Annotated in this window: 51 protein-coding genes and 1 pseudogene (3 of these 52 only partly in view); 36 read left to right on the top strand and 16 right to left on the bottom strand. The window is 73.0% G+C overall.

What is annotated here, in order from left to right; genetic code table 11:
• On the top strand, window positions 1-10 hold the final stretch of the coding sequence (locus tag AC069X_RS10705) for a cytochrome P450 family protein (protein ID WP_478727204.1). Its footprint begins 1,199 nt before the window's first position; the window shows 10 of its 1,209 coding nt (coding positions 1,200-1,209); its start codon lies off the left edge, out of view; its stop codon occupies window positions 8-10.
• Here AC069X_RS10705 and AC069X_RS10710 read toward each other — a convergent pair.
• From AC069X_RS10710 to AC069X_RS10720, 3 genes are all read right to left on the bottom strand, one after another.
• Window positions 1-971 carry the 5' portion of an endonuclease/exonuclease/phosphatase family protein gene (locus AC069X_RS10710; RefSeq protein WP_478727206.1) on the bottom strand. 1 nt of this gene lie to the left of the window's left edge, so only the first 971 of its 972 coding nucleotides appear in the window; the start codon lies at window positions 969-971; the stop codon is cut by the window's left edge — 2 of its three bases fall inside, at window positions 1-2. The genes AC069X_RS10705 and AC069X_RS10710 overlap by 11 nt on opposite strands.
• Before the next feature lie 71 nt (window positions 972-1,042).
• Window positions 1,043-1,531 carry a RidA family protein gene (locus AC069X_RS10715; protein WP_478727208.1) on the bottom strand — a complete coding sequence of 163 codons (489 nt, stop codon included), beginning with the start codon at window positions 1,529-1,531 and terminating at the stop codon, window positions 1,043-1,045.
• A gap of 41 nt (window positions 1,532-1,572) precedes the next feature.
• Window positions 1,573-2,850, bottom strand: coding sequence for a M6 family metalloprotease domain-containing protein (locus AC069X_RS10720; RefSeq protein WP_478727578.1), 1,278 nt, complete (start codon window positions 2,848-2,850; stop codon window positions 1,573-1,575).
• A gap of 280 nt (window positions 2,851-3,130) precedes the next feature.
• Here AC069X_RS10720 and AC069X_RS10725 point away from each other — a divergent pair, with 280 nt between their 5' ends.
• The 3 genes from AC069X_RS10725 (at window position 3,131) to AC069X_RS10735 (ending at window position 6,414) form a co-directional block, all read left to right on the top strand.
• A complete protein-coding gene (locus tag AC069X_RS10725; protein WP_478727210.1) occupies window positions 3,131-3,877 on the top strand; it encodes a TetR/AcrR family transcriptional regulator in 747 nt (248 codons plus the stop codon).
• Window positions 3,878-3,979: 102 nt separating this feature from the next.
• Window positions 3,980-5,521, top strand: coding sequence for an MFS transporter (locus AC069X_RS10730; RefSeq protein ID WP_478727212.1), 1,542 nt, complete (start codon window positions 3,980-3,982; stop codon window positions 5,519-5,521).
• A gap of 131 nt (window positions 5,522-5,652) precedes the next feature.
• A complete protein-coding gene (locus AC069X_RS10735) occupies window positions 5,653-6,414 on the top strand; it encodes a dioxygenase family protein (RefSeq protein ID WP_478727580.1) in 762 nt (253 codons plus the stop codon).
• A 12-nt stretch (window positions 6,415-6,426) separates the two neighbouring features.
• Here the strand turns inward: AC069X_RS10735 and AC069X_RS10740 are convergent, their stop codons facing one another.
• Entirely contained in the window at window positions 6,427-7,083 is a 657-nt protein-coding gene (locus AC069X_RS10740; protein WP_478727214.1) for a Uma2 family endonuclease, read from the bottom strand.
• A gap of 594 nt (window positions 7,084-7,677) precedes the next feature.
• Here AC069X_RS10740 and AC069X_RS10745 point away from each other — a divergent pair.
• Complete coding sequence (locus AC069X_RS10745; RefSeq protein WP_478727216.1) at window positions 7,678-8,655, top strand: sigma-70 family RNA polymerase sigma factor; 978 nt, start codon at window positions 7,678-7,680, stop codon at window positions 8,653-8,655.
• A 247-nt stretch (window positions 8,656-8,902) separates the two neighbouring features.
• On the opposite strand, the gene AC069X_RS10750 is transcribed toward AC069X_RS10745, so the two are convergent.
• Window positions 8,903-9,853 carry a helix-turn-helix transcriptional regulator gene (locus AC069X_RS10750; protein ID WP_478727217.1) on the bottom strand — a complete coding sequence of 317 codons (951 nt, stop codon included), beginning with the start codon at window positions 9,851-9,853 and terminating at the stop codon, window positions 8,903-8,905.
• 62 nt (window positions 9,854-9,915) lie between these two features.
• Here AC069X_RS10750 and AC069X_RS10755 point away from each other — a divergent pair, with 62 nt between their 5' ends.
• Together AC069X_RS10755 and pfkB are read left to right on the top strand one after the other, a co-directional pair.
• Window positions 9,916-11,496, top strand: coding sequence for an MFS transporter (locus AC069X_RS10755; RefSeq protein WP_478727219.1), 1,581 nt, complete (start codon window positions 9,916-9,918; stop codon window positions 11,494-11,496).
• A gap of 151 nt (window positions 11,497-11,647) precedes the next feature.
• Window positions 11,648-12,586, top strand: a complete 939-nt coding sequence (pfkB, locus tag AC069X_RS10760; protein ID WP_478727221.1) for a 1-phosphofructokinase — start codon at window positions 11,648-11,650, stop codon at window positions 12,584-12,586.
• A gap of 63 nt (window positions 12,587-12,649) precedes the next feature.
• Here the strand turns inward: pfkB and AC069X_RS10765 are convergent, their stop codons facing one another.
• On the bottom strand, window positions 12,650-13,426 hold the full coding sequence (locus tag AC069X_RS10765) for a DUF6227 family protein (RefSeq protein ID WP_478727223.1): 777 nt from the start codon (window positions 13,424-13,426) through the stop codon (window positions 12,650-12,652).
• Window positions 13,427-13,618: 192 nt separating this feature from the next.
• Here AC069X_RS10765 and AC069X_RS10770 point away from each other — a divergent pair, with 192 nt between their 5' ends.
• Complete coding sequence (locus AC069X_RS10770) at window positions 13,619-14,257, top strand: vitamin K epoxide reductase family protein (protein ID WP_478727225.1); 639 nt, start codon at window positions 13,619-13,621, stop codon at window positions 14,255-14,257.
• Between the two features lie 119 nt (window positions 14,258-14,376).
• On the opposite strand, the gene AC069X_RS10775 is transcribed toward AC069X_RS10770, so the two are convergent.
• Complete coding sequence (locus tag AC069X_RS10775; RefSeq protein ID WP_478727227.1) at window positions 14,377-14,787, bottom strand: rodlin; 411 nt, start codon at window positions 14,785-14,787, stop codon at window positions 14,377-14,379.
• A gap of 282 nt (window positions 14,788-15,069) precedes the next feature.
• Between AC069X_RS10775 and AC069X_RS10780 the strand changes: the two genes are divergently transcribed.
• Entirely contained in the window at window positions 15,070-15,606 is a 537-nt protein-coding gene (locus AC069X_RS10780; RefSeq protein WP_478727228.1) for a hypothetical protein, read from the top strand.
• Between the two features lie 166 nt (window positions 15,607-15,772).
• Window positions 15,773-16,015 carry a chaplin gene (locus AC069X_RS10785; RefSeq protein ID WP_478727230.1) on the top strand — a complete coding sequence of 81 codons (243 nt, stop codon included), beginning with the start codon at window positions 15,773-15,775 and terminating at the stop codon, window positions 16,013-16,015.
• Between the two features lie 78 nt (window positions 16,016-16,093).
• Here the strand turns inward: AC069X_RS10785 and AC069X_RS10790 are convergent, their stop codons facing one another.
• The 5 genes from AC069X_RS10790 to AC069X_RS10810 all read right to left on the bottom strand — a co-directional run bounded on the left by AC069X_RS10790 (window position 16,094) and on the right by AC069X_RS10810 (window position 19,198).
• Complete coding sequence (locus AC069X_RS10790) at window positions 16,094-16,438, bottom strand: hypothetical protein (RefSeq protein WP_478727232.1); 345 nt, start codon at window positions 16,436-16,438, stop codon at window positions 16,094-16,096.
• 179 nt (window positions 16,439-16,617) lie between these two features.
• Window positions 16,618-17,841 carry a chaplin gene (locus tag AC069X_RS10795; protein ID WP_478727233.1) on the bottom strand — a complete coding sequence of 408 codons (1,224 nt, stop codon included), beginning with the start codon at window positions 17,839-17,841 and terminating at the stop codon, window positions 16,618-16,620.
• A 121-nt stretch (window positions 17,842-17,962) separates the two neighbouring features.
• Window positions 17,963-18,196, bottom strand: coding sequence for a chaplin (locus AC069X_RS10800; RefSeq protein WP_478727235.1), 234 nt, complete (start codon window positions 18,194-18,196; stop codon window positions 17,963-17,965).
• Between the two features lie 245 nt (window positions 18,197-18,441).
• Entirely contained in the window at window positions 18,442-18,852 is a 411-nt protein-coding gene (locus tag AC069X_RS10805) for a rodlin (RefSeq protein ID WP_478727237.1), read from the bottom strand.
• Window positions 18,853-18,970: 118 nt separating this feature from the next.
• Complete coding sequence (locus AC069X_RS10810; RefSeq protein WP_478727582.1) at window positions 18,971-19,198, bottom strand: chaplin; 228 nt, start codon at window positions 19,196-19,198, stop codon at window positions 18,971-18,973.
• 118 nt (window positions 19,199-19,316) lie between these two features.
• Between AC069X_RS10810 and AC069X_RS10815 the strand changes: the two genes are divergently transcribed.
• The 9 genes and pseudogenes from AC069X_RS10815 to AC069X_RS10855 all read left to right on the top strand — a co-directional run bounded on the left by AC069X_RS10815 (window position 19,317) and on the right by AC069X_RS10855 (window position 30,774).
• Entirely contained in the window at window positions 19,317-20,492 is a 1,176-nt protein-coding gene (locus tag AC069X_RS10815; RefSeq protein WP_478727239.1) for a DUF3344 domain-containing protein, read from the top strand.
• 19 nt (window positions 20,493-20,511) lie between these two features.
• The gene (locus tag AC069X_RS10820) at window positions 20,512-21,720 is read left to right on the top strand and encodes a glycosyltransferase family 4 protein (protein ID WP_478727240.1); all 1,209 of its coding nucleotides are present in this window, start codon (window positions 20,512-20,514) and stop codon (window positions 21,718-21,720) included.
• Window positions 21,717-23,243 (top strand): sugar transferase, encoded by a 1,527-nt coding sequence (locus tag AC069X_RS10825; RefSeq protein ID WP_478727242.1) that lies wholly within the window; start codon window positions 21,717-21,719, stop codon window positions 23,241-23,243. Before AC069X_RS10820 ends, AC069X_RS10825 begins: the two co-directional genes overlap by 4 nt.
• Before the next feature lie 2 nt (window positions 23,244-23,245).
• A complete protein-coding gene (locus AC069X_RS10830) occupies window positions 23,246-24,619 on the top strand; it encodes an O-antigen ligase family protein (RefSeq protein WP_478727244.1) in 1,374 nt (457 codons plus the stop codon).
• Window positions 24,616-26,616, top strand: coding sequence for a murein biosynthesis integral membrane protein MurJ (gene murJ / locus AC069X_RS10835; protein ID WP_478727246.1), 2,001 nt, complete (start codon window positions 24,616-24,618; stop codon window positions 26,614-26,616). Before AC069X_RS10830 ends, murJ begins: the two co-directional genes overlap by 4 nt.
• Window positions 26,606-27,382 carry a polysaccharide deacetylase family protein gene (locus AC069X_RS10840; RefSeq protein WP_478727247.1) on the top strand — a complete coding sequence of 259 codons (777 nt, stop codon included), beginning with the start codon at window positions 26,606-26,608 and terminating at the stop codon, window positions 27,380-27,382. The genes murJ and AC069X_RS10840 overlap by 11 nt, the downstream gene beginning before the upstream one ends.
• A pseudogene (locus tag AC069X_RS10845) lies at window positions 27,379-28,509 on the top strand (glycosyltransferase); the annotation flags it as partial. The gene AC069X_RS10840 and the pseudogene AC069X_RS10845, both read left to right, overlap by 4 nt.
• A gap of 436 nt (window positions 28,510-28,945) precedes the next feature.
• Entirely contained in the window at window positions 28,946-29,635 is a 690-nt protein-coding gene (locus AC069X_RS10850) for a YveK family protein (protein ID WP_478727249.1), read from the top strand.
• Complete coding sequence (locus AC069X_RS10855; protein WP_478727251.1) at window positions 29,632-30,774, top strand: GNAT family N-acetyltransferase; 1,143 nt, start codon at window positions 29,632-29,634, stop codon at window positions 30,772-30,774. Before AC069X_RS10850 ends, AC069X_RS10855 begins: the two co-directional genes overlap by 4 nt.
• Window positions 30,775-30,779: 5 nt before the next feature.
• Here the strand turns inward: AC069X_RS10855 and AC069X_RS10860 are convergent, their stop codons facing one another.
• Window positions 30,780-32,534, bottom strand: a complete 1,755-nt coding sequence (locus AC069X_RS10860; protein WP_478727253.1) for a glycoside hydrolase family 26 protein — start codon at window positions 32,532-32,534, stop codon at window positions 30,780-30,782.
• A 150-nt stretch (window positions 32,535-32,684) separates the two neighbouring features.
• Here AC069X_RS10860 and AC069X_RS10865 point away from each other — a divergent pair, with 150 nt between their 5' ends.
• From AC069X_RS10865 to AC069X_RS10880, 4 genes are all read left to right on the top strand, one after another.
• A complete protein-coding gene (locus tag AC069X_RS10865) occupies window positions 32,685-34,301 on the top strand; it encodes a carboxylate--amine ligase (RefSeq protein WP_478727254.1) in 1,617 nt (538 codons plus the stop codon).
• A gap of 342 nt (window positions 34,302-34,643) precedes the next feature.
• The gene (locus AC069X_RS10870) at window positions 34,644-35,921 is read left to right on the top strand and encodes an NAD(P)-binding domain-containing protein (RefSeq protein ID WP_478727256.1); all 1,278 of its coding nucleotides are present in this window, start codon (window positions 34,644-34,646) and stop codon (window positions 35,919-35,921) included.
• A gap of 28 nt (window positions 35,922-35,949) precedes the next feature.
• Window positions 35,950-36,228, top strand: coding sequence for a hypothetical protein (locus AC069X_RS10875; protein WP_478727258.1), 279 nt, complete (start codon window positions 35,950-35,952; stop codon window positions 36,226-36,228).
• 14 nt (window positions 36,229-36,242) lie between these two features.
• Window positions 36,243-38,330 carry a SpoIIE family protein phosphatase gene (locus AC069X_RS10880; protein WP_478727584.1) on the top strand — a complete coding sequence of 696 codons (2,088 nt, stop codon included), beginning with the start codon at window positions 36,243-36,245 and terminating at the stop codon, window positions 38,328-38,330.
• A gap of 397 nt (window positions 38,331-38,727) precedes the next feature.
• Here the strand turns inward: AC069X_RS10880 and AC069X_RS10885 are convergent, their stop codons facing one another.
• Window positions 38,728-39,165, bottom strand: coding sequence for a DUF6299 family protein (locus tag AC069X_RS10885; RefSeq protein WP_478727260.1), 438 nt, complete (start codon window positions 39,163-39,165; stop codon window positions 38,728-38,730).
• Between the two features lie 171 nt (window positions 39,166-39,336).
• Between AC069X_RS10885 and AC069X_RS10890 the strand changes: the two genes are divergently transcribed.
• Entirely contained in the window at window positions 39,337-39,966 is a 630-nt protein-coding gene (locus AC069X_RS10890) for a DUF4352 domain-containing protein (protein ID WP_478727261.1), read from the top strand.
• Between the two features lie 56 nt (window positions 39,967-40,022).
• The gene (locus AC069X_RS10895; protein ID WP_478727263.1) at window positions 40,023-40,517 is read left to right on the top strand and encodes a DUF5949 family protein; all 495 of its coding nucleotides are present in this window, start codon (window positions 40,023-40,025) and stop codon (window positions 40,515-40,517) included.
• 214 nt (window positions 40,518-40,731) lie between these two features.
• Here AC069X_RS10895 and AC069X_RS10900 read toward each other — a convergent pair whose 3' ends face one another.
• Both AC069X_RS10900 and AC069X_RS10905 read right to left on the bottom strand, forming a co-directional pair.
• A complete protein-coding gene (locus AC069X_RS10900; protein WP_478727265.1) occupies window positions 40,732-41,985 on the bottom strand; it encodes a cytochrome P450 in 1,254 nt (417 codons plus the stop codon).
• Between the two features lie 76 nt (window positions 41,986-42,061).
• On the bottom strand, window positions 42,062-43,234 hold the full coding sequence (locus tag AC069X_RS10905) for a low temperature requirement protein A (RefSeq protein ID WP_478727267.1): 1,173 nt from the start codon (window positions 43,232-43,234) through the stop codon (window positions 42,062-42,064).
• 235 nt (window positions 43,235-43,469) lie between these two features.
• Here AC069X_RS10905 and AC069X_RS10910 point away from each other — a divergent pair, with 235 nt between their 5' ends.
• The 11 genes from AC069X_RS10910 to AC069X_RS10960 all read left to right on the top strand — a co-directional run.
• The gene (locus AC069X_RS10910; protein ID WP_478727269.1) at window positions 43,470-44,876 is read left to right on the top strand and encodes an MFS transporter; all 1,407 of its coding nucleotides are present in this window, start codon (window positions 43,470-43,472) and stop codon (window positions 44,874-44,876) included.
• A gap of 233 nt (window positions 44,877-45,109) precedes the next feature.
• Window positions 45,110-46,420 (top strand): anaerobic C4-dicarboxylate transporter family protein, encoded by a 1,311-nt coding sequence (locus AC069X_RS10915; protein WP_478727271.1) that lies wholly within the window; start codon window positions 45,110-45,112, stop codon window positions 46,418-46,420.
• A gap of 219 nt (window positions 46,421-46,639) precedes the next feature.
• Window positions 46,640-48,910 (top strand): formate C-acetyltransferase, encoded by a 2,271-nt coding sequence (gene pflB, locus AC069X_RS10920; RefSeq protein ID WP_478727273.1) that lies wholly within the window; start codon window positions 46,640-46,642, stop codon window positions 48,908-48,910.
• A 127-nt stretch (window positions 48,911-49,037) separates the two neighbouring features.
• Window positions 49,038-49,955 carry a pyruvate formate-lyase-activating protein gene (pflA, locus tag AC069X_RS10925; protein ID WP_478727275.1) on the top strand — a complete coding sequence of 306 codons (918 nt, stop codon included), beginning with the start codon at window positions 49,038-49,040 and terminating at the stop codon, window positions 49,953-49,955.
• A gap of 67 nt (window positions 49,956-50,022) precedes the next feature.
• On the top strand, window positions 50,023-51,120 hold the full coding sequence (locus AC069X_RS10930; protein WP_478727277.1) for an MFS transporter: 1,098 nt from the start codon (window positions 50,023-50,025) through the stop codon (window positions 51,118-51,120).
• Window positions 51,117-53,435, top strand: coding sequence for a molybdopterin oxidoreductase family protein (locus AC069X_RS10935; protein WP_478727278.1), 2,319 nt, complete (start codon window positions 51,117-51,119; stop codon window positions 53,433-53,435). Before AC069X_RS10930 ends, AC069X_RS10935 begins: the two co-directional genes overlap by 4 nt.
• Window positions 53,436-53,442: 7 nt before the next feature.
• Entirely contained in the window at window positions 53,443-54,042 is a 600-nt protein-coding gene (locus AC069X_RS10940) for a 4Fe-4S dicluster domain-containing protein (protein ID WP_478727280.1), read from the top strand.
• On the top strand, window positions 54,039-54,692 hold the full coding sequence (locus AC069X_RS10945; protein ID WP_478727282.1) for a QcrA and Rieske domain-containing protein: 654 nt from the start codon (window positions 54,039-54,041) through the stop codon (window positions 54,690-54,692). The genes AC069X_RS10940 and AC069X_RS10945 overlap by 4 nt, the downstream gene beginning before the upstream one ends.
• A complete protein-coding gene (locus AC069X_RS10950; RefSeq protein WP_478727284.1) occupies window positions 54,689-55,057 on the top strand; it encodes a hypothetical protein in 369 nt (122 codons plus the stop codon). The genes AC069X_RS10945 and AC069X_RS10950 overlap by 4 nt, the downstream gene beginning before the upstream one ends.
• Before the next feature lie 2 nt (window positions 55,058-55,059).
• A complete protein-coding gene (locus tag AC069X_RS10955) occupies window positions 55,060-56,487 on the top strand; it encodes a NarK family nitrate/nitrite MFS transporter (protein ID WP_478727285.1) in 1,428 nt (475 codons plus the stop codon).
• A 91-nt stretch (window positions 56,488-56,578) separates the two neighbouring features.
• Window positions 56,579-56,611: the beginning of a hypothetical protein gene (locus tag AC069X_RS10960; RefSeq protein ID WP_007264613.1), read on the top strand. It continues 189 nt past the right edge of the window; the window shows 33 of its 222 coding nt (coding positions 1-33); it begins with the start codon at window positions 56,579-56,581; the stop codon falls past the right edge of the window.

The raw sequence follows: 56,611 nt of genomic DNA on the forward strand, positions 1-56,611 counted from the left end.
CAGTACCTGAACGCCGCCGCCACCGGCAGGTGGTCGCTCGCGGTGGCCGGCAGGGTCCACGCCGACAGCGGGGTCAGCCCGCCCCGCAGCAGGACCTGGTCGATCCGGGCGACCGGGAACCGGGCCGGCCAGCTGAAGCCGAAGCCCACCCCCGCCGTCTCCTGCGCGGCGGTGAACCCCCGCAGCGCCGGGGCCAGCGCCGTGTCGCCGGTGGTGCCGTTGAAGTCCCCGAGCAGCAGCGTCCGCCCGGCCGGCCCGGCCCGCAGCGCGTCGGCGAGGTTGCGGGCGGCCCCGTCGCGGTTCCCCGTGGCGAAGCCCCCGGCGCCCAGCCGGACGGAGGGCAGGTGGGCCACGTACACCGTGACGGGCCCCTTCGGGGTCTCGGCGGTGGCGCGCAGCAGGAGCCGCCACGGCACGAGCGGGGTGCCGCCCGCGTCGCGCAGCGGGAAGGTGCTCCACAGCCCGACCGTGCCCTGGACCACGTGGTACGGGTGGCTCGCGGCGAGTTCCCGCTCGTACGCGTCCAGCGCGGGCCGCGTCAGTTCCTGCAGGGCGATGAGCTGCGCCCCGGAGGCGGCCACGGCCCGGGCGGTGCCCGCCGGGTCGGGGTTGGCGTCGTCCACGTTGTGGGTGACGGCGGTGAGGTCGGCGGGCCCGCCCCGCGAGCCGTCGGCCAGGGCGGGCCCGTACGACCAGCCCCAGGCGAGCGCGGGGAGCAGTACGGCGGCCAGCGCGGGCCGGGAGCGACGCAGCAGTGCGGCGGCCGCCAGCGGGGGCACCGCGAGGCCGGTCCAGGGCAGGAAGGTCTGTACGAGGCTGCGGGGGTTGCCGCTCGCCGGGCCGCCCGGGAGCCAGGGGTGCAGCAGGAGGACCAGGGCGGTGAGGACGGCGAGGGCCGCGACCACGCCCCCGCGGGGAGGGCGGAGCCGGGTCCGGGCTCCCTCGCGGCGGGGTTCCGTGTGCGCGGTCATGCCCCTGGTGACGCGCCGGGCGGCCGGGAGGTTCTGCGCGGCCGGAGGGCTGTGAGCGCGCCCGGCGCCCCTCACACCCCGATCGGCACGTGCAGCTCCACGGTGATCTCGACCTCGACCGGGGCGTCCAGCGGCAGCACCGCCACGCCGACCGCGCTCCGCGCGTGGATGCCCGCGTCGCCGAAGGCCGTGCCGAGCAGCTCGCTCGCGCCGTTGACCACGCCCGGCTGGCCGGTGAAGTCCGGGGCGCTCGCCACGAAGCCGACCACCTTCACCACCCGTTTCACGGCGGACAGGTCCCCGGCGACGGAGGCCACGGCGGCGAGGGCGTTCAGCGCGCACCGCTGCGCCAGCTCCCTGCCCTGCTCCGGGGTGACGCCGGCGCCCACCTTGCCGGTGACGGGCAGCGCGCCGTCCACCATGGGCAGCTGGCCGGAGGTGTGGACGTAGTGCCCGCTCACCACCGCCGGTACGTAGACGGCGACGGGCGCGGGGGCGGGCGGGAGTTCCAGCCCGGCCGCCGCCAGGCGTTCCTCGGGGGTCGTGGGGGTCGCGGTCACGAAGGCCTCCTCAGGGCGGGCGGTGGTGGTGGGGAGAGGGGTCAGGGCCGGGTCACGCGCACCTGGTAGCGGCCTCCCGGCAGCTCGCCGACCACGGCGATGGCGATGCCCGCCTTCTCGTCGGTGAAGGTCTCGCCCGGCCGGAACGGCGCGTCCGACAGCTCGGCGTGAACGTTGGGCCGCCGCGTGCAGCCGCCGCTCCCGCTCGCGCTGTCCGAGACGGTGACCGGCCCGCGCCCGGTGTCCACGTCCGAGTCGACCTTGTAGATCAGCACTCCGGGCTTGCAGACGGCCTCGTCGTTCCCGGCGCGGGTGCGGACCTCCACCGCGTACCCGGCGCTCTCCGAGAGCGGGACGAAGGCCAGCTTCGTGCCGCCCGCGAGGGCCAGCGGGGTCAGGAGGTGGTCGCTGGTGCCGGAGGCGGAGGCGCAGCTGACCTGGCTGCCGTCGAGCCAGCCCAGCTTCCACTTGTGCCAGCCGAGGAGGTCGTTGTTGGCGCCCCAGTCCTCGCTCATGATGTCCCAGTGGCCGACCGTGCCGCCGCCGTCGGCGGTGTAGAGGTCGGGCAGCCCGAAGACGTGCCCGTTCTCGTGGGGCAGGACCCGGTAGCCGGTCTCCCGGTAGGAGCCGGAGCCGTCGTCCTGGCGGCTGTAGACGAAGGACGTGTTCGCGAGGGGCACCCCGTCGGCCATCGGGGCCTCCCCGTTGCCGGAGAAGGTGACCGACAGGACGGTGTCCAGGGCGGAGGGGCCGGCGTTCGGGGTGACCAGGATGTTGACCAGGTCGTAGCGGCTGAAGTCCACCTCGCCGTCGGCGGCCTTCGCGATGTGCTCGACGAGCTGCCGGTAGCCCGGCTCGTAGGCGGAGCCGCGTTCGATCCCGTACGCCGCGAAGGGCATCGGCATCCGCAGCCAGTCCCGTATCGGCGATTCGGCCCGGTAGGCGAGGCGCCCGTAGGAGCTGGTGCGGAACCAGTCGGAGGTCTGGGGGAAGAATTCCGCGAGCCGGTCCATGGCCGTGCCCTCGCCCTTGGCGTCCGGGAAGTCGATCATCAGGTTGAGGGCGCGGACCTCTCCGGTGGAGCGGGAGTACCCGGGCGGGGTCGGCAGGCCTTCCGACATCTGGACGCCCATCGTCCCGGTGATGCGGCACGGGGCCAGGACGGATTCGGTGCTGGCGGCCACGGGGCCGGGGGCCGATTGGCCGCGGCCGGGCATCCCGCCGCTGGCGGTGGCGGTGACGCCCAGGGCCAGCGCGGTGAGGCCGATGAACGCGCTGGTGCGACAGGGTCTGCGTATCCGGCGGCGGGTCTGCGGCATGGAGATCGCCTTCGGTCCGCGGCAGCCGGCCGGGTCCGGACTGCTCTGTGCGCTCACCCTCCGACGATTACGACACGCCCGCGCGCCGAAAGCCTCCAAACGGGATCGAAGTGCAGCAAAACCCCCTCTTGAGTGTGTGAGGGGGCTCACACGTGAGGGTGAAATAACCGGGGACCGGATCCCCGTTTGTACGAGAGTCCCACGAAGCGGGGACCGGCTCCCCGCTTCGGGGCGGCCGAAATCCCAGAGTCCACGACCCGCGCCCCAGGGAGGCCCCGGAATGAAGAGCCCCGCCCACGCTCCGGCGGCCACCGACGCGACCCCGACCGCTCCCGCAGGCCCGACCGCCCCGGCCGCCACCCCGGCCGACGCCCCCACCGCCCCGGCGGCCGCCCCCGCCCGTGTCCCGAAGCCGCGCGCCGACGCGGTGCGCAACCGGGAGCGGATCCTGGTGGCGGCGCGCGAGATGTTCGTGGAGTTCGGCTCCGGCGCCCCCCTCGACGAGATCGCCCGCCGGGCGGGCATCGGCAACGCCACCCTCTACCGGCACTTCCCCGACCGGGCCGCCCTCGTCCACCACGTCGTGCTCTACGTGACGGACCGGGTCACCGCCCTGGCCGAGGACTCCCTCGCCGAGGAGCCCGACGCCTTCGCCGCGCTCTGCCGCTTCACCCACGCCGCGGCCGACGAGCGGATCGGTGCCCTGTGCCCGATGCTCGCGGACGGCTTCGACGCCGACCACCCCGAACTCCTCGCCTCCCGCGAGGCGTTGGGGGAGGCCGTGGAAACCCTGGTCACCGCCGGCCAGAGCGGCGGCCTGCTGCGCGCCGACATCGGCGTCGGGGACCTGATGGTCGCCCTCTCCCAGCTCAGCCGCCCCCTGCCGGGGACCGACTGCCTGGGCGTGGAGCGCTTCGTCCACCGCCACCTCCAGCTCTTCCTGGACGGCCTGCGGGCTCCGGCCCGGTCCGAACTGCCCGGCGCGGCAGCCACGTTGGAGGACCTCAGGAACATGCCCCGGGCCTGAAAACCAGATGACGGCCGGCCTTCCGGCCTCATAGCCTCAAATACGGCAAACACGAATCTTCAGTAGTTTTTCAGTCATCCGCACAGTGAAGTGGGTACCCCCATGTCAAAAACAGCCGCGACCGCCCCGCCGGCTGCCGTCGACCCCAGTCGGTGGAAGGCCCTGGTCTTCATCGCCCTGGCGCAGCTGATGGTCGTCCTCGACGCGACCATCGTGAACATCGCCCTGCCCTCCGCCCAGACCGACCTCGGCATCTCCGACGGCAACCGCCAGTGGGTCATCACCGCGTACGCGCTGGCCTTCGGCGGACTGCTCCTCTTCGGCGGCCGCATCGCCGACAAGTGGGGCCGCAAGAACGCCTTCGTCGTCGGCCTGATCGGCTTCGCCCTGGCCTCCGCCCTGGGTGGCGCCGCGACCGGTGAGGCGATGATGCTGGGCGCCCGCGCCCTCCAGGGTGCCTTCGGTGCGCTGCTCGCCCCGGCCGCGCTGTCCCTGCTCGCGGTCACCTTCACCGACGCCAAGGAGCGGGCCAAGGCCTTCGGCATCTTCGGCGCGATCGCGGGCGGCGGCGGCGCCGTCGGCCTGATCCTCGGCGGCTTCCTGACCGAGTACCTGGACTGGCGCTGGACCTTCTTCGTCAACATCCCCTTCGCGGTCGTCGCCGCCGTCGGCGCCTGGATGGTCGTCCGCGAGCCGGCCGGGTCCCGCAACAGTGCGCGCCTCGACGTCCCCGGCGTGATCCTCTCGACCCTGGGTCTGGTCGCGCTCGTGTACGGCTTCACGCGCGCCGAGTCGGCGGGCTGGGCGGACACGGTCACCGTGGCCATGTTCGTCGCCTCCGCGGCGCTGCTCGCGGCGTTCGTCTTCGTCGAGTCCCGCGTGAAGTCGCCGCTGCTGCCGCTGCGCGTCCTGCTGGAGCGCAACCGCGGCGGTGTCTACCTCTCGCTGGGCCTCGCCGTCATCTCGATGTTCGGCCTGTTCCTCTTCCTCACCTACTACCTCCAGGTCGTGAAGGGCTTCTCGCCCGTCAAGACCGGCTTCGCCTTCCTGCCCATGATCGCGGGCATGATCACGGGCTCCACCCAGATCGGTGCCCGGCTGATGACCCGGGTTCCGCCCCGGATGCTGATGGGCCCGGGCTTCCTCGTCGCCGGCGCGGGCATGCTGATGCTGACCCAGCTGGAGGTCGGCTCCTCGTACCCGGCGCTGATCCTGCCGGCGCAGCTGCTGCTGGGCCTCGGCATGGGCACGGCCTTCATGCCGGCCATGTCCCTGTCCACGCACGGGGTCGACCCGGCCGACGCCGGCGTGGCCTCGGCCATGGTCAACACCTCCCAGCAGGTGGGCGGCGCGATCGGCACCGCCCTGCTGAACACCATCGCCGCCTCGGCGACGACCGCGTACCTGACCGACCACGCGGCCGAGGCCGCGGCGGGCGGCCCGGCCGCCGGGCTGGTCCAGGCGCAGGCCATGGTCGAGGGCTACGCGTCCGCGATCTGGTGGGCCGTCGGCATCCTCGTGGCCAGCGCGGCCCTCGCGTTCGCGCTGATCAACACGGGCCGTCCCGGCTCCGGTGGCCCGGTGGTCTCCGGATCGGGCGCCGGCGAGGACGCCGAGATCAAGGTCCCGGTGATCGCCCACTGACGGGCCGGCGCGTGCGGGAATGACTGAGGACCCCGCCTTGTTCAAATTTGAACGAGGCGGGGTCGGTCTTTTGGCGCGGCACCCCGCACCGACGACCGAGGAGCGCTCCCGTGACCACCGAGACCCCCCGCATGCCGGCGCTGTACCTCAGCCACGGGGCCCCGCCGCTCGCCGACGACCCGCTCTGGCCGGCCGAGCTCGCCGCCTGGTCCGCCGGACTGCCCCGGCCGCGCGCGGTCCTGATCGTCTCCGCGCACTGGGAGGAGGCCCCGCTGGCCCTCGGTGCCGTCGAGCCCGTCCCGCTGGTGTACGACTTCTGGGGCTTCCCCGAGCACTACTACCGGGTGCGCTACGGGGCCCCGGGCGCGCCGGAGCTCGCCGCCTCGGTCCGCGCCCTGCTGAGGGCGCCCGGCACCCCGGTCCAGGACGTCCCGGACCGCGGCCTGGACCACGGCGCGTACGTCCCGCTCGTCGAGATGTACCCGGAGGCCGACATACCGGTCCTCCAGATCTCCATGCCCACGCTGGACCCGGCCCGGCTGATGGACCTCGGCCGCAAGCTCGCCCCGCTGCGGGACGAGGGCGTCCTGATCGTCGGCAGCGGCTTCTTCACCCACAACCTGGCCGCGCTGCGGCACACGGGCCCCGGGGTGCCCGGCTGGTCGGCCGAGTTCGACGCCTGGGGCCGCGAGGCGCTGGCCGCGCACGACGTCGACGCCCTGCTCGACTTCGAGGCCAAGTCGCCGGCGGGGCGCCTCGCCCACCCCCGCACGGAGCACTTCGCCCCGCTCTTCGTCACCCTCGGGGCCGCCGGGTCCGACCTCACCGCCCAGCGCACGGCGGTGGACGGGTTCTGGATGGGCCTGTCGAAGCGCTCCCTCCAGTTCGGCTGATCCGGAAGGGCCCTACGGGGTCCGCGGCGGCCCGGTGATCTGCTCGCCGATCACGAAGCCCCGGGCGGGTCCCTCGGGGACGGCCACCCCGGTCCCGTACGGCACCCGTACCTCCGACGCGTACCGGGCCTCGTCGGGAACGGGGCCGGTCAGCACGCTCACCGTGCCGTGGCCGTCGTAGTCGTCGACGATCACGTACACCGGGATCCCGGCCCGGGCATAGGCGCGCCGCTTGCGGACCCGGTCCCGCGCGACGTCCTGCGGTCCCGGGGCGACGACCTCGGCGACCAGCGGCACGCTCGACGCCCTGATCCCGAGCTCGCCCCGGGCGGCGTGCCCGGTGAGGTCGTCCGGGGCGAGGAGGACGTCCGGGGCCCAGGCCTGGTAGCCGCCGACCACGTACATCGCCATGTAGGGGGCGTACGGGCCGCCGGCCAGGTGGGCGGCGAGCCGGGTCCGCAGCCGGTTCGCGGTGAGGGCGTGGGTGAACGGACGCCCCACCCGCCACATCTCGATCAGCCCCTCCACGATCTCGACGCGGAACGTCTCGGGCGGGTCGATGACCTGCCAGGCCCGCCACAGGGCCTGGTCCAGCTCGGGGTCGGCTTCGGGCTCGGTGCCGGCGCTCGCCGGCGCGCTGCGGGACGGCCGCGGGATGTGTGCGATCACCCCCGGCACGCTACGGCCGCGCCGTGGCATGCCGACGGAATATGCCCGCGCTTCACCCGGACGAGGGCCGAATCACCCGGACGGACGCACGTCCGACGCACGCGCGTCCACAACGGGGGCGGGTGGGCGCGCGCGGGACCGCGGGACCGTACACCGGATCGTGCATGGATTCGCTGCGAATCGTCCTCGTTGCCCGGTTTCCAGCGATTCGATCGCCAGTCCAGGCAACCAGAACCGGCCGCGGCCCGTCTTCAGGGTGGGAGTGCGGCCGCGCGCGGTGCGCCGTCCCGGGGCCGGGCCGAGGTGCGCCGCATGTGACGGCGGTCTCACCGGCGCCGTGGGCGTGCGAGTCCGCGAGCGCCTCCGGGCCGGCCTCAGGGTCCGCCTGACCTGCACGTCTCCGGGTTCTCGCAGAGCGCCGCCACCTCCGGGTCCGGGGGGTGGCGGGGCAGGATACTGCAAGATCTCGGAAAAGGGAGAGCGGCGTGGGAATTCTGTCCCGATTCCAGTCGTTGTTTCTTTTCGGAAGCGGGCACTCGGAAGAGTGTCCGAGGACGCACCGCGACCGATTCATCGCATCGCAAGGGAGCACGCATGGCAACCCGCGCCGTCGCCCGTCGTCAGTCCACGAGCAGCGCCCGCGCTGCGGGCGGGGAGATCGTCGACCGCGACCTGGTCGGCATGTACCTCGACGAGATCGCGCGCACCCCGCTGCTCGATGCCGCCAGGGAAGTGGAACTCTCGCAGATCATCGAGGCGGGCGTGTACGCCCGGCAGATCCTCGACGGCGAGACGGACCGTGAGGGAGAGGCCCCCTCCCGCGAGGAGCTGGAAGCCCTGGCCGCCGAAGGCGAGCGCGCCAAGGAAGTCTTCATCCGGTCCAACCTCCGCCTGGTCGTGGCCGTCGCCCGCCGCTACCCGCGCAGCGGCCTGCCCCTGCTCGACCTCATCCAGGAGGGCAACGCCGGCCTGGTCCGCGCCGTCGAGAAGTTCGACTACGCCAAGGGCTTCAAGTTCTCCACGTACGCCACGTGGTGGATCCGCCAGGCCATCACGCGCTCCATCGCGGACCAGTCCCGCACCATCCGCCTCCCCGTCCACCTCGTCGAGGAGCTCGGCCGGATCCGCCGGATCCAGCGCGAGTTCAACCGGGAGCACGGCCGGGACCCGGAGCACGCCGAGATCGCCGCCGAGCTCGACTCCACCGAGAAGCGCGTGGGCGACGTCCTGGACTGGGCGCGTGACCCGGTCAGCCTGAACATGTCGGTCGACGACGAGGGCGACACCCAGTTCGGCGACCTGCTGGAGGACACCTCCGCGATCTCGCCGGAGCAGTCCGTCCTCTCGCTGCTGCGCAGCGAGGAACTGGAGGACCTCCTCGGCAAGCTGGACCAGCGCACGGCCTCCATCATCAAGATGCGCTACGGCATCGAGGACGGCCGGGAGCGGACCCTGACCGAGGTCGGCAAGCAGCACGGCCTGACCCGCGAGCGGATCCGCCAGATCGAGAAGCACGCCCTGCTGGAGCTGAAGCGCATGGCCCGGGACACCGGTTTCGACGCGGTGGCCTGACCGGCCCCGCTCCCCCCGAGCGAGTCCCGGTGCCCGTCCCCCCTGGGTGCCGGGGCTCCCCCCTGCCCGGAGCCGTCACCGCCCCGGGCCGGCCCCGGTCGGTCCCCAAGCCAGCTCCGGCCGGCCCCGGGCCGTCCCAAGCCGCCCGGCCGGTCCCCAAGGCGGCCCCGGCCCCGCCCCGGCCCGCCCCGGGCCGTCCCAAGCCAGCCCCGGCCGGCCCCCAGCCGGCCCCGGCCCGCGTGGCGCCTCAGTCCCGGCCCGCGCCCGACCGGGCCAGCCGCGCGCCCAGCGCCCCGGCCGCCTCTGCCAGGAACTCCGGCCCCAGCACCGTGAACTCCAGCCCCGTCAGCGCCATCCGGGCCGCCAGCCACTCCGGCGCGTCCCCGCTCTCGAAGCGCACCCGCGCCCCGTCCCCCTCCGCGACGGCCGCCTCCCGCAGCCACGTCGGCAGCTCCTGCGGCGCCGCCGCGAAGGACACGTCGACCGCGTACGTCTGCGCCCCCCGCAGCGCCCGCCGGACGAACTCGGCCGCCTCCATCGGCAGCGGGCGCGGGACGAACCGGGCCCCCGTGGCGAACGGCTCGCTCACCCGGTCCACCCGGAAGGTGCGCCAGTCCTCCCGCTCCAGGTCGTAGGCCACCAGGTACCAGCGGCTCCCGGTACTCACCAGCCGGTACGGCTCCACCAGCCGGCGCGACGCCGCCCCGTCCCGCGCCCGGTACGCGAACCGCAGCCGCTCCGGGCCCGCCACCGCCCCCGCCATCGCCGTCAGCGTCCGCGGGTCCACGCTCGGCCCGTCCCCCCGCGTCACCGCGACCGTGGCCGACTGCAGGGCCCCCACCCGGTGCCGCAGCCGGGCCGGCAGGACCTGCTCCAGCTTGGCGAGGGCCCGTACGGAGGCCTCCTCGACCCCCTCGATCGCATGCCCGGCGCCCGCCCGCAGCCCCACCGCGATCGCCACGGCCTCCTCGTCGTCGAGCAGCAGCGGAGGCATCGCCGCCCCCGCCACCAGCCGGTAGCCGCCCTCCGCGCCCAGCGTGGCCTCGACGGGGTACCCCAGCTCCCGCAGCCGCTCGATGTCCCGCCGGATCGTGCGCGAGCTCACCCCCAGCCGGCCCGCCAGCTCGCTGCCCGGCCACTCGCGCGGGGTCTGGAGCAGGGACAGCAGGGTGAGCAGCCGTGCGGGGGTGGTGTTCATAGGTCAAGATTGCCAGGTAAATAGGACACGAACTGGCCTAGATGCCGTCTAGGTTTCTCTCCATGAGCACCGAGACGTCCATGGCATCGCCCGAAAGAGAGAACGGGCCCGTACGAGAAGATCGGAACGCACCCGCCAAGACGGCACTCGCCGAGGCGGCCGACGCACCCGCGTCCAGTGCGCCCGGCGACCCCGCCGCCCCGGCCGACCGCCGCCGCTGGCTGGCGCTCGCCATCGTGATGACCGCGTCCTTCATGGACCTGGTCGACGTCACGATCGTCAACATCGCGATACCCAGCATGCGCCAGGACTTCGGCGCCTCGACCAGCGCGATCCAGTGGATCACGGCCGGCTACGCGCTCGCCTTCGCCGCCGGCCTGATCACGGGCGGCCGTCTCGGTGACATCTACGGCCGCAAGCGCCTCTTCCTCGTCGGCGTCGCCGGCTTCACCGTGGCCTCGCTGCTCTGCGGCATCGCGCCCGACCCGTCCATGCTCGTCGTCTCCCGCCTCCTCCAGGGCGCCATGGCGGCCCTGATGGTCCCGCAGGTCCTCGCGATCATCCACGTCACCTTCCCGCCGCACGAGCGCGGCAAGGTCTTCGGCATGTTCGGCGCGATCGTCGGCCTCGGCGCGGTCTCCGGGCCGATGCTCGGTGCGCTGCTGACCGAGTGGAACCTCTTCGGCCTCGAATGGCGCACGATCTTCCTGATCAACCTGCCCGTCGGTATCGCCGCCGTGATCCTGGGCCGCAAGTTCATCTCCGAGTCCAAGGCCCCCAAGGCCCTGCGCCTCGACCTGGTCGGTGTGGTCCTGGCCACCCTCGCCCTGGTCATGCTGATCTACCCGCTCACCCAGGGCCGTGAGAACGACTGGCCGCTGTGGGGCTTCGTCTGCATGATCGCCGCGCCCTTCGTCTTCGCCGTCTTCATCGCGTACGAGAAGTACAAGATCAAGAAGGACGGCTCCCCGCTCGTCGAGCTCTCCCTCTTCCAGATCAAGAGCTTCGCCGGCGGCATCACCGTCCAGCTGGCCTTCGGCCTGGCGACCGGCATCTTCTTCCTGGTCTGGACGCTGTACATGCAGATGGGCCTCGGCTGGACCCCGCTGCACGCGGGCAGCACCGGAATCCCCTTCTCCATCGCCGTCTCCGTCGCCGCCGGCCTCTCCGTCGAGAAGCTCGTCCCGCGCTTCGGCCGCAAGGTGCTCCAGGCCGGCGCGCTGGTCATGGCCGCGGGCCTGCTCCTCTACATCTGGGAGTCCGAGCGCTACGGCATGGAGATCTCCTCCTGGCAGATGGCGGCCCCGCTGGTCGTCATGGGCGTCGGCATGGGGCTGATCGTCGCCCCGCTGAACGACACGATCCTGGCCCGGGTGCCGCGCGAGCACGCCGGCTCGGCCTCCGGTCTGATCAACACCACCGGCCAGATGGGCAACGCGCTCGGCCTCGCGCTGACCTCCGTGGTCTTCTTCGGGTCGATCGAGGACGACCGGATCCTCGGCGTGCCCTACGTCGAAGCCTTCCGGGGCGCGCTGTGGTGGGTCGTGGCGGTACTCGTCGTGATCTTCGCGGTGATGTTCGTCCTGCCGCGCAAGCAGGTCCCGATGTCGGAGCGCGAGGGGGCCGTCGAGGGCGCTCACTGATCTCCCCGGGTCCGGCGCGGATGCCCGGACATACCCGCTCTTCTGAGCGGGTATGTCCGTTTTTCTTTGTTTTCCCCCGGGTTTCCCCGTAGGGTGGGGGAGAAGTGGAAGAAGCAGGCATCAAACGGACGTAAACCCACAGGCGGCTCGCATGATCCTCACGGTCACCCCCAACCCCTCCCTCGACCGGACCTACGAGGTCCCCTCGCTGGACCGGGGTACGGTGCTCCGGGCGGCCGGCGAGCGGGTCGACCCCGGCGGCAAGGGGGTCAACGTCTCCCGGGCCGTCGCCGCGGCCGGCGGGGCCACCACGGCGGTCCTTCCGCTGGGCGGGCCGGCCGGAACCCTGCTCCTGGAGCTGCTGACCGCCGAGGGCGTGGACGTCACCGCCGTCTCCATCACCGGCCGCACCCGCTCCAACATCGCCGTCGTGGAACCGGACGGCACCCTGACCAAGATCAATGCGGCGGGCCCCGAAATCTCCGCCCCGGAGGCGGGCCTGCTCCTCGACACCGTCCGCGGTGCGGCCGGCGCCGCCTGGGTCGCCGGCTGCGGCAGCCTGCCGCCCGGCCTGGAACCCCACTGGTACGCCGAACTCGTCGCCCGCGCCCGCGAGGCCGGCGCCCGCGTCGCCCTGGACACCTCCGGCCCCGCCCTGGCGGCGGCCCTGCCCGCCCGCCCCGACGTGGTCAAGCCGAACGCGGCGGAGCTCGCCGAAGCGGTGGCCCGCCCGCTGGCCACCCTCGGCGACGCCGTCAAGGCCGCCGAGGAGCTGGTCGGACGCGGCGCCGGCGCGGTGCTGGCGTCCCTCGGTGCGGCCGGCCAGCTCCTGGTCACCGCCGACGGCGCCCACCACGGCACGGCGCCGGTCGCGGCGGTCCGCAGCGACGTCGGCGCGGGCGACGCCGCCCTGGCCGGCTTCCTGGCCGCCGGCGGCACCGGCCCGGCCGCCCTCGCCGCCGCCCTCGCCCACGGCGCGGCCGCCGTACAGCTGCCCGGCAGCGTCATGCCGGCCCCGGCGGACCTGCGCCCCGAGGCCGTCCGCATCACCCGGGACCTGCCCCTGGACCTCCCCCTGCCCGCCGCCTGACGGTCACCCGGACCGCACCCCGGCGGCGCCCCGAGGGGCAGGGCCCCCGGGGGCGCGGCCGGATCAGCGGACCCGGGCCCGCAGCTCCATCGCCCCGCGCGCGGCGGCCTCGCTCTCGTAGACCTCGCACATGTGCCGCCCGTCCGGAGTCGCCGTGTGCTCGACCTCCCACAGGCTGAACTCGCTCCCGTCCAGCAGCACGAAGGCGTGCTCGTACAGGCTGAAACCGGCGTCCCGCCCGTCGGCCAGGCACTGCCGGGCGCCGAACGCCTGCGTGATGTGGTGCGCGTACGCCGAGCGCAGCAGCGTCGCCACCGCCTCGCCCGGCCGGTCGGCGTTCTCCGCGCGGCGCAGCACCCGCCGGGCGTGGTCGGCCGACTGCTCCAGCGTGTACTCGCGGCGGCGCTCATGGGGCGCCCCGGCCGCGAACAGCGCGCTCAGCACCGCCAGGTCGTCGTCCAGGCCCTCCTCCCCGTCACCGGGGCCGGTCTCGGCAGGCAGCACCGACTCCGCGGGGGCCTCGCCGAACAGCCGGGCCACCGCCAGGCCCAGCTCGGCCTTGCCCTCGAACACCTCGTGGCGGGTGGTCCGGTCACCGCCCAGCCGGTAGGCCAGCTCCCACAGGGAGACGGCCCCGCCGTCGGGCAGCAGGTAGGTGTGCCGGTGGGTCTCCCGCCACAGCCCCGCCGACGGACTGTGGTGGGTGGTGTACAGCGAAGAGCTGTGGGCGAGCGCCGTGGCGAGGCGCTCGACCAACCGGTCCGGCAGGTCGAAGGAGTTGAGGGCGCGGCCCAGGAGTCGCTCGAGGTGCGCCTCGGTTGTCTCGTACGGATCGCTCAAGGTGGGTCTCCAGGCCGTCGCAGCTTGTCACTTCGCGGAAGCACAACGTAGCCCCTGGTGCTGACATCACGTCCGGGATTCGGTAAAACGTCCGGGAAGCATCAGGGGTTCCCGCCACACCTTCAGGTCAAGTTGCGTACGGAAGGCCCTGGTTCGCGGCGGTCCGTCACGATGCGCGGGAGCATGGGCGGTATGGCAACGAACACAGTGGGCGTCCCCCGCCAGCAGGGCCGCCCCCGCAACCGCCCCGAGGGCGAACCGGGCGCCCCCAGGGGGCTGGCCTGGCTGCTGGTGGTCACCGGAGCGGCCGGGCTGCTGGCCTCCTGGGTGATCACCCTCGACAAGTTCCTCCTGCTGGAGGACCCGGACTTCAAGCCGGCCTGCAGTCTGAACCCCGTGGTGTCCTGCGGCAGCGTCATGCAGAGCGAGCAGGCCTCCGCCTTCGGCTTCCCCAACCCGATGCTCGGGCTGGCCGGTTACGCCGTCGTGGTCTGCGTCGGCGCCGGACTGCTGGCCGGCGCCCGCCACCGGGGCTGGTTCTGGCTGGGACTGAACGCCGGGACGCTCTTCGGCACCGGCTTCTGCGCCTGGCTGATGGTCCAGTCCCTCTACGAGATCAACGCCCTGTGCCTGTGGTGCTGCCTCGCGTGGGTGGCGACCCTGCTGATGTTCTGGGCCGTCACCGCCCACAACGTCCGAACCGGCGTCCTGCCCGCGCCCGGCCCGCTGCGGGCCCTGTTCGCCGACTTCGCCTGGGCCCCGCCGGCCCTGCACCTCGGGGTGATCGGGATGCTGGTCCTGACCCGCTGGTGGGACTTCTGGACGGGCTGACGCGCGACCCGGGCCGGGAACGCGTACGAGGGCCCCGGCGGCTGGACGCCGCCGGGGCCCTCGTCACTTCGCTCCACGGGCTCCAGTGGGCCCTGACCGGAAGGGGTCGAGCGGAAGGGTCAGCTGCCGACGGAGGCGTTGCCCGAGAGGACCGGGATGTTGCTCAGGATGTGGGAGAGCGGCTCGTCGCCCTTGGCCTGGGTGGAGTTCTCGGTGCACTGCTGGTTCTGCGGGTTGGACAGGACGTTGATGTCCTGGACACCGATGTTGAGCAGGGCGACCAGCGACTGGGCGTTGACCTTCGCGGGCAGGCCGATGCAGGGCTTGTTGAGGGAGCCCTGGACCAGGCTGAGCTGGGGGCTCATGTCGCCGGCGGTCTTCTGGTTGCCGTAGATCTGCTGGGCGCCGTTGCCGTTGACGGTGTTGATCCCGTTGTCGTTGCCGATGGCCATGGCCGGGGCGGCGGCGGCAGCGCCCGCGCCGACGGCGGCGGCGGTGACCGCGGCGGCGGTCATGATCTTCTTCAGCATCATTGATCCTTTTGTCGCACGAGTGCCCGCTAGTGGAGCGCCCTGATCAACCGGCCTTCCGGGGGGTTGGTTCCGCTCCGTCACTCAAACGGCCCGCCGGGGGACAGGATTTCCCCAGCGCGGGTGAGGCCGCCCCGGACGCCTGCGCGAAGCCCGTACGCAGCCCCCAGCGCCCGGCGGCTCCGCTCAAGATCGTGTTGCGCTCCGTAGAAGGGGTGCGCACGGTGGGTGAGGAATCGGATTGTTCCCGTCCGCTTTCGCGACCACCCGAAGGAAGCCCCCATGCGCACGAAGCCGTCCCACCTCCGCGTCCTCGTCCCGTCGGCCCTCGCCGTCGTCATACTGTCCGGCGCGGCCGCCCCGTCGGTGGCCGCCGACGGCGGCGGTGCGGCGGCCCTGGAGCGGCGGGCGGCCGCCGTACAGGAGCAGATCGAACGGATCGAGGAGGTCAAGGAGGCCGCCCCGGACCGGGTGGCGGCCGGCCCGATCGACGACCTCCTCGCCGGCCTGAGCAAGACGCTGGAGGGCCTGCTGAGTTCCCTCTCGGGTCTGCTCGGCGGGGTGGGGCTGCCCCCGATCGAGCTGCCGAAGCTCCCGGAGATCAAGATCCCCGAGATCAAGCTGCCGGAACTGCCCGTGGGCATCCCCCCGGTCAACCTCCCGCAGCTGCCCGCGACCCCGGCCGTCCCGGCCGTTCCCGCGGTACCGGCGACCCCGGCGCTGCCGGCCACTCCGGCGGTGCCCGCCCTGCCGGCGACCGGGGTGATCCCCGAACTCCCCGAGATCCCTGACATCCCCGACATTCCCATCCGCAGTTAGGCCGGGGAGGCGTGCGCCGGCGGACGGCATGGTTACGACTATTGGGCTGAACAGGTCTGGTTCGGCTCGGATTCGGCTCTTGGCCGTGTCGTCCGGGAAGCTGGACCGTTTCGCTTGGTGTGAGCCCCGGACCGGGGCAGGACATCGAAGAGAAGGTGCACTTCCCATGAACACTGCCGCCAAGAAGGCCGCTGTGGCCCTGGCTTCCGCTGGTCTCGCCGTCGCCGGCGCCGCCGGCGCCGCCTCCGCCGACTCCCAGGCCGAGGGCGCGGCCGTGGGCTCCCCCGGTGTCCTCTCGGGCAACCTGGTCCAGGTCCCGGTCCACATCCCGGTCAACGTCTGCGGCAACTCCGTGAACGTCATCGGCGCGCTGAACCCCGCGTTCGGCAACGTCTGCATCAACGACTGACGTACGCGTCACCCGGCACCACACGACTGTGGGCGCCCCCGGCATCGCCGGGGGCGCCCACAGTCGTTCCCGGGCTGCTCAGTTCTGGCCGCCGTTGAGCTTCACGCCGCCGAGCAGCGGGGAAGCCTGGGTCGCGCCGTTCGCCAGGCCGAGCACCTCGCCGGGAGCGTTGTTGCGGATCTTGTTGACCCCCTGGGCGGTCTGGACGACGCTGTTCACGGCGTCGCCCTGCTCGGCGAGGGCCATGCCCAGGGTCTCGGGCGCCGAGGCGACGACGGGCTCGACGGCGCTCAGCGTCTCGTTCCAGCCGGCCGACAGGCTCATCGGCGGTCCGGCGGGAGCCTCGGCCGCGAACGCGGGGGCCGCCGCTCCGAGAGCGGCGACGGAGCCGGCGACGACAGCGGCGGCCTTGGTGAGCTTCATTATCGAAATCCTCTTCTTTTCGTGGACAGAGGTGCCAGCGGCGACCGTCGCGCCGCTTTCGACCTGGCTAACGATTACCGGCGGCTGCGGAAACGCCGGCCCGGGGCGCACGGAAGCGGCCGGAGAATCCGATGAGGGATTCTCCGGCCGATATTTCTTCTGATTACCGGTATTCCCGGTCAGTCGATCCGGGACCGCCGGTACAGAATCGCGCCGCCCAGGATCAGGGCGGAGGCGAGGGCCGCCATGGCCGACGCCCCGCCCGCTCCGGTGGCCGCCAGCTCCGGCGCGCCGGCCTGGGCGGGAGCGGGCGCGGGCGCGGGAGCCGACGGGGCCTCGGCCGCCGGTGCCGGGGCGGGGGCGGGGGCCGGAGGCAGGTGTACGGGCAGGTCGCCGGCCGGGGCCGCCGGGGGCTGGTCGGCCGGGCGGACGACCTCCGGTACGGGGACGGGCGCGGGCGCGGGCCGCTCCGGCTGGCTGCCGTGCGGCGGACGCGGGGCCGGAAGCTCCGCGGCGGGCGGTGCCGGGACGGGCTGCGTCTCGGGGGCCGGTGCCGGGACGGGCTGCGGGAGGGGCGCCGGGAGCGTGTGGGGCTGCTCCTCGGGCTGCGGGACCTCCTGGACCGGCGGCGCCGGGGTCACCGGTGCGGGAGCCGGCGCCGGGGCGGGCTGCGGTTCCGGCTTCGGGACGGGAGCGGGCGCCGGGGCGGGACGCGGGGCCGGGTGCTCCGCCACGGGCCCGGGCTTCGGCTCGGGCTTCGGCTCCGGGGCGGGCCGGGGCTCCGGCTTGGGGGCGGGGGGTGCCGGGTGGGGCGCCGGCGCCGGGTGCTCCGCGCGGGGCGGCTGGGGCGGGTGGTCGTCGCACTCCTCCTCGCCCTTGCCGGAGCCGCCGTAGCCGCCCTCGTCGCCGCCCTGGTGGCGGGGCGCGGGGGCTTCGTGGCGGGGCTCCTCGTGGCGCGGCGCGGCGTGCTTGGGTGCGGCGTGCTTCGGGGCGTGCGCGCGGGGTTCCGCGTACGCCCGCTCCTCCTCGTGGCGCTGGCGGGGGAGCGCGTGCCGGCCGCCCTGCCGCTCGTCGAGGTAGTGCTTGAAGGCCTCGGCGTGCTCGGGGCTCAGGTAGCGCTCGTAGTCGTGGCCGGCGTCGGATCCGGTGGAGCTGACGCAGGTGTTCCCCATCGCGGGGTTGAGCGCCGCACCGCCGTCCACGCTGTTGCCGCACAGGTTCGGTGTGACCGTGATCGGTACCGAGACGCTGTTGCCGGACAGCACACCCGGCGAATGCGAGGCCTCGGCCATCGCCCCGGGATGCGCGCAGGCCGCGCCGGTCGCGATGGACAGCAGACTGGAGGCGGCCGCAGCAGTGAGCACCCCCTTGCCCAGTACCTGTCGGCTCAGTACCTGTCGCATGGGTCCTTCCCTGTCTACCGGCGCGTGGGCCGGTGCTGAATCGAAGGTGGCCCCGGAGTGCACCGCCGTGCACTCCGAGGCCACCCCGAGGAGGTCTGCCCTTGCGGGCTCAGGCGCTGCGTCAGGCGTTGACGCAGGTGTTGCCGAAGGCCGGGTTCAGCAGCGCGATGACGTTGACGGTGTTGCCGCAGACGTTCACCGGGACGTGCACGGGGACCTGCACGAGGTTGCCGGAGAGGACACCGGGGGAGTCCTTGGTGACACCGCCCGCGGTCGCGTCGGCCATGGCGGGGGAGGCGACACCGGCGGCCATCATCGCGCCGGCGGCCAGCACCACTGCCTTCTTGTACTTCATTTCGTTTCGATCCTTCCCGCAGAGGTCTATCCGCTGCACAAATAACAACGAGTGGGTCCGGGAAAAGAAACCGCGAATTTCGCGGGACTCCCGGGTAATTCACTCCGATGCCCGAGGTGTCCGGGTCGTGAATTCCGGCCGGTATTCAGGGGTTTTCGGAAGGGCGTCGGAATTGCGGGGGCCCGGCATGCGGCGAGGCCGCCGCGACCCGTGGGTGCGACGGCCTCGCGCGGGGCACCGCTCGATCAGCTGCCGGAGGAGACGTTGCCGGAGAGGATCGGGATGTTGTCCAGGATGTGCGAGAGGGCCTCGTCGCCCTTCGCCTGGGTGGAGTTCTCGGTGCACTGCTGGTTCTGCGGGCTGGACAGGACGGGGATGTCCTGGACCCCGACGTTGATCAGCGCGAGGATCGACTGGGCGTTGACCTTGGCCGGGAGGGCGATGCAGGGCTTGTTGAAGGAGCCCTGGATCAGCGCCATCTGCGGGCTCATGTTGCCGTAGGTGGCCTGGTTGCCGTAGATCTGCGCGGAGTTGTTGCCGTTGACGGTGTTGATGCCGTTGTCGTTCCCGATGGCCATCGCCTGAGGGGCCATGGCGGCACCGAGGCCCAGCGTGGAGGCGGCAACCGCTGCGCCGGCCGCAATCTTCTTGATCATTATCGTCCCTTTTTTACAGGATTGCCCGGTACTGGAGCACCCGGATCAACGCCCGCGCCCTGGCTCGGGTTGCGTGGATTCACCCGGATGCCGCCGTTTCGGGCGGCCCGGTTGACGTTCAGGCGTTCACGCAGGTGTTGCCGAACGCCGGGTTCAGCAGCCCGATCAGCTGGGCGGTGTTGCCGCAGACGTTCACCGGGACGTGGACGGGGACCTGGACGAGGTTGCCGCTCAGCACGCCGGGGGAGCCCACGGCCGCGCCGCCCGCCGAGGCGTCGGCGGAGGCGAGCCCCGCGCCGCCCATCAGCATCGCCGCGCCCGCCGCCGCCACGGTGCTGCCGCGCATCAGCCTCTTCTTCATCTCCGTATTTCCTTTCGGTTCGAACAATGGTGCAACCGCATAACGACCCGCCCACGGAGAGGGTGCGTGCTATCGCCCAAAAGGCCGTACGAGCGAGTCCGACGTGATTTCCAGCCCGATTTCTGACAAAGTTCACTCCTGTTTTGTCCCCTTGATCGAAAATGGAGACAGGGTCATGGGTTCCTCCCGCAGAATCCTCGGCACACTCGGCCTGCTGTCCTGCCTCACACTTTCCGCGCACGTGCCCGCCGCGGGCGCCGCGGTACCCGCCGGGGCCCGGGAATTGCCCCGCGTCCCCTTCACCCAGCGTTACCAGGCGGTCCAGCACGGCGGGCTGGTCCGGGCCTCCAACTCCGCCATCAGCTGCCGCCGCGAGGAGAACGAGCAGGCCGAGCCCTGCGCCGAGGTCAAGAAGGGCGCGGCCGGGGTCAACGGCGACTTCGAGATGTTCTACGACGAGGTCGACAAGGACCCGGACACCTACAACTCCACCCGGGCCGAGCTGAAGGTCCCGCAGGGCGCGAAGGTCTCGTACGCCCGCCTGTACTGGGGCGGGAACCTGCGCGTGGGGGAGCAGAAGCCGCCGGAGGACAACGGCCGGGTGCTGGTCGCCGAACCCGGGGGCGCGTACAAGGCGGTGCTGGCCGACACCGTGATCGGCCACCACACCGACCAGGGCAGCGACGCCTACCAGGCCTCGGCCGACGTCACCCCGATGGTGCGCAAGGGCGGGGCCGGGATGTGGACCGTGGCCCAGCTCAACGTGGCCATGGGGCACTCGGACGTGGGTGCCTGGGGCGGCTGGACGCTGGTGGTCGCGTACGAGCACCCGCAGGAGCCGCTGCGCCGGATCTCGCTGTGGGACGGCTTCGAGTCGTTGGCCGCGGGTGCGGGCGAGGCGGCCGGGGAGACGGTCGAGGTCGCCGGCCTGGACGTGGCGCCCGGCGCGGCCGGGAAGGCCGGCGTGGTGGCGTACGACGGGGACCGGGGCTCCCTCGGTGACTCACTCACCGTGACCGCCGACAGCGGGCGCCGGGTCAACGTCAGCGATGCAGAAAATCCTTTTAATGATGTTATGAATTCCACCATCACGGAATTCGGACGTCCCTCGTTCGTGCGACAGCCCGAACATATGAATAATCTCGGATATGACGCGGACGTGTTCGACCTGAGTCCCGCCCTGTCCGGTGGCGCCCGCAACCTCAGCTTCAAGTTCGCGGGCGAAAGCCAAGGTCAATTCCTCGGTGTGCTCTTCGTTCAGACAGACGCGCGCCGCTGAACGCAGGAGACCACTCCACGTGCCGAAACACCCCACGCCGGAGCCGTCACCGGCCGGTTCCGGTTCCTCCTTCACCGTCCTCCACCTGGTCCAGCCCGTCGACGGAGGCGTCGCCCGCGTCGTCACCGACCTCGTACGGGCGCAGACCGCCGCGGGACTGCGCGTACTCGTCGGCTGCCCCCGCGGCGGCTCCCTCGCCGACAGTGCCCGGGACGCCGGCGCCGAAGTCCACACCTGGCGCGCCGGCCGCTCCCCCGGCCCCGCGCTGCCCGCCGAAGTCCTCGGCGCCGCCCGGCTGATCCGCCGCCTGCGCCCCGACCTGCTGCACGCCCACAGCGCCAAGGCGGGACTCGCCGGCCGGCTCGCCGTACGCGGCTCCGTGCCCACCGTGTTCCAGCCCCACGCCTGGTCCTTCGACGCCGTCGGCGGCGCCACCGCCGCCCTCGCCCTGCGCTGGGAACGGGCCGGCGCCCGCTGGGCCGACCGGGTGCTCTGCGTCAGCGAGGCCGAACGCCGCGCCGGCGAATCCGAGGGGATCACCGCCCGCTGGGCCGTGATCCGCAACGGCGTCGACCTCGCGCACTTCCGCCCCGCGCGCGGCGAACACGGCACCGGCCGCGCCGAAACCCGCACCGGATCCCGCGCCGCCCTCGGGCTGCCCGTGGACGGGCCGCTCGCCGTCTGCGTCGGCCGGCTCTGCCCGCAGAAGGGCCAGGACATCCTGCTGCGCGCCTGGCCGGAGGTCCTCGGCACCGTCCCCGGAGCCCGCCTCGCCCTCGTCGGCGACGGCCCCGACGCCGAGCGGCTGCGCCGCACCGCACCCCCCGCGGTCCACTTCGCCGGCGCCGCCGCGGACATCCGACCGTGGCTTCGCGCCGCCGATCTCGTTGTACTGCCGTCGCGGTGGGAAGGCATGGCGCTCGCCCCGCTCGAAGCCATGGCCTGCGGCCGCCCCGTCCTGGTCTCCGACGTCAGCGGTGCCCGGGAGAGCCTGCCCTCCGGCCAGGGCCGGCTCTGCCTGGTACCGCCGGAGGACCCGACGGCGCTGGCCAAGGCCCTGGGGCGGCTGCTCGCCGAACCGCGGCTGCTCACCGAACTCGGGGAGCAGGCCCAGCAGCACGCCCGGACCGAGTTCGACGTGCGGCGGACCACGGACGCGGTCACCGGCCTGTACCACGAACTGCTGGGCAGGCCCCGGCCCTTGAACCAGGAGCGCATCAGCCGATGACGATGGACAGCGCACCCGCCCGGCACACCGGGCAGGGCGGCACGGGGCACGCCGGCGGCAGTGCCTTCGCCCCCGCGGCTCCCGCCGAACCCCGCCGTGCCGTGACCGCCATCCACCCCCCGCGCGGGCCCCGCGCCGACCAGGCCCGGGCCGCCGTCCGGCCCCAGCGGGCCCGCCGCCGCGAAGGCGTCACCGCGCTGCTGACCGCCGACGCACTGGCCACCGCCGTCACCGCGACCACCCTGCCCGCCGGCACCCTTCCCCCCGAAGCGGTCCTGCCCGCCGCCGCCCTCCTCACCGCCCTCCACGCGCAGGCCGGGCTCTACCGGCCCCGCCTCGCCCCCTCCGCCCTCCTCGAACTGCCCGCGCTGGCCGGACGCGCCGCCGTCCTGTGGTGCGGGGCCGCCGCCGTGCTCGCCGCCGCCGCACCCCAGCGCGCCCTCGCCTGGAGCGCACTCCTCGGCGCCGTCGGCCTCCAGGTCGTACTGGCGTGCGCGGCACGCGGGTTCGTCCACCAGCTCCGCCGCCGCGCCGCCGTACGCCGGCCCGTCTCCGCGCTCGTCGTCGGACCCGGCGAGGGCACCGGCGCCGTCGCCGCCGCCCTCCACAGCCGCCCCGAGTACGGACTGCGCCCCGTCGGGATCGCCGACACCGCGGCCCCCGCCGACGGCGACGGCGGCCCGCTCCCGGTACTCGCCACCCACGAGGACGTCCGCCGCGCCGTCATCCAGAACTCCGTCCGGCACGCCGTCTTCACCTGTCCCCCCGAGGCCGACGAACGCACCGCCTCCCTGGTCCGGCTCTTCCACGACCACGGCTGCCGGCTCTGGCTCGCCGACCCCGCCGGGACCGCCAAGGTCACCGGCATGCGCGTCGCGCAGCCCGCCGACCAGCTGTGGGGCTACGCCGTACAGCCGCTGCTGCCCCGCCCCTCCCGGCCGCTGGAGCGGTACGCGAAGCGGGCCATCGACTCCTGCCTCGCCACCCTCGCCCTGCTCGCCGCCGCCCCCGTGATGGGCGCCTGCGCCCTCGCCGTCCGGCTCTCCGACGGACCCGGGGTGATCTTCCGGCAGGAGCGGGTCGGCCTCTACGGACGGCCCTTCACCCTGCTGAAGTTCCGCACCCTGCGCGCCGACGAGCACGAGTCCGCCACCCGCTGGACCGTCGCCGGCGACCGCCGGATGAGCCCCGTCGGCTCCTTCCTGCGCAAGTCCTCCCTGGACGAACTGCCGCAGCTGTGGAACGTCGTCCGGGGTGACATGAGCCTGGTCGGCCCCCGCCCCGAACGGCCCTTCTTCGTGGCCAAGTTCAGCACCGTCCACCCCGGCTACGAGGCCCGCCACCGGATGCCCGTCGGCATCACCGGACTCGCCCAGATCAACGGGCTGCGCGGCGACACCTCCATCGAGGACCGGGCCCGCTTCGACAACCACTACATCGACACCTGGTCCCTGTGGCAGGACCTGTGGATCCTGGCCCGGACCGCCGCCTCCTTCTTCCGCTTCCGGCTGGGAGGGAGCTGAGCATGAGCCTCGCCGCAACCATCCCGGTACGGGCCCCAGGCGCGGGAGCGCTGCGCCGCCACTGGCCGCTGCTGCCCCTCGCCGCGACCGTCCTCTTCCTCCTCGCCCCGCTCCCCGCCGGCGACGCCACCGCCTCCGGGAAGGTCGGCCCCGCCGACGCCGCCTCGCTGCTGCTCGCCCTCGTCTGCGGCATCCAGGCCCTGCGCGGCCGGGTACGGACCCTGAGCCCGCTCGGCGTGCTCGTCCTCGGCGCCCCCGCCGTCGGACTCGCCGTGACCACGATGACCGCCGGAGACCCGTACGCCGCCCTGCCCGGATTCGTGCGCTACCTCCAGGTCTTCGTACTCGTCCCGGCGGCCGTGGTGCTGCTCGTGCGCGACGCCCGCGAGTTCCGCATCGCGGCCGGCTGCTTCGTGGTGCTGGCCCTGGTCCAGGGAGCCGTCGGCGTCGTGCAGTTCGCCACCCACACCGGAGCCTCCTACCAGGGCGAGAACGTCCGAGCCGTCGGCACCTTCGGCCCCGGCGACGTGATGGGCATGGCCACCGTCGTCGCCTACGGACTGGTCGTCGCCACCGCCGCCGCGCTCGCACCCGGCCTGCCCCGGCGGATCCGGCGCACCGCCGGGGCCTGCGCCCTCCTCCTGGTGCTGCCGCTCGTGCTGTCCTTCAGCCGGGGCGCCTGGATCGCCACCTTCGGGGCGGCGCTGCTGGTGATGGCCATGGCCGGCATCCGGCGCGCCCTGCGCGTGCTCGTGGCGCTCGCCGCCCTGGGCGTGGTGCTCGTCGGCGGCCTCGGAGTGGGCTCCGCCATGGTCGCCGAGCGGCTGACCTCGATCACCCAGGTCTCCAGCGCCCCCGACCAGTCCGTGACCGACCGCTACACGATGTGGGCCGCCGCCGGGTCGATGTGGCGCGAACGCCCCGCGGTCGGGGTCGGCCTCAAGGGCTTCCCCGCCCACCGCGACGGACACGCCTCGCTGGGACTGTCCTCCGGCAGCCACACCGCGGGCGCCGGACAGGCCTTCATCAAGCAGCCCCTGCTGTCCCCGCACAACATGTACCTCCTCATCCTCAGCGAGCAGGGCCTCATCGGACTGCTGGCGCTGGCGGGCGGCTGGACCGTGCTGCTGGTCGCGGGACTGCGGCGGTGCGCGGTGGGCGCCGACGCCACCGTCCGCGACTGCGGACTGATCGCGACCGGACTGCTCGTGTGGCAGCTGACCGACTTCCTCTACGCGGACATCGGCGGCCCCTCCACCGTGCTCACCGGCGTGATCATCGGCCTGGCCGCGTGGTGGGCCCTGCCCTCCGGGGAGTTCGGGACCGGCTCCGGCCGGACCGGCCTGCCGGCCGCCGAGGGGCCGGCCCGCCGGTGACCGACACGACTCCCTGGCAGCGGCCCGCGGCCGCGGCGACCGACGTCGCCGCGGCCGCGGGCGGCGCGCCCGGCCCGGGGGCCCTGGCAGCCGCCGGCCCCCCGGCCACCCGGAGCCGCACCGGCGGCCCCGCCGCGGACCCGGCCCCCGGCCCGGGCACGCCGGATCCCGGAGCCACGGCGGGCGCCCCCGTCCCGGCCCCGGGCTCCGACGGCCCCGGCCGGGGCGGACCCCCCGGCGGCCCGGGCCCCGCGCCCGGGCGCGCACCCCGCCCGGCCGGCCGGCCCCGGCAGACCGTCCGCCCCGGCGGCGTCGGCCCCGGCGGCGTCGGCCCCGGACCGGGCGAACCCGGCGGCACCACCACCGCCCCGCTCGGCCGGTTCCTCGCCAAGGCCGCCGCCGTCACCGCCGGACTGACCGCCGCCGGAGCCGTGTTCGGGCTCGTCCGGGACCAGACCATCGCGCACCTCTTCGGAGCCGGGCACGACAGCGACGCCTTCCTCATCGCCTGGACCGTCCCCGAGATGGCCTCGACCCTGCTCATCGAGGACGCCATGGCCCTGCTGATGGTGCCCGCGTTCAGCCACGCCCTCGCCCGCCGGGCCGCCAGCCGGGCCGGCCTCACCCGCCGCGAGGCCCGCGCCGCCGACCCCGTACGGCTGCTCGTCGGGGCGACGCTGCCCCGCCTCGTGGTGTTCCTGGCCGCCGTGGCCTCCGTACTCATCGTCGCCGCGCCCCTCGTCGTCGCCGTCCTCGCACCCGGCCTGCCCGACCCGGAACTCGCCGTCCAGTGCACCCGGCTGACCGCCCTCACCGTCATCACCTTCGGCATCGCCGGCTACTTCAGCGCCGCGCTGCGCGCCCACCGCTCGTTCCTGCCGCCCGCCGCGATCTACGTCTCGTACAACGTCGGCATCATCGGCACCATGGTCGCCCTCCACACCCTGTGGGGGGTCCGGGCCGCCGCCGCCGGAGTCGCCGCCGGCGGGCTGCTGATGGTCCTCGTCCAGCTCCCCGCCTTCATCCGCAACGTCGGCTTCGCCCCCAGCCGGCCCAAGGGCGCCCCGCGCAGCCAGCGCGACCGCGACCGGCCCACCCTCATCGCCTTCGCGGTCATCGCCCCCGTGATCTTCTTCGCGGTCTTCCGGCAGTCCCAGGTCCTCGTCGAACGCTTCCTCGCCGCCTCCCTGCCGCCCGGCGCCATCTCGCACCTCAACTACGCGCAGAAGGTCGCGCAGATGCCGATGGTGCTCTCCCTCATGATCTGCACCGTCACCTTCCCCGTCGTCGCCCAGGCCATGGCCGGCGGAGAACGCGACAAGGCCCGCCGCCGGGTCGAACAGGACCTCGCCCTCGCCTCCCTCGCCGTCCTCATGGGCACCGCCCTCGTCATCGGCTACGCCCCGCAGATCATCCAGGTCCTCTTCGAACGCGGCGCCTTCACCCACCAGGACACCCTCGCCACCGCCTCCGCGATGCGCGTCTACGGCCTCGGCCTCCTCGGCCACTGCCTCGTCGGCGCCCTCTCCCGGCCCTTCTTCTCGACCGCCCGGCCCACCTGGTTCCCGGCGCTCGCCATGGGCGCCGGACTCCTCGTCAACATCGTCGCCGGCGCCCTCGCCGTCGGCTGGTGGGGCACCTACGGCATCGCCGCCGCCAACGCCGCCGGCATCACCACCACCGCCGCGCTCCTCCTCACCGGCCTCGGCTCCCGCATCGTCGCCATCCAGGTCCGCCGCGTCGCCGTCAGCATCGCGCGCCTCGCCGTCGCGGCCGCCGCCGCCTGCGGCACCGGCTGGCTCGCCGGACCGATGATCGCCGACCCGCTCCTCAGCGCCGCACTCGGCTGCCTCCTCGTCCCCGCCATGTTCGGCGCCACCGGAATGGCCATACGGGCACTGGAGATCACCGCCCTGCCCGGGCAGATCGCCCAGCTCGGCACCCAGACCACCCACCGGATCACCCAGCTCACCCAGAGGTTCCGCCATGTCCGCTGACACCCACACGGCACCCGCCGCCGTGACGGGACCCGCCCGCCGGAGCACGTCCCCGTGGGTCCTGATGTACCACTCGGTCACCGAGTTCACCGACCCCGCCGAAGACCCCTACGGGATCACCGTCACCCCCGGAACCCTCGAAGCCCAGCTGCTGTGGCTGCGCGCCCGCGGACTGCGCGGAGTCGGCGTCGGCGAACTGCTGCGCGCCCGGGCCGCCGGACACGGCCGCGGACTCGTCGGCCTCACCTTCGACGACGGCTACACCGACTTCCTGACCCGCGCCCTGCCCCTGCTGCGCCGCCACGACTGCACCGCCACCCTGTTCGTCCTCCCCGGCCGCCTCGGCGTCGACAACGTGTGGGACCCGCTGGGCCCCCGCAAACCCCTCCTCACCGCCGAACAGATCCGCGAAGTCGCCGCCGCCGGACAGGAGATCGGCTCCCACGGCCTGCTCCACCAGGACCTCACCGCCGCCCCCGACGACGTCCTCCAGCAGGAGCTGCGCGGCAGCCGCGAGCTGATCCGGGAACTCACCGGCACCCTCCCCGAAGGGTTCTGCTACCCGTACGGGCACCTCGACGCCCGGGTCGTCGAAGCCACCCGCGCCGCCGGCTACGACTACGCCTGCGCGATCTCCCCCGGCCGCCTCGCCGGCCGCCACGCCCTGCCCCGCACCCACGTCAGCCAGGCCGACGGACCCGCCCGGCTGCGCGTCAAGCGGCTGCGGCACCAGGTCCGCGAGCTGCGCAGGAAGGTGCTGCGGTGAAGGACGTCAAGGCCCTCCACGTCATCACCGGCCTCGGCGTCGGCGGCGCCGAACAGCAACTGCGGCTGCTGCTCCGCCACATGCCGATGCCCTGCGACGTGCTGACGCTGACCAACCCCGGCCCCGTCGCCGAAGGGCTGCGGACCGACGGCGTCCGCGTCGTCCACCTCGGCATGCGCGGCAACCGCGACCTCGGCGCACTGCCGAGGCTGGCCCGGTTCATCCGCCGCGGCCGCTACGACCTGGTCCACACCCACCTCTACCGGGCCTGCGTCTACGGGCGCCTCGCCGCCCGCCTCGCCGGGGTCCCCGCGATCGTGGCCACCGAACACTCCCTCGGCGACGGCGAGATCGAGGGCCGGCCCCTGACCGGCGGAGTACGGGCCCTGTACCTGGCGAGCGAACGCCTCGGCGCCGCCACCGTCGCCGTCTCCGACACCGTCGCCGCCCGTCTGACGGGGTGGGGGGTGCCCGCCGCCCGGGTACACGTCGTCCCGAACGGCATCGAGGCCGCCCGCTTCCGCTTCGACGAAGGCGTACGCCGCGCCGCCCGGGCCCGGACCGGGCTGCCGGAACGGGCCTTCGTGGTGGGCGGGGTCGGACGCCTCGTCCCGGGCAAGCGGTTCGACGTACTCGTACGGGCCGTCGCCGCCCTGCCCGGCGCACACCTGCTGCTGGCCGGCGACGGCCCCGAACGGGCCGCGCTGCGCACGCTCGCCGCCGAACTGGGCGCCCAGAGCCGCATCCACCTGCTGGGCGAGCGGGACCCGCTGGGCGACGGCCCCGGCGGCCGCACCCCCGGCATCCCCGCCCTGCTGGCCGCCATGGACGTCTTCGTCTCCCCGTCGCGGGAAGAGGCGTTCGGACTCGCCGTCGTCGAGGCGCTGGCCGCCGGGCTGCCCGTCCTGCACGTCACCTGCCCCGCCATCGACGACCTCCCCGCGGTGCAGGCCCCCGGAGCCCGGCGGATCGGCACCGGCACGGAGGAACTGGTCGCCGCGCTGCGCGGGCACATGGAAGCGGGCGCGCGCCGGCTGCCGCCGCCCCCGGTGGTGCGCCGGTACGACATCACGCGCACCGCCCGGCAGCTGCTGGACGTGTACGCCCTCGCGCTGGCCGCGCCGCCGGAGGGGGACGACGAGCCGGGTCCGGCCCCGGGCGCGGCCGCGACGCGGGCGCCGGTGGCGGCTGCGGCTCCGGCTCCCGCCGCCGGGCCGGGTCCGGCCGCCGCCGCCGGGTCGGGTCCGGCCGCCGCCGCCGGGTCGGGTCCGGCCGCCGCCGCCGGGTCGGGTCCGGCCGCCGCCGCCGGCCGCGCGTCGGATCCGGCGCCGGGGACCGCCGCGCCGGTGCCCGGGCCCGCCGCCGCCACCGGCGCCGGCGTCGCGGGCCCGGCGCACCACCCCACGGCGGGAGCGGCCCTGACCCTCCCGGGCCCCGGGCAGCAGACGCCCGCCGGGCCGGCCCCCGCCGCGCCGGGCGGCAACGGCTGACCCCGAACCACACCCCGGCCGGCGGAACGGCCGGGACCGAACGCACTCCCCTCCACCCAGGAAGGCTCCGCACATGGCCGACACCGCCGACCAGAAGAAGTCCGACCACCGCTCCGAGAAGAAGCGCCGGCTCCTGCCGCCCCCCGCCTGGTGGCCACTGCCCGCCTGCGCCCTGCTCGGCCTGGCCGCGGGCGGCGCGTACGGGGTCGTCAAGGCCCCCGAGTACGCCGCCACCAGCTACGTCGTCGCCGTGCCCGACGACACCACCGAACCGGCCACCGCCCTCGGCTTCGCCCAGGCCTACGGCCGGATCGCCACCAGCAGCTCCACCCTCGCCTACGCCCAGCCCCGCGCCGGCATCGACGCCCGCCGGCTGCGCACCCAGGTCCGCGCCGAGACCTCCCCCGACTCGCCGATGATCGCCATCACCGGCACCTCCAAGAGCCCCTCCGAGGCCGCCGACATCGCCAACGCCGTCGCCGACGCCCTCTCCCTGAGCAGCAACCAGGCCGCGAAGAACACCGGGGTGCAGCTGCTCCTCTTCAACCAGGCCGTCGCCCCCAGCGACCCCGTCTCGCCGTCCGCCGCGATCAGCGGCGCCGTCGGACTGTGCGCCGGCGGCCTCCTCGGCGGCCTGTGGCTGCTGGCCCGCCCGGCCCGCCGCAAGGACCAGGGCACGGCCCGCCCGGTGGTGGAGGAGTACGCCTCCCTGCCCGCCCAGGGCGAGCACTCCGAGACCAAGGAGAAGGAGTCCGTGCGATGACACAGGGCTCCGCCGGGGCCCTGACGGTGACGCTGTGCCGAGACTCCCGGCAGTTCGCCGCGCTGGAGGAGTCCTGGAACCGGCTCGTCCGGAACTGCCCCACCGCCACCCCCTTCCAGAGCCACGCCTGGCTGCACTCCTGGTGGCTGTCGTACGGGAAGGACGGCCGGCTCCGGGTCCTGCTGGTGCGGCGCGGCGAGGAACTCGTCGGCGCGGCCGCACTGATGCTCGTACACCGGCCGCTGCCACGGCTGGTGCCCCTCGGCGGACCGATCACCGACTACTTCGACGTGCTCGTCGCCGCCGAACACGCCGGCCAGGTCGTGCCCGCCCTCGCCCACGGGCTGCACCGCGCCGCACGCGCCGCCGTCGTCGACCTGCGCGAGGTACGGCCCGGGGCCGCCGCCGAAGCGGTGTACGCGGCCTGGCCCGGGGTGGGCAGCACGGTCCCCGACTCCACCTGCATGGAGCTGCCCGCCCTCCCCTTCGACCAGCTCGTCAAGCGGATGCCCGCCTCCGGCGCCCAGCGGGTGCGGGCCAAGCTCCGCAAGACCGACGCGGCGGGGATCGAGGAGCACGAGGTCACCGAACGGGAGGTGCCGCAGGCCGTACGGACCCTGCTGCGCCTCCACGAGAAGCAGTGGCGGGGCCGCGGGGTGACCCCCGAACACCTGAAGCCGCGCTTCGCCGAGCACCTGACCCGGGCTACGCGGCGGATGGTCCGGGCGGGGGAGGGCCGCCTCACCGAGTTCCGGCTGGACGGGAAGGTGGTGGCGGCCAACGTCACGCTGCTGTCGGCCGCGCTGAGCGGCGGCTACCTGTACGGGGCCGATCCGGACCTGCGCGAGCGGAAGGTGGACGTCGCGACGCTGCTGCTGCGCTACGAGGCGGGCCGGGCCCTGGAGGAGGGCCGGCCGGTGGTGAGCTTCCTGCGCGGCAACGAGCCGTACAAGAACCACTGGCGGCCCGACACCGTGGTCAACCAGCGGCTGCTGCTGGCCACGCACGCGCTCGCGCCCCTGCTGCGGCTGCACGAGTCGCAGATCACGGGACGCGAGCGGGCGGTGGACGCGCTGCGCGAGGCGCTGCCGGCCGCCCGGGACTGGCGGGCGCGGCTGAACGAACTGCGGGTGCGATGACCCGGCTAGAAGGGCCAGAAGCCGGAGTCGTCGCCCCAGTCGAAGCGGAAGCAGAGCGACTGGTTGCCGACGAGGGAGTTCAGCCACTCGCCGAAGTCGAGCGGGAGGCACCACTGCCGGCTGTCGTTGGGCTGGGGCTTCGGCTCGGGCCTGGGCTCGGGCTTCGGCTGCGGCGGCGCGGTCGGCTGCGGCCGGGGCGCCAGGGGGGTCGGGGACAGGACGGGCGGTGCGGGCTCCGTGGCCGCCGGGGACGGTGCCGGCGGGAGAACGGGCGGCACCGAGACCTCGGGCGACGGGACGGCGGGCGTGGGCTCGGCGGGGACCGGGTCGACCGGAACCGGGTCGACGGGGACCGGGTCGACGGGAGCGGGTTCGAGCGGCGGGACGGAGACCTCGGGGCTCGGGGCCGGCACGTCCGGGCTCGGGTCGGGCGTGGGCACCTGCGGGGCCGGCGCGACCGGCGGCACGGAGGCCTCGGGCGCCGGGGTCTGGGGGGCGGGGACGTCGGGCTTGGGGACGTCCGGCTTCGGGACGTCGGGCTTGGCCGTCTCGGGCTTGGGGGCTTCGGGCTTGGCCGTCTCGGGCTTCGGCACGTCCGGCTTCGGGGCCTCGGGCTTGGGCTTGTCCGGTGCGGGGACCTGCGGGGACGGGAGCTGGGGCGCGGGCACGGAGGGCGTCGGGAACACGGGCGTCGGGACGGCCGGCGCGGGCAGGGAGGGCGTCGGGACCACCGGGGTCGGGATGGCGGGCGTCGGCACCACCGGCGGCGTCGGACCGGTCGGCTTGTGCTCGCCCATCGCCTCGCGGAAGACCTTCGCCGACTGCGGGTTCTGCTTGCACCGCCAGACGCCGTGCGGGCAGTAGTCGGTGATGGTGTGGTACAGCGGCTTGTGCTGCTCGATCCACTTCAGCATCTGCCGCACGTACTCCGCGTTGTCGCCGTTGCGGAACAGCCCCCACTCCGGGTACGAGATCCGCTTGCCGTGTGCTTTCGCGAAGTCGACGTGCTGCTGGAGCCCGTACGGCTGCCGGACGTGGTCCTCGAAGGTCCGCCCCGGCCCCTGGTCGTACGAATCCATGCCGATGACGTCGACCACGTCGTCGCCCGGGTAGCACTTCGTCCAGCCGATCGCGTCCGTCCCCCGGTTCGGGGCGAAGTCGAACGTGAACTCCTGTCCGGGGACCGAGCGCATCGCGGTGACCACCCGCCTCCAGTACGCCTTCCAGTTCTGCGGGTCGGGCGCGCACCGGTGGGTGTACGTGGTGCCGTTCATCTCCCACCCGAGCACGATCACCGTGTCCGGCACGCCCAGGGCCACCAGCCGCTCCGCGAGCTTGCGGAAGTGCCGGTCGTACTGGCCCTCCGCGCCGGCCCGGATCAGCTGGGCCACCTGCCAGTCGGGCACCCGGTCCTCGTTGCGGGCCTGCATGGGCACGTTGAGGACGAACATCCGGTCGTCCCGGGCCCGGCGCCACTCGGCCCAGTCCGAGAGGAAGTCCACGTTGCCCTCGATCCCGGCCCACTGGTCGCCCGGAAGATAGGTGTGTCCCACCCGGATGTCCCGGCCGCCCAGCCAGTGGGACAGGTACGGGATCCGGGCGACGCCGGGCGGCCCGTAGCCGAGGTAGGCGCCCATGGCGGTGTCGGAGCCCTTGGGGGGCTCGTCGTCCGGGGCCGCGAGTGCGGCGCCGGTGGCGAGCAGCCCGGCCGTGACCGTACCGACGCAGGTGCTCACCAGGCGGTGGCGTGGTCTGGGCATGGCATCTCCCGAGCTGTCGCGAACCGGTGTGCTTGCACAAGACGTTAGGCATCAGATCTGACGAATGGCCTGTCCGGTGGCCGCTCCGTAGGCCATTCGCAGGTGCGCATCTTCTCCGCTTGGTCCGACTAGGTGAAAGACACCGTTCCCATGTACGCGTACGACGCCCATGTGCCCGCCGTTCTGCTCAGACTCGACCGGAACCCGTTCCACCACGGAACCCTCGGCGCCGTCAGATCCCTGGGGCGCAAGGGCGTGGAGGTCCATGCCGTCGTCGAAGCCGGAGGAGGTCCCGTGGGGCGTTCGCGCTATCTGCGCGCGGTGCACGCCGGTCCCGCCGGCGGGGTGGACCCCGAGGCGCCCGAGGCGCTGCTGGAGTGCCTGGTCGGGGTGTCGGAACGGATCGGGCGGCCCGCGGTGCTCGTCGCCATGGACGACCTGAGCGCGATCGCCGTGGCCCGGGTGGCCCCGATGCTGACGGACCGTTTCCGGATCCCCCATCAGCCCGACGGCCTGCCCGCGCGGGTGGCGGACAAGGCCGAGCTGTCGCGGCTCTGCGCCCGCTGGGGCGTCCCGCATCCGGAGACCGTGATCCCGGCGAGCGGCGGCGAGGCCGCGCAGGCCGCCTGGCGGCTGGGGCTGCCGGTGGTGGCGAAGTGGAGCCGGCCGTGGCTGCTGCCGGCCGGGGCCGGGCTGCGGAGCACCACACTCGTCAACACCGCCGCCGAGGCGCGCCGGTTGTACGAACGGTCCGCCGAGGCGGGGAGCCGGCTGCTGCTCCAGCGGTTCCTGCCCGCCGGACCGGACACCGACTGGTTCTTCCACGGGGCCTTCGCCCGGGGCGGGCGCCCGCTGCTGGCCGGGTCGGGCCGCAAGGAGCTGTCCTGGCCGGTGCGGACCGGGCTGACGGCGGTGGGGCGCTGGCTCCCGGACCCGGCCGTGGAGGAGTCGGGGCTGCGGCTCGCGCAGCGGCTCGGCTACCACGGGATCCTGGACCTCGACTTCCGCCGGGACGAGCGCGGCACGTTCCGGCTGGTGGACTTCAACCCGCGCCCGGGAGCGCAGTTCAGGCTGTTCACCGACGACGCGGGGCTGGACGTCGTCCAGGCCATGTACCTGGACCTGACGGGTCAGCGGGTGCCGGCGCCGACGGGCGGGCCCGGGCGGGTCTTCGTGGCGGAGAACTACGCGGTGCTGGCCGCCGTACGGGGCCGCTCGCTGCCCCGCCGCGCCGCCCGGGCCGTGCCCGGCCAGGCCCCGCCCCCGGGGGCGGTCGCCGGATCCACCGCGGGTTCTGGTGCGGGCTCCGGCGCGGGGGCGGGCTCGGGCGCGGGCTCGGGCGCGGGCTCCGGCGTCGCGTCCGTGCCGGGGCCGGTGCTGCCCGGCGGACGGCGGCCCGAGGGCGGGGCCCGGCCGCGGCCGGCGGCGGCCCGGGGCGGGGAGCGGGGCCGCGGCGCGCCGTCGCCCGGCCCGGTACGGGCGCTGCCGCGCGGGGAACGGGGCCGGGTGGAGGCGGCCTGGTTCGCCCTCGACGACCTGTGGCCGTTCCTGGCGATGCTCGGCGCGTTCCTGCGGCGCGGCTTCGGCAAGGGCGCGAGCGTGCTGCGCGGAGTACCCGCCCAGGGGCGGCGTACGGTCCGGGCGGTCCGGGCGCCGCGCCAGCGCGGGGGCGAACGGGCGTGGCTGCGGCCGCAGTCCCCGGAACCGGCGGCGCGCGAGGCCCCGCCGGGGGCTTCGGCGGAACCGGACGAGCTGGTGACGCGGTGACGCGGTGGCGGGGGTGACGGGTGGCGCCGTGACGGGGTGACGGGGTAGAGCCGTGGCGCCGTGGTGCGGTGGTGCGGTGCGGGGCAGGGGCACGGTGACGCCGTGCCATGTGACGCGGTGACGCCCTGGTGCGGCGACGTCCCTGGGACGGAGCCGCCGTGACGCCGTGACATGTGACGCGGTGTCTTGATCCGGCGGTGCGGTGACACCCGGCGCGGCGACGCCCGTGACGCGGTGGTGTGGTGACGCGGTGGTTGCGGGGATCCGGCGACGTGGCGACCCGGTGACCCCCGCGACGTGGTGGTGCGGTGACCCGGTGAGGACGTGGTGAAAGGAGTGGCCGTGAGGCGGACGGACGATCTCGTGGTGATCGGCGCCGGCCCGTACGGGCTGTCGATCGCCGCACACGCGGCGGCGGCCGGACTCGGGGTACGGGTGCTGGGCCGGCCCATGGCGTCCTGGCGGGACCACATGCCCGAGGGCATGTACCTGAAATCGGAGCCCTGGTCCTCGAACCTCTCCGCACCCGGCGGCCGCTACACCCTGGCCGACTACTGCGCCACCCGGGGCCTGACCGCCGAGCACGCCAGCCCCCTGCCGATCGGCACCTTCAGCTCCTACGGGCTCTGGTTCGCCCGGCACGCGGGCCTGCCCGAGGTGGAGGAGGCCACCGTCACCGAGGTCACCCCGCAGGGCGACGGGTTCCTCGTCCGCACCGCCGAGGGGCCGCCGCTGCTCGCCCGTACGGTGGCCGTGGCCGTCGGGGTGATGCCCTTCGTCCACTACCCCGAAGCGCTGGCCGAGCTGCCCCCGGGCCACTACTCGCACAGCAGCGGCCACCGCGACCTGTCCCGCTTCGCCGGGCTGGAGGTGGCCGTCCTGGGCGCCGGGCAGGCCGCGCTGGAGACGGCGGCCCTGCTCGCCGAGGCCGGTGCCCGGCCCTGTCTGGTGGCCAGGCGCTCCCGGCTGAACTGGAACACCGTCCCGCAGCCCCTGGAACGGCCGCTCGGGCGGGCCCTGCGGGAGCCGCACAGCGGGCTCGGCACCGGATGGCGCAGCTGGGTGTGGTCGGAGCTGCCGTGGGCCGTGCGGCGGCTGCCCGCGCCGACCCGGGAGCGGATCGCCGCGACGGCCCTGGGGCCCGCCGGGGCGTGGTGGCTGCGGGACCGCTTCGAGCGGCGCGTGCCCGCGCTCATGGGACACCGGCTGAACCGGGCGGTTGCGGTGGGCGGCCGGACCCGGCTCGGGCTGACCACGGCCGCCGGGGAGTCCGTCGTACTGGACACGGCGCACGTCATCGCGGCGACCGGGTTCGCGCCCGGGCTGGACCGGCTGGACATGCTCGACGCCCGCCTGCGGGCCGCGCTGGCCACCGTCGGCGGCAGCGGCACCCCGGAGCTGAGCGCGGGCTTCGAGTCGTCCTGGCCGGGGCTGTTCTTCGCGGGCCTGCTGACGGCTCCCTCATTCGGACCTTCCATGCGATTCGTGCACGGTGCGGGGTTCACGGCGGGGAGACTGGTGAAGGGAGTCCGCAGGCGCCTCGGTGCCCGGGGTCCGCTGCCGGGCACCCCCGGCGGTGCCCGGCCGGTCCGGGCCGCCGCCGGGCGTCCGGAGACGTAGCTACGCCGAAACCTGAGAGGGGTCCGCGATGGGCGCGGAGCGAGCACAGGGCGGCCGGGGCTGGGTGCGCATCCCCGCCAGCCGCGGGGAGCAGCCCATGGCCCGGCCCGCCGGGGGCACACCGCCCCGGGCGGCCGCCGGCACACCGTACGGCCGGCGGGGCCCCGCCCCCGTCGGATCCGGGGACCAGCCCTCGATCTACCTCTCCCTCGTCAAGCGCTGGCGGGAGGCCGGACGCACCCTCCCGGGGCATCCTGACGAGGAGTGGGAGCGGCTCATCTCCCAGCCGTGCTGGCCAGGCCGTTAGGTGGTGTGTCTCTCGTGGCAGCGGCGGAGCGCGACGAACCGGAGCGGGTTGCACCGGACCCCGTGACGGGCCCGGGGGAGCGGCTCGCGCTCAACGGCATGGGCAGCTTCGAATGGGACCTCGACGCGGGCACCCTCAGCCTGGACGAGGCCGGGCTGGCCGTCTTCGACCTGGAGGCGGCGGAGTTCGACCACACCCCCGAAGGCCTCGGCACGCGGATCCCGTCCGACGACGCGGCCCGCCTCTCCGACACCGTCAACAGAGTGCTGGAGTCCGGCGGGGCGACGTACGGCTCGTACTTCACCGTGCGCCGGCGCGACGGCCGCGACCAGTGGACCCACACCACCGGCCGGGTGCTGCGCGACCCGGACGGCCGGCCCCTGCGGGTCGTGGGCATCGTCCGCGACGCCACCGCCGAGCTCGCCCACGCGACGGTGCTGCGGAAACTGGAGAACGCCCGCACCCAGCAGGCCGCCATCGTGCAGCGCACCACCGAGGCCCTGTCGCGGGCCGTGACCGTCGACGACGTGACCGCCGCCCTGACCGGCGCGGGAGCCCTGGAACGCCTCGGCGCGGACGGACTGGCCCTGGGCCTCGTCGAAAACGGCACCATCAAGATCATCGCGCTGAGCGGGGAAACCCTGGAGATCCTCAGCGAACGCAAGTTCACCCGCCTGGACGGCTCACTGCCGCTGTCCCAGGCCATCCTCAGCCGGCAGGCACGTTTCGTCACCTCGCTCACCGAACTCGCCGGCGAATTCCCGCTCCTCGCCGACTACCTGCGCCGCATCCACTACGACGCGGCCGCCTACCTCCCGCTGATCGCCCAGGCCCAGGCCATCGGCGGCCTCGTGCTCTTCTACCGCCGCCGCAACGAGTTCAGCCCCGAGGAACGCAACCTCTGCCTCGGCCTGGCCGGCATCGTCGCCCAGTCCCTCCAACGGGCCCTGCTCTTCGACCAGGAGCGGGAGTTCGCCACCGGCCTCCAGGCCGCCATGCTGCCCCGGCGCATCCCCGACATCAGCGGCGGCGAGATCGCCGTCCGCTACCACTCCGCCTGGAGCGGCCGGGAGGTCGGCGGCGACTGGTACGACGTCATCGCCCTGCCCCGCGACCGCGTCGGCATCGTCGTCGGCGACGTACAGGGCCACGACACGCACGCCGCCGCCATCATGGGCCAGCTGCGCATCGCGCTGCGCGCCTACGCGGGCGAGGGACACCCACCGTCCACCGTCCTCGCCCGAGCCTCCCGCTTCCTCGCCGAACTCGACACCGAACGCTTCGCCACCTGCATGTACGCGCAGGTCGACCTGGAGACCGGAGGCGTACGAGCCGTCCGCGCCGGCCACCTCGGCCCGCTCATCCGGCACACGGACGGCCGAACCGGCTGGCCCAACGTCCGCGGCGGCCTCCCGCTGGGCCTGGCCTCCGTCTTCGAGCAGGAGGACTTCCCCGAGACCCGCCTCGACCTCGTACCCGGCGAGACGCTCGTCCTGTGCACCGACGGGCTCGTGGAGGAACCCGGCACCACCATCACCGCCGGCATGGAAGCCCTCGCCCACGCCGTCCGCAGCGGCCCCCAGGGCGCCGGCGCCCTCGCCGACCACCTCTCCGACCGGCTCTGGGAACGCTGGGGCTCGGGCGACGACGTCGCCCTCCTCGTGCTCCGCAGGGCCCCTGACCCGGGCACGCACCGGGCGCCGCGCATCCACCAGTACGTCCACCAGGCCGACCCGGAAGGGCTGTCCGAGGCCCGCTACGCCCTGCGGCAGGCCCTGCGCGACTGGGGCATGGCCGAACTGGCCGACGACGTCGAGCTGGCGGCGGGGGAGCTGCTGGTCAACGCCCTGCTCCACACCGACGGCGGGGCGGTGCTGACCATGGAGGTGCTGCCCGAACCCGTACGGCGCATCCGGCTGTGGGTCAAGGACCGCTCCAGCGTCTGGCCGCGCCGGCGCACCCCGGGCGAGGCCGCCACGACGGGGCGCGGGCTGCTGCTGGTGGACGCGCTCGCGACGCACTGGGGGGTGGAGTCGCGGGGCGACGGGAAGGCCGTGTGGTGTGAGTTCGACGCGGGCGGCGTACGGCGCGGCACGGGGTGAGGACGGCCCGCGCGGCCGTGGGTGAGGGGGACCCGCGCGGCCGTGGGTGGGGCGGCAGCGCGGCAGTGGGTGAGGGCGGCCCGCGCGGCAGTGGGTGAGGGGGCGGTCACGCCGGGTTGTGGGGTGGCGCGGGTGGGGTGATGATGCGGCCATGAAACCGATGCGTGGCATTCGGATCGAGCCGTGCGCCGCCTGAACCGGGGCACTGTCACGGGCATCGTGGCGACACTCGTGGCCCTGCTGCTGGCAGCCGGGGGGCAGTCCCTCGCGGACCGGACGGCGGCCCGCCCCCCTACGGACCCCAGCTGCCGGACGGTTGCGTTCATGTCCATGACCGGTGTCGCCCCGGAGTGCCGGTAGCGGCGGCTACCGGACCTCGCGGGCGTGCCACCCGCGACTACCGGTGGTCGATGACCTCGACGTCCCGGGTGTCCTGCGCGACCGTGTCGATCGCCCGCGGCATCAGCCCGGACATGTGGATCTCCTGGAGCTCCGCGACGGCGGTCGCAGGGCCCTGGTGCACGCCGGCGGTCAGCGGGCTGGCCGCCTCCCAGCGGTGCTCCCGGCCGTCGCAGACGACCTGGCCCGCGCCGATGCTCAGCCGGGTGCGGTCCTGGACGAGGGTGGCCTTGATCTGAACCGCCCCCGAGGGTGAGGGCAGTTCGCAGTGGTAGGTCCCTGAAAGGATGACGGTCCCGTCCGGGGCGATGTGAGCTTCCGACTGTACGGAAATTCCCTGGTTGAAAACGGTGGCGTGGGCGGGAGCCGTGAACAGGGCGGTCGCGGCCAGGGCGGAGAAGGCCCCGACGGCGATTCGGCGGGCGGACGTACGCATTCTTCCTCCAGGTGGGTGCGGCTGGCGGGATTCCGCCGGAACGCATTGTGCTGGCAATTGGCGGGCAACTCGTTCCGTGCGCGCTCGTGTCGGTGTGTGCAATTCCCTGCTCGGGCGCGTGAGACTGGCGAGAAATACTCCCCGCCCCGAAGATCCCCGAAGGGGTTCCGTATGCGTCAGCACGCTTCCTCCGCCTCCGCCTCCGCGCTCGCCGCCGCCGCCCTGCTGCCCGTCCTGCTGCTCACCGCCACCGCCTGCCAGAGCGCCCCCGAGGGGGCGGCGCTCGCCCCCGCCGCGGCGCCCGCCGTCCCGGTCGACGACGGGGCCGCCGGCGCCGACGAGGACCCCGCCGTCCAGGACCGGGCGGGGGCGGTGCCCGGCGCCGCGAAGGACGCCCATGTGGGTGACTCCGTACGGGTGCAGGGGCACGAGGTGGGACGCCATCTCCAGGTGGTGCTGGGCGCGTTCGTGGACCCGGCGGTCAGCGTCGAGCCGAACTTCCAGCCGCCCGCCGGGAAGCGCTGGGTGGCCGCCTCGATGTCGTTCGTCAACGTCGGCGGCGCCTCGTACGGGGCGCTCGGGCGCATGTGGGCGTACGACGGCGCGGGCAAGCGCCACCCGGTGGTGCGCACCGGCGAACTGACGACCGGGAAACCACTCGTCTTCGATTCCCTCGCGGTCGGTGAGCGGGCCGAAGGATGGGTCGTGTTCGAAATTCCGGAAAACCAGAAGATCGTGCGGGTCCAGTACCAGGACGCGAACATGCAGACGAATTCCGGAGGGGGATTCTGGTCGGTCTAGCCCGCCCGGGTGAAAGGCCGTGAAAGGGCCCGGCGCCGGAGCACTAAGGTGCGCGCATGACTTCTACGCAAGCCGAAATCGACCGGACCCAGCTCGGCACCCTTTCCGTGCTCGCCTGGATCGGCGACCCCGCCGAGGGCCACAACATGCCGTACCTGCTCGCCTACACGCTCGGCGACGGCCCGCAGGGCCGGGAGGGGAGCGAGGCCGCCGCCCGGGGGCTGCTGGAGGAGCTGGGCCTGCCCATCGGCGACGTGGTCATGGACGGCACCGCGAACCCGCAGAAGTTCGACGTGAAGGTCATCCTCGCGGACAACCAGATCGCGCTGACCCTGCCCGGACTGAACGCCACCTGCACCGCCCCCGACGAGTGGGCGGCGGCGGCGAACGAGAGCGGCCAGGTCTACTTCCTCTTCGCCACGCGTGCCTGGCCCGAGGCCGTCCCCGGCCAGCCGGTGAGCCCGGAGGCCCTCAAGGACTTCGCCGGCGACGAAGGAGTCCTGACCGGCAGCGCCCACTGCCTGGTCACGGTGCAGACCCTCCAGCGCTAGCCCCCAGAGGGGGCCCCACCCCCCTCCCCCTCCCCGCCCCACCCCCCGCCGGCCGTCTCCCGGGCCGGCCCCCTTTCGCGGCAGCCGCCGCCGCGCCTGCGGCGGCAGCCGTGCCCCGGCCGCCGGGCTCCCAGCCTGCCCGGCGGCCGGCCCCCCGCCCGGCCCCCGCCCGGCCCCCCCGCCCGGCCGTCGCAGGACCCCGGCCCGCCCGCCGTCAGGGGCGCTCGAAGGCGAACCGCAGCGAACGGACCCGGTTGTCGAAGTTCGACCCCGCCAGATCCGGCAGGCCCACCGCACGCAGCCCCACCGGCCGCGTCAGCAGCTCCCGGAACAGTGCCTTCATCTCCACCCGGGCCAGGTGCGCGCCCAGGCAGAAATGCGGTCCGCCGCCACCGAACCCCAGGTGCGGATTCGGGGAACGGGTGACGTCGAAGGCGTCCGGGTCGGGGAAGACCGCCTCGTCCCGGTTGGCCGACGCGTAATACAACACCACCTTGTCCCCGGGCCGGAACAGGTGCCCGCCCAGCGTGTGCTCGGCCGTGACCGTCCGCCGGAACTGGATGATCGGCGTCGAATGCCGGATCATCTCGTCCACCGCGCCGTCCGCGTACTTCTCGAAGTCCGACAGCAGCAGGTCCCGCTGCTCAGGGAAGTCCGTCAGCAGGGTCAGCCCGTGACTGATGGCGTTGCGGGTGGTCTCCACCCCCGCCACCATCAGCAGGCTGAAGAACGCCCCCAGCTGCCGGGCACCCAGCGCCTGACCGTCCACGTTCGCGCACACCAGGGCCGAGATCAGATCGTCCGTGGGGTTGCGGCGCCGCTCCCGCCCGATCCCCGCCACCATCCGCTGCATCCGGGCCAGGGCCCGCAGACCCCGCCCGGGCATCCGCAGCCGGGCCGCCAGCCCGCGCTCCACTCCGATGTTCTCGGAGGCGTGGTTGACCCGGTCGGCGATCTCCGCCCGGTAGTGCTCCGGGATTCCCATCATGTTGCAGATGACCTCCAGCGGCAGCCGCGAGGACACCGCCGACACGAACTCGTCGGGCCCCTCGGCCAGGACGTCGTCCACGATCCGCGCCGCGACCGCGTGGATGTCCTCCTCCGCCGCCGCCAGCAGCCGCGGAGTGAACGCCCGCTGCACGATCTTCCGCAACTGGGCGTGGTCCGCCCCGTCCAGGTTGACCATGGAGTCCCCGAACAGCGCCCGCACCCACCGCGCCGGCTCCGGCGTCGTGACCCCCGGCGCGCTCGCGAACACCTTCGGCAGGCGGCTCGCCTCCTGCACGTCCGCATGGCGCACCAGGGCCCAGTGGCCGCCGCCCTCGGGGACGAACACCGGCGAGTCCAGGGCGCGCAGCCGGGCGAAGGCCGCCAGGCGCTGGTCGGGGGGCCGCTGCCAGAAGCCCGGCTCGGCCAGTTCCGCTCCGGAGCCGGTTCCGGACCCGTGCCGCTGCGGGGGGAGTGTCATGGGGGCTGTCTCTTCCTGTAGCCGTTCCGCTGAGCTGCTGAACGGGCTCGGGGGCGTGGGGGTGACGGCCGCGGGCTCAGACTCCGGCCCCGGCGCGGGCGTGCTGCTCGCCCCGGACGGACAGGGTCACACCGACCGCCACCGTGGCCGTCGCCACCAGCCCCGCGTACAGGACCGCGTACGAACCGGCCCACGTGCAGGCGAGGAGGGCCAGCGCCGCCACCGGCAGCACCAGCTGCTGGGCCAGACCGCGCTTGAAGTGGCGCGAGTGCAGCAGCCACACCATCAGCAGGAACAGTGCCGCCGGCACGGTGACGGCGGCGTTCGCGGCCACCTGCGAGATGTGCGCCTTGCCGACCGCGTGCTCCACCGCGACCTCGATGCCCGCACCGATCGCCGCACCCGAGGCGAAGATCAGCAGGTGGCCGTAGCCCCACGGGATCGCCTCCCGGTTGGAGTTCAGCCGCTCGTGCATCGGCACCGCGAAGTAGATCCACCACGCGGCGAAGACGATCAGCAGCCCGCCCCCCGCGATGGGCAGCAGCTCGTCCAGCGCCTCGTGCTCGTCGAGTGCCGACTTCACCGCCACCGTGCTCGCCGCGATGGTCTCGCCCAGCACGATGATGGTGAACAGCCCGTACCGCTCCACGATGTGATGGGCGTGCCAAGGCGTCTGGTGCCCACGCTCGGCCAGCACCGGGACCATCAGCTCGGCCACCACCAGTACCAGGAACAGCCACCGCTTCGAACCCTCCGGAGCGAACAGCAGCCCCACCCAGCCCGCCTGACAGACCACCAGACCCGCCGCGTACTTCAACGCCGCCGCCCGCGCCTCGCCGGTCTCCCCGGCCGCCGCGCGCAGCCACTGCGCCGTCAGCGCCACCCGCATGATCAGGTAGCCGATGACGGCCACGGTCCAGTCGTTCTCGTCGAAGGCCTGGCTCACCCCCGCCGCGTAGACCAGCACACCGGCGATCTGCACCAGCGTCGCGATCCGGTACGGCACGTCGTCGCAGTCGTAGGCGGAGGCGAACCACGTGAAGTTCATCCACGCCCACCACACACCGAAGAAGACGAAGAAGTAGCCGACCACCCCGGACCCCGGATGGCCCTCCGCCAGCGCGTGCACCAGCCGCGCCCCCGCCTGGGCGATCGCGACGACGAAGCAGAGGTCGAAGAACAGCTCCAGCGAGGTCGCCGTCCGGTGCCCCTCGTCGCGGCTGCGGGCGGTCATCGGTACGTACGTCATACCGCCCAGCACACCAGGGCCCGGCCGCACGGCCCGCGAGGCGCGCGGCCGGCGGCCGCCGGGTACCCCGGGCGGACTCGTACCGGCCCGGCCCGCCCTCCCGCCGCAAGACGAAGGGACCGCCGGCGGCGGGACAAGGTCCCGCCGCCCACACGACGTTCGCCCCTGCCGCAGCCCACCCCCCGGGGCGGAGTCTGGATAGGTCAGGACCCGTCTCAATGTTCAGGACCACGCCATGAGTTCCGCCACGCAGCAAGCGCCCGAGGTCCTCGCCGACCCGGCGCAGTACCGCCCGGGCCGCACCATCACGGAGTGGACACCGGAGGATCCGTCTTTCTGGCACTCCACCGGCAAGAAGGTCGCGACCAGGAACCTGTGGCTCGCCGTCCCGGCGCTGCTGGTGGCCTTCGTGGTCTGGCAGGTGTGGAGCATCACCGCGACCAACCTGAAGGACGTCGGGTTCGGCTTCTCCCAGTCCCAGCTGTTCTGGCTGACGGCCGTCCCCGGCATCACCGGCGGAACCGCCCGGATCTTCTACACCTTCCTCGGCCCCATGGTCGGACAGCGCCGCTTCACCGCCCTCTCCACAGCGGTACTGGTCGTGCCGCTGCTGTGGCTCGGCTTCGCGGTACAGGACCCGGACACCTCCTACGGCACGATGGTCGCGATCGCCGCGCTCTGCGGGATCGGCGGCGCGAACTTCTCCTCCTCCCTGGCCAACATCGGCTTCTTCTACCCGAAGCGGGAGAAGGGCAACGCCACCGGCATCAACGGCGGCCTCGGGAACCTCGGCGTGTCCGTGGTCCAGCTGCTCACCCCCATCCTGATCACGTCCTCCGTCCTGGCCATCGGCGCCGGCCAGAAGAAGGCCAACGGTTCGGAGATCTACCTCCAGAACGCCGCATTCGTCTGGATCCCGGTCCTGCTCGTGCTCGCGGCGGTCGCCTGGTTCGGCCAGAACGACCTCAAGGTCGCCTCCACCCCCTTCAGCCAGCAGAAGATCATCTTCAAGCGCAAGCACAACTGGCTGATGACCTGGCTCTACGTCGGCACCTTCGGCTCCTTCATCGGCTTCGCCGCCGCCCTGCCGCTGCTCATCAAGACCACCTTCCCGGCCTACTCGGTCGCGACGTACGCCTGGATGGGCCCGGCCCTGGGCGCCCTGGCCCGCTGGGCGGGCGGCTGGATCGCCGACAAGCTGGGCGGCGCCCGGGTGACGATCCTTTCCTTCGTGGGCATGGGCGCGTCGATCATCGGCGTGATCAACTTCCTGCCCGGGGGCTCTGATCAGGGTTCCTTCCACGGCTTCTTCCTCTGCTTCCTGGCGGCCTTCTTCTTCTCCGGCATCGGCAACGGCTCGACCTTCCGGCAGATCCCGGTCATCTTCCGGGCCCAGCACCTGAAGGGCCTGACGGAGGGCACGCCGCGGTACGCGGCAGCCCTGAAGCAGGCGGAGATCGAGTCCGGCGCGGTGACGGGCTTCACCGCGGCCATCGCCGCCTACGGCTTCTTCTTCATCCCGGCGATGTTCGCCAACTTCGCGGTGACCAGCGCCATGTGGGGCTTCGTGGCCTTCTACGCCAGCTGCGTGGTCGTGACCTGGTGGTTCTACGCCCGCAAGAACGCGGAAGCCCCCAGCTGACCCAAGCCCACCACCCCGCCCCGGGCCCCCGGGCACCCCGAGTGCGGGCACCCGGCCGGGGAATCTGACCACCGCGCCCCGGGGTGCGGGCACCCGGCCGGGGAACCCGGAACTCCGGCACCGGAACCCGGCCGGCCGGGCCCGGACCCGCCCCGCAGGCCCCGAGCCTGCGGGGCGATGGGCTGCCGGGCCCCGGTCGGCAAGCCCACCGAAAGACCACGCCCGTGCTCGGCATGTTCCTTCAGCTCGCCGTCATGGTGGCGGCCATCTGGCTCGGTTCCCGCAAGGGCGGGGTCGCCATGGGGCTCTGGGGCGCCGTCGGCGTCTTCGTACTGGCCACGTCCTTCGGGGTGGCACACGCCGACACCTCCGGCATCGTCGACGTCATGCTGATCATCCTCGCGGTGATCATGGCGGCGTCAGCTATGGAGGCCGCCGGCGGCATCGACTACCTCGTCGGCCGGGCCGAGCGCGCGATCCGGCGCGACCCCCGCCGCATCGTCTTCGTCGCACCCCTCGTCTCCTGGGCGTTCACCCTCGGCGCCGGGACGGAGCACGTCTTCTACCCCCTCCTCCCGGTCATCCACGACGTGGCCCGCGAGGGCGGTATCCGGCCCGAGCGGCCCATTGCCGTCTCCTCCATCGCGGCCACGTTCGGTATCACCGCGTCCCCCGTCTCCGCGGCCATGGCCGCCATGATCGTGATGTTCGACGGCGACGGCTGGAACCTGCCCCGCATCATGGCCGTGGCGGTCCCGGCGACCCTGCTGGGCGTCCTTGCCGCAGCCGCCGTCCAGTCCAGGGTCGGCAACGAGCTCAGCCGGGACGCCGAGTACCTGCGGAGGCCGGCCGCAGGGGGAGCCGGGCCTCCCGCCCCAGCCGAAGCCGCCTCGCGGCCGCCGCTGCGACCGCGGGCGCACTGGTCCGCGTACCTCTTCCTCGGCGGAACCGCGGCCGTCGTCGTCAGCGGTCTCTTCCCGGGACCGCGCCCCACGGCCGGCAAGGGCCCGCTCTCCATGCCCGCGACCATCGAGATCCTCCTGATGACCGTGGCCGCGCTGATCCTGCTGTGCTGCCGCGTCGACGCCACGCGCATCCCCTGCACCGACGTGGCGAGGTCCGGCCTGGTCGCCGTCACCGGCGTCTTCGGGCTGTCCTGGCTCGGGCTCTCCTTCATCGGGGCCAACGAGGCCCGGATCACCGACGTCCTCGGCGGCGTCGCGCAGGACCACCCCTGGTTCTTCGCCATCATGCTGCTGCTCCTCTCCGCGCTGCTCTTCAGTCAGGCCACCACCACGAAGGCCCCGATGCCGCTAGGGCTTGCCCTGGGCATACCGGCCCCGCTCCTCATCGCGATGTGGCCCGCCGCCAACGGCTACTTCCTGCTGCCGACGTACGGAACCTTCACCGCCGCGATCAACGTCGACCGGACCGGTACCACGAGGGTCGGCCGGTTCGTCGTCAGCCACTCCTTCATGCTGCCGGGGCTGGTGACGACGTGCGTCGCGATATCCACAGGCTTCGCCATGGTGCAGCTTGTCTGACTTTTCCCTCGCGGCGGAAGAATCTTGTGAAAGCTTTCACAAGCGCACGAGGGGCTTTCGTCCTGTGGGAAATCCCAGCTCAGGACGGGTGTGAGTGATCGGCGGCCGTCGGTTGGGGGACCTTCGGGCCTGAGATCAGGACCATCGCGGCACCAGATGATCGATCAAAAGGCGTGGAATGGAGACAAGCGATGAGGCGACTCGGAGAAGGTGCCGGTGATGACTGCCACCCCTGTGGAGACCACGAAGAACGGCGAGGCCTGGGACGGCTTCAAGGGCGGCCTGTGGCGCGACGCCATCGACGTCCGCGACTTCATTCAGCAGAACTACACGCCGTACGAAGGCGACGACTCCTTCCTCGCCGGCCCCACCGAACGCACCACCGCCGTATGGAAGGCGATCACCGACAAGTTCCCGGAGGAACGGGAGAAGGGCGTCTACGACGTCGCGCACGACATCCCGTCGTCCATCACCGCGCACGCCCCCGGCTACATCGACCGCGACAAGGACCTGATCGTCGGCCTCCAGACGGACGCCCCGCTCAAGCGCGCGATCATGCCCTACGGCGGCTGGCGAATGGTCGCCGGCGCCCTGGAGACCTACGGCTACCCGGTCTCCGAGGAACTGGAGAAGGTCTTCACGGAGTACCGCAAGACCCACAACGCCGGCGTCTTCGACGCCTACACCCCCGAGATCCGCGCCGCCCGCAAGGCGGGCATCGTGACCGGCCTCCCGGACGCGTACGGCCGCGGCCGCATCATCGGCGACTACCGCCGCGTGGCCCTCTACGGCGTCGACCGGCTGATCTCCTCCAAGAAGGAGGAGAAGGAGGAGCTGAACTCCCTCCCCGCCGGCCACCGCTCGCTGGAGGAGACGATCCGCCTGCGCGAGGAACTCGCCGAGCAGATGCGCGCGCTGTCCGAACTCAAGGCGATGGCCGCCTCCTACGGCTACGACATCTCCGCTCCCGCCGTCACCGGCCGCGAGGCCATCCAGTGGCTGTACTTCGCGTATCTCGCCGCCGTGAAGGAGCAGAACGGCGCGGCCATGTCCCTCGGCCGTACCTCCACCTTTGTCGACATATATCTACAGCGTGACATCGCGGCCGGAGTCCTCACCGAGGAACAGGCACAGGAACTCGTCGACGACTTCATCATCAAGCTGCGCATCGTCCGCTTCCTGCGCACCCCCGAGTACGACGAACTGTTCTCCGGCGACCCCACCTGGGTCACCGAGTCCATCGCCGGCATGGGCGAGGACGGCCGCCCCCTCGTCACCAAGACCTCCTTCCGATACCTCCAGACCCTCTACAACCTCGGCCCCGCCCCCGAGCCGAACATGACGGTCTTCTGGTCGCCCCGGCTGCCGCAGGGCTTCAAGGAGTTCTGCGCCCGCGTCTCGATCGACACCTCCTCCGTGCAGTACGAGTCCGACGAGCTGATGCGCCCGCGCTTCGGCGACGACACCGCCATCGCCTGCTGCGTGTCGGCGATGCCGGTCGGCAAGCAGATGCAGTTCTTCGGCGCCCGCGTGAACGTCGCCAAGACCCTCCTCTACGCGATCAACGGCGGCCGCGACGAGAAGTCCGGCGCCCAGGTCGGCCCGCGGACCGGCCTGCCGGCCTCCGACGTCCTCGACTACGACGAGGTCATGGCCAAGTTCGACGAGCAGATGGAATGGCTCGCCAAGACCTACGTCCACGCCCTCAACGTCATCCACTACATGCACGACCGCTACGCCTACGAGCGCATCGAAATGGCACTCCACGACCGCGACGTCCGCCGCACGATGGCCTGCGGCATCGCCGGCCTGTCGGTCGCCGCCGACTCGCTGTCCGCCATCAAGTACGCCAAGGTCACCGCGCTGCGCGACGAGAGCGGCCTCGCCACCGACTACGCCATCGAGGGCGAGTTCCCGGCGTACGGCAACAACGACGACCGCGTCGACGAGATCGCCGTCTGGCTCGTCGAGGAGTTCATGAAGAAGATCCGCAAGCACGAGACGTACCGGGACGCCGAACACACCCAGTCCGTGCTGACGATCACCTCGAACGTGGTCTACGGCAAGAAGACCGGCAACACGCCGGACGGCCGCCGGGCCGGCGAGCCGTTCTCCCCGGGCGCCAACCCGATGAACGGCCGCGACACCCACGGCTACGTCACCTCGGCGCTGTCGGTGGCGAAGCTGCCGTACGCGGACGCCGAGGACGGTATCTCGCTGACCAACACCGTCACCCCCGACGGCCTCGGCCGCAGCCCCGAGGAACGGATCAAGAACCTGGCCGGTGTCCTCGACGGCTACATGGCAGTCGACGGCTTCCACATGAACGTCAACGTCCTCAACCGCGACACCCTCATGGACGCCATGGAGCACCCGGAGAAGTACCCGCAGCTGACCATCCGCGTCAGCGGCTACGCGGTGAACTTTGTGCGACTCACCCGGGCGCAGCAGCTCGACGTGCTGAACCGCACCTTCCACGGCGCGCTGTAGCGGCGCCCGCAGACCGTGCGGCCCGGGGCCGGGCCCCCACCCCGGCCCCGGGACCGCGCGCTCCCACCGGGGACACCGGACACACCAGAACCACCGAACGCACCGGAACACGACTGGAGCACCTGCCATGACCGTCTACTTCGGTACGAGCCTTCCCGTCGGCCCCCAGAACGCCGCCACGTTCACCGCCGCCCAGCAGCCCGTTGCCGCGGCCGGCACACAGCCCCAGACCATCGAGGCCCGGCCGCCGGCCACCCCGGCGCAGACGCATGCGACCCCCGCCCAGACGCCGGCCGCCGCCGCGACGCACCGGCCGAGCGAAGGCTCGGTGCACTCCTGGGACCTGTCCACCGGAGTCGACGGCCCCGGCACCCGGTTCGTGACCTTCCTCTCCGGCTGCCCGCTGACCTGCCTGTACTGCCACAACCCCGACACCATGCGGATGCGCAACGGAAGGCGCACCTCGGCCGACGCCGTCATCGCCGAAGCCCGCAAGTACACGCGGTTCATCTCCGCCTCCGGCGGCGGCGCCACCATCTCCGGCGGCGAACCGCTTCTCCAGCCCGTCTTCGCCGGTGAACTCCTGCACCGCATGAAGAACGACCTCGGCCTCCACACCGCCCTCGACACCTCGGGCTTCCTCGGAGCGCGGGCCACCGACGCACTGCTGCGCGACGTGGACCTCGTACTGCTCGACATCAAGTCGTGGGACCGGCAGACCTACCAGAAGGTCACCGGCCGGCCGCTGGAACCGACCCTGGACTTCGCGCGCCGCCTCGCCGACCTGGACAAGGAGGTGCACCTGCGGTTCGTGCTCGTACCCGGCCTCACCGACGCGCACGAGAACGTCGAAGGGGTCGCCGCCTTCGCCGCCGGACTCGGGAACATCACACGGGTCGACGTACTGCCCTTCCACAAGCTCGGCGAGAGCAAGTGGGAGGCCCTCGGCATGCCGTTCACGCTGCACGACACGCCGTCGCCCACCGCCGGGCAGGTGGCCGAGGCCAAGGCGCTCTTCGCCGCTCACGGGCTGACGGCCGTATGACCCGTTCGGAGCAGCCGTAAGCTCGACATAACGGGCCGAAACGGCATAGACCACCTAGCGTGGTGCTGTGTCCGAGCCCACAGAAGCAGTCGCCGCAGCCCCGCCGCCACCCGGGCCCCCCGAGCCCCCGCCGGCGGCCAGGCGGTCCGTCGCCGCACGGGCCACCGCGGCAGGCGCCGCCGTCTCCCTCCTGCTCGTCGCCGCCATCGTGCTCGGCAGCCGCCTGCTGCGGGACTTCGACTCCGCCCTGCTGCCGTACGCCGTCGCCACCGTCTTCCTCGCGTTCGGCGTGGCCTACCGGTACACGGTCTGGGTATCCGCCCCCGGCGCTCGACGCTTGTTCAAGAAGGGCTTCGGCAGCTTCTTCTCGGCAGCCAACTTCAAGAAGGCCCCCACCGCCCTGCCGAAGATGATCGCCACCTACCTCGGCTTCCAGAAGTTCCTCGGCGCCCGCTCTCGCGCCCGCTGGGCCGCCCACCAGCTGATCTTCTGGGGATGCCTGCTGGCCGCCGCGATCACCTTCCCCCTCACCTGGGGCTGGTTCACCTTCACCTCCGACAGCGGCTCAGGCCCCGGCTACGAGATGCGGATCTGGGGCTTCAAGGTCCTCGGGTTCAACGCGCTCGACATCGTGGGCTGGCTGATGTTCCACGGCCTGGACATCGCCGCCGTCCTCGTCATCCCCGGAGCCTCGTACTTCCTGTGGCGCCGGATGAAGGACCGCGGAGCCATCACCGGCCAGCGCTTCGCCTACGACCTGCTCCCGCTGATCTGCCTCATCGTGATCTCCGTGACGGGGCTGCTGCTCACCTTCTCGTCGATCTTCCTGCACGGCGGCGGCTACGAGTTCCTGGCGATCCTGCACATGGTGTCGGTGGTCTTCACCCTCATCTACATCCCCTTCGGGAAGTTCTTTCACATTGTTCAACGGCCGGCGGCCGTCGGCATGCAGCTCTTCAAGTACACCGCCCGCCAGGACGAGGAAGTCTTCGCCTGCAAGCGCTGCGGCGAACCCATCGACACCACCCCGTACGTCGAGAACCTGCGCGGCACCATGCGGGACCTCCAGCTCGACTTCAACGCCTTCGCCGAATACTGCCCCCGCTGCAAGCGGGTCCTGCGCGGCAACGCCTACCTGACCCACGTCAAGAAGGGCTTCAAGTGACCGCGACGGACCCCGCCAAGCCGGCACCCCTGCCCCTCGACCCGTCCATCGCCCCACCCGGCACCCGCAACTTCCGCGACGCCGGCGGCATCCCCGCCGACCGGTGGCACGCCGACCAGAACGGCGAGACCCTCGTCCCCACCCACTGCTGCTTCTGCGGCGTGCAATGCGGCATGTACCTGCGCGTCGACAGCGGCGGCAAGGTCTTCGGCGTCGAACCCCGCAACCACGACATCAACCGCATGAGGCTGTGCCCCAAGGGCATCAACGCCTACCAGCAGGTCAACCACCCCGACCGGCTGACCTCGCCACTCATGCGCCGATCCCGCCACGAGGAGTTCAAGGAAACCTCCTGGGACGAAGCCCTCGACTTCACGGTCTCAGAGATCCGTCGCATCCAGGCCGCCCACGGCAACGACGCCGTAGGACTGCTCGGCGGCGCCAGCCTGTTCTCCGAGAAGACCTACCTCGTCGGCAAATTCGGCCGGGTCGCACTCAAGACCAGGCACGTCGACTACAACGGCCGCCTCTGCATGGTCAGCGCCGCCGGTGCCAACAAGCTCGCCTTCGGCATCGACCGCGCCGCCAACCCCTTCTCCGACATCCTCCTCACCGACTGCCTGCTGATCGCCGGGTCGAACGTCGGCGAGTGCTTCCCCGTGATGACCCAGTACCTCTGGGGCGCCCGCGACCGGGGCGCGTCACTGATCGTCGTCGACCCGCGCGAAACGGCCATCGCCCGCACCGCCGACGTCCACGTCGCCATCAAACCCGGCACCGACTCGGCTTTCTTCAACGCCGTACTGCACGTGATCGTCGCCGAGGGCCTCACCGACGAGACCTACCTCGCCGCCCACACCACCGGCTGGGACGAGGTCAAGAAGACCGTCCAGGAGTACCCGCCCGCCCGGTCCGCCGAGATCTGCGGCGTTCCCGCGTCGCAGATCGTCCAGGTGGCCCGCATGTTCGCCGGAGCGGACAAGGCGATGGCCTTCCACGCACGCGGAATCGAACACCACTCCCAGGGCGTCGAGAACTGCCTGTCCGTCATCAACATGTGCGTGGCCACCGGCAACCTCGGCAAGCCAGGGGCCGGCTACGGCACCATCACCGGCCAGGGCAACGGCCAGGGCGGCCGCGAACACGGACAGAAGGCCGACCTCCTGCCCGGCGGCCGATCCATCATGAACGAGGACCACCGCCGCCAGATCTGCCGCATCTGGGGCATCGACGAAGCCGACCTCCCGCCCGCCGGCACCTCCATGATGGAAATGGTCTGGCAGATGCAGCGCAGCGAGATCCGCGGCCTGATCGGCATCTGCAACAACCCGTTCGTCTCACTCCCCAACTACGGGGCGGTGAAGCTCGGCTACGACACCCTCGAGTTCCACGCCCAGTTCGACTTCTTCCTCTCCGAGACCGCGACCAACGCGCACGTCGTCTTCCCGGTCACCGTCTGGGCCGAGGACGAGGGCGTCATGGCCAACACCGAAGCCCGCGTGGTCAAGCACAACAAGGCACAGGAACCCCCCGCCGGCGTGCGTACCGACACCTGGGTGATGTGCGAACTGGCCAGACGCCTCGGCGCCGGCGACAAGTTCGACTTCCCCGGCTCCCGCGAGGTGTTCGAGGAGCTGCGCGTCGCCTCCGCCGGCACCGTCAACGACTACTACGGCATCACCTACGACCGGCTCGAGGCGACCGGCGGCATCGCCTGGCCCTGCCCCTCCACCGAACACCCCGGCACACCCCGCCTGTTCGAGGACGGCAGGACCTACCACCCCGACGGCAAGATCCACATGCAGGTCGTGGAATGGCACCCGCCCATGGACGCCTACACAGAGGAGTTCCCGCTCTCCCTCACCACCGGCCGCACCGTCGCGCACTTCCTGTCCGGCAACCAGACCCGCCGCCTGGGCGCCCTCGTCGAACAGACCCCGCGACCGTGGGTCGAGGTGCACCCCTCACACGGCTTCCGCGACGGCGATCCGGTCCGGGTGGTGACCCGCCGCGGCAGCGAGGTCTTCCCCGCCCTGGTCACGGAGGCCATCCGCCCCGACACCGTCTTCATCCCCTACCACTGGCCGGTCCCGACCGCCGCGAACGCCCTGACCATCGACGCCCTCGACCCCCGCTCGAAGATCCCCGAGTACAAGGTCTGCGCCGCGCGGATCGAGGCGGCCGAGCGGGTCGACGAAGTGCCGGCGCCGCCCACGGCTCCCGGCCGCGAGGCATACCCGGAGACCCAGGTATCGCGCACCGACCCCCTGCCCCCCACGTCCTCGCAGGGCCGTGGCACGGCGGAGAGGAGCTGACGCCGCCATGATGGGACGCACGATCTTCATCGACCCCGGCAGATGCATCGGCTGCCAGGCCTGCGTCTCCGCCTGCCGCGAATGCGACTCGCACCGCGGAAAGTCGATGATCCACCTCGATTACACCGACCCCGGCCAGTCCGTCGCTTCCCTCCCGACCGTCTGCATGCACTGCGAAGACCCCGTCGCGCCCTGCGCCGAAGTCTGTCCCGCCGACGCGATCCTGGTGACCGCCGACGGTGTGGTCCAGCAGGCCGACACCACCCGCTGCATCGGCTGCGCCAACTGCGTCAACGCCTGCCCCTTCGGCGTCCCGAAGATCGACCTCCAGGCGAAGCTCCAGATGAAGTGCAACCTGTGCTATGACCGCACCGCCTACGGCCTGGCCCCCATGTGCGCCACGGTCTGCCCGACCGGAGCCCTCTTCTACGGAACGCTCGAAGAGCTCCAGCGGGAGCGCCCCGGCGTCCAGGTCGCCGACTCCTTCGCCTTCGGTGACGTGGTCGTCTCCACCGGCGTGGCGATGGTCGTCCCCGCCGACAAGGTCCAGTGGCCCGTTCCCGGCGGCCTGCCCGTCGTGGAGGTGAATGGGGTGGATGTCCGATGAGCGTGACCCAGCAGCCCGCCCCCGGATCCGCACCGGGCCCGGACGCGGACGCAGCCGCCGCTCAGCTGCGCGACCGGATCAGCGCCGACTCCCTCACCACCCGGCGCGACTACCTGCGGATCGTCGCCACCGTCTCCGGCGGCCTGGCCATCGGGGGAGTCGGTGTCGCCTCCGGCATCCTCCACCGGCACGGGGACAGCGAGACGATGCCCGAAGCCAAGAAGGTCACCGACCAGCTGGCGCCGGGTCAGTCCGTGGCCTTCAGATTCCCCGGCGAGGAAGACCGCGCCCTCGCCGTCCGGCTCGGAGACGGCAGCCTCGTCGGATACTCCGCCGTCTGCACCCACCTGGCCTGCGCCGTGCTCTGGCGTGAGGACCGCGGCCCCGACGGAGAGCTGTACTGCCCCTGCCACGAGGGCGTCTTCGACGCCCGCACCGGCGAGGTGACCGCAGGTCCGCCTCCCCGCCCGCTCCCCAGGATCTTCCTGACCGAACAGGCCGACGGCAGCGTCTGGGCCATCGCGACCGCCCGCTCGGGCGAACCCTCCAAGGAAGCGCTGTGCCGGCAGTTCGGCGACACCCGCCCCGAGATGGCCCAGCGCCTCGGCTGCCCAGGAGCGGCACGCGCCGACGAGAGCAGGCGGGCATGAGCGACGCCCAGCCGCCTCCCCGACCCGACTACCACCCGGGGAGCGCCCAGCCCCGGCTGAACCGGCCGGTTCACGAGCGGTACCCGCAGATCCGCTCCACCAGCGGCTACGGCGACCCGCGCATCCGGCACACGGGCCCCGGCCCGGGCGCCGGCACCGAACAGGAACCGGAGCGCTCCTCCAAGCTCAACGCCCGCCTGGCCCTCGCCCTCACAGTCGTGATCGGGCAGCTGTGGGCGCTGACCGTGACCGTCAACGAGTGGATGAAGGGCAATGCCGCCACGGCCTGGTGGGGGGCGGGATTCCTGGTCCTGTCCTTCCTCGTCGTGATCGCGCTGTGGCTCCTCGACCCAAAGGACCGATGACCATGTCGATACCGACGCCCACCCCGTCCGCCGTGCGCTCGCACCGCGCGGAGACCTACAAGCCCGGCGCCGTCATCGGCGACTGGCGTCCCGAGGACGAGGCCTTCTGGCAGGCCACCGGCCGCCGGGTCGCCCAGCGCAACCTCTGGGTGTCGATCCCGGCGCTGATGCTCGGCTTCGTGGTCTGGCAGGTCTGGTCGGTCACCGTGGTCAAGCTGAACGACGTCGGCTTCGGCTTCTCCAAATCGCAGCTGTTCTGGCTGACCGCCATTCCCGGCATCACCGGTGGCACCTTCCGCATCCTCTACACCTTCATCGGCCCGAACTTCGGCGAGCGGAAGTTCACGGCCTTCAGCACCTTCATCCTGATCGCCCCCATGCTGTGGCTGGGCTTCGCGCTCCAGGACACCGGCACCCCCTACTGGGAGCTGGCGCTCATCGCCGCCGTCTGCGGCATCGGCGGCGCGAACTTCGCCTCGTCCATGGCCAACATCGGCTTCTTCTTCCCCAAGCGGGAGAAGGGGAGCGCCAACGGCCTCAACGGCGGCCTCGGCAACCTCGGCGTGAGCGTGGTCCAGCTGGTCGCGCCGCTGGTGGTCACCGCCGCCGTACTGGGCGCCCCGGCGGGCGGCCCGCAGCACGACACGAAGGAGAACACGGACATCTGGCTCCAGAACGGCGCCTTCCTGTGGGTGCCGCTGCTGGTGATCATGTCGCTGCTCGCCTGGTTCCTGATGAACGACCTCAAGGTGGCCGCCGCTCCCTTCAGCCAGCAGAAGATCATCTTCAAGCGCAAGCACAACTGGCTGATGACCTGGCTCTACGTCGGCACCTTCGGGTCCTTCATCGGCTTCGCGGCCGGCCTGCCCCTGCTGATCAAGAACAACTTCGAGACGCAGGGCTACCAGGCCACCACCTACGCCTGGATCGGCCCCTTCATCGGCGCCCTCATGCGCTGGGCGGGCGGCTGGCTCTCCGACAGGATGGGCGGCGCCAGAGTCACCATGCTGTCCTTCGTCGGCATGGCGGCGGCCCTGGTCGTCGTGATCTTCGCCCTGCCGTCCGGCGGAGACCAGGGCAGCTTCTGGGCGTTCTTCATCGGCTTCCTGGTGGCCTTCGCCTTCTCCGGCCTGGGCAACGGTTCGACCTTCCGGCAGATCCCGGTGATCTTCCGAGAGCAGCACATGCGCCAGGCCGAGGGCCAGGGCTCCCAGGCGCAGGCGGCCGCGCTGAAGCAGTCTGAGATGGAGGCGGGCGCCGTCACCGGCTTCTCCTCCGCCATCGCCGCCTACGGTTTCTTCTTCATCCCCGCGATGTTCGCCGCCATGGCCGTCACCCACGCGCTGTGGCTGTTCATCGGCTTCTACGCGACGTGCCTCGCGGTCTGCTGGTGGTTCTACGCACGCAAGGGCGCGGAAGCCCCGAGCTGACCCGGGCGCGGGCCGGGTCTGCGACGGCGCCAGGGGCAGGGGCAGGGCCGGGGCCGGGGGCCGCGGGCGAGGGCGGCCGTACCCTTGAGGCATGAGCACCGCCCCCGCCTCCGACCCGCAGTCC

Source organism: Streptomyces sp. NPDC043896, assembly GCF_056435605.1.

Bases quoted from the DNA above. Each gene is read 5' to 3' on its own strand.
- AC069X_RS10720 (WP_478727578.1), bottom strand. From the start codon at position 2,850: ATGCCGCAGACCCGCCGCCGGATACGCAGACCCTGTCGCACCAGCGCG.
- AC069X_RS10725 (WP_478727210.1), top strand. From the start codon at position 3,131: ATGAAGAGCCCCGCCCACGCTCCGGCGGCCACCGACGCGACCCCGACC.
- AC069X_RS10730 (WP_478727212.1), top strand. From the start codon at position 3,980: ATGTCAAAAACAGCCGCGACCGCCCCGCCGGCTGCCGTCGACCCCAGT.
- AC069X_RS10735 (WP_478727580.1), top strand. From the start codon at position 5,653: ATGCCGGCGCTGTACCTCAGCCACGGGGCCCCGCCGCTCGCCGACGAC.
- AC069X_RS10745 (WP_478727216.1), top strand. From the start codon at position 7,678: ATGGCAACCCGCGCCGTCGCCCGTCGTCAGTCCACGAGCAGCGCCCGC.
- AC069X_RS10750 (WP_478727217.1), bottom strand. From the start codon at position 9,853: ATGAACACCACCCCCGCACGGCTGCTCACCCTGCTGTCCCTGCTCCAG.
- AC069X_RS10755 (WP_478727219.1), top strand. From the start codon at position 9,916: ATGAGCACCGAGACGTCCATGGCATCGCCCGAAAGAGAGAACGGGCCC.
- pfkB (WP_478727221.1), top strand. From the start codon at position 11,648: ATGATCCTCACGGTCACCCCCAACCCCTCCCTCGACCGGACCTACGAG.
- AC069X_RS10770 (WP_478727225.1), top strand. From the start codon at position 13,619: ATGGCAACGAACACAGTGGGCGTCCCCCGCCAGCAGGGCCGCCCCCGC.
- AC069X_RS10775 (WP_478727227.1), bottom strand. From the start codon at position 14,787: ATGCTGAAGAAGATCATGACCGCCGCCGCGGTCACCGCCGCCGCCGTC.
- AC069X_RS10780 (WP_478727228.1), top strand. From the start codon at position 15,070: ATGCGCACGAAGCCGTCCCACCTCCGCGTCCTCGTCCCGTCGGCCCTC.
- AC069X_RS10785 (WP_478727230.1), top strand. From the start codon at position 15,773: ATGAACACTGCCGCCAAGAAGGCCGCTGTGGCCCTGGCTTCCGCTGGT.
- AC069X_RS10790 (WP_478727232.1), bottom strand. From the start codon at position 16,438: ATGAAGCTCACCAAGGCCGCCGCTGTCGTCGCCGGCTCCGTCGCCGCT.
- AC069X_RS10795 (WP_478727233.1), bottom strand. From the start codon at position 17,841: ATGCGACAGGTACTGAGCCGACAGGTACTGGGCAAGGGGGTGCTCACT.
- AC069X_RS10800 (WP_478727235.1), bottom strand. From the start codon at position 18,196: ATGAAGTACAAGAAGGCAGTGGTGCTGGCCGCCGGCGCGATGATGGCC.
- AC069X_RS10805 (WP_478727237.1), bottom strand. From the start codon at position 18,852: ATGATCAAGAAGATTGCGGCCGGCGCAGCGGTTGCCGCCTCCACGCTG.
- AC069X_RS10810 (WP_478727582.1), bottom strand. From the start codon at position 19,198: ATGCGCGGCAGCACCGTGGCGGCGGCGGGCGCGGCGATGCTGATGGGC.
- AC069X_RS10825 (WP_478727242.1), top strand. From the start codon at position 21,717: ATGACGATGGACAGCGCACCCGCCCGGCACACCGGGCAGGGCGGCACG.
- AC069X_RS10830 (WP_478727244.1), top strand. From the start codon at position 23,246: ATGAGCCTCGCCGCAACCATCCCGGTACGGGCCCCAGGCGCGGGAGCG.
- AC069X_RS10840 (WP_478727247.1), top strand. From the start codon at position 26,606: ATGTCCGCTGACACCCACACGGCACCCGCCGCCGTGACGGGACCCGCC.
- AC069X_RS10850 (WP_478727249.1), top strand. From the start codon at position 28,946: ATGGCCGACACCGCCGACCAGAAGAAGTCCGACCACCGCTCCGAGAAG.
- AC069X_RS10855 (WP_478727251.1), top strand. From the start codon at position 29,632: ATGACACAGGGCTCCGCCGGGGCCCTGACGGTGACGCTGTGCCGAGAC.
- AC069X_RS10860 (WP_478727253.1), bottom strand. From the start codon at position 32,534: ATGCCCAGACCACGCCACCGCCTGGTGAGCACCTGCGTCGGTACGGTC.
- AC069X_RS10865 (WP_478727254.1), top strand. From the start codon at position 32,685: ATGTACGCGTACGACGCCCATGTGCCCGCCGTTCTGCTCAGACTCGAC.
- AC069X_RS10875 (WP_478727258.1), top strand. From the start codon at position 35,950: ATGGGCGCGGAGCGAGCACAGGGCGGCCGGGGCTGGGTGCGCATCCCC.
- AC069X_RS10885 (WP_478727260.1), bottom strand. From the start codon at position 39,165: ATGCGTACGTCCGCCCGCCGAATCGCCGTCGGGGCCTTCTCCGCCCTG.
- AC069X_RS10890 (WP_478727261.1), top strand. From the start codon at position 39,337: ATGCGTCAGCACGCTTCCTCCGCCTCCGCCTCCGCGCTCGCCGCCGCC.
- AC069X_RS10895 (WP_478727263.1), top strand. From the start codon at position 40,023: ATGACTTCTACGCAAGCCGAAATCGACCGGACCCAGCTCGGCACCCTT.
- AC069X_RS10900 (WP_478727265.1), bottom strand. From the start codon at position 41,985: ATGACACTCCCCCCGCAGCGGCACGGGTCCGGAACCGGCTCCGGAGCG.
- AC069X_RS10905 (WP_478727267.1), bottom strand. From the start codon at position 43,234: ATGACGTACGTACCGATGACCGCCCGCAGCCGCGACGAGGGGCACCGG.
- AC069X_RS10910 (WP_478727269.1), top strand. From the start codon at position 43,470: ATGAGTTCCGCCACGCAGCAAGCGCCCGAGGTCCTCGCCGACCCGGCG.
- AC069X_RS10915 (WP_478727271.1), top strand. From the start codon at position 45,110: ATGTTCCTTCAGCTCGCCGTCATGGTGGCGGCCATCTGGCTCGGTTCC.
- pflB (WP_478727273.1), top strand. From the start codon at position 46,640: ATGACTGCCACCCCTGTGGAGACCACGAAGAACGGCGAGGCCTGGGAC.
- pflA (WP_478727275.1), top strand. From the start codon at position 49,038: ATGACCGTCTACTTCGGTACGAGCCTTCCCGTCGGCCCCCAGAACGCC.
- AC069X_RS10940 (WP_478727280.1), top strand. From the start codon at position 53,443: ATGATGGGACGCACGATCTTCATCGACCCCGGCAGATGCATCGGCTGC.
- AC069X_RS10945 (WP_478727282.1), top strand. From the start codon at position 54,039: ATGAGCGTGACCCAGCAGCCCGCCCCCGGATCCGCACCGGGCCCGGAC.
- AC069X_RS10950 (WP_478727284.1), top strand. From the start codon at position 54,689: ATGAGCGACGCCCAGCCGCCTCCCCGACCCGACTACCACCCGGGGAGC.
- AC069X_RS10955 (WP_478727285.1), top strand. From the start codon at position 55,060: ATGTCGATACCGACGCCCACCCCGTCCGCCGTGCGCTCGCACCGCGCG.